We start from the raw sequence: 56,674 nt of genomic DNA, 5'->3' as shown, positions 1-56,674 counted from the left end.
CAGGCCGCCGCGGACGAAGCACCCGTGCGCCAGTACAACAAGAATGGCAACCCGATCAAGCCGGCCCCGGCTCCTGCTCCCGTGGTCGAGCAGGCGCGCCTGAGCGAGGGTGGGCAGATGTTCGCCAACCGCCTGCAAAAGAACCTCAAGCAACTGGGCAAGTGGGCCAAGCGCGAGGGCATCGAGTGCTACCGTGTCTACGATGCCGACATGCCGGAATACTCCCTGGCCATCGACCTCTACCAGGATTGGGTGCACGTGCAGGAATACGCGGCGCCCAAATCGGTGGACCCGGAAAAGGCCCAGGCACGTCTGTTCGATGCCCTGGCGGCGATTCCCCAGGCGTTGAATGTCGACAAGAGCCGGGTGGTGATCAAGCGTCGCGAGCGCCAGAGCGGCACCAAGCAGTACGAGCGCCAGAGTGCCCAGGGCCAGTTCACCGAAGTTCGTGAAGGCGGGATCAAGCTACTGGTGAACCTTACCGACTACCTGGATACCGGGCTGTTTCTCGATCACCGGCCGATGCGCATGCGTATTCAGCAAGAGGCGGCGGGCAAGCGTTTCCTCAACCTGTTCTGCTACACCGCCACCGCCAGTGTGCACGCGGCCAAGGGCGGCGCGCGCAGCACCACCAGCGTCGACCTGTCGAAAACCTATCTGGACTGGGCACGCCGCAATTTCTCGCTCAACGGTTTCTCCGACAAGAACCGCCTGGAGCAGGGCGATGTGATGGCCTGGCTGGACAGCTGCCGTGACGAGTTCGACTTGATCTTCATCGACCCGCCGACCTTCTCCAACTCCAAGCGCATGGAAGGGGTGTTCGACGTGCAGCGTGACCAGGTGCAGTTGCTGGACCTGGCCATGGCGCGCCTGGCGCCGGGGGGCGTGTTGTATTTCTCCAACAACTTCCGCAAGTTCCAGCTGGATGAAAACCTCGCCGCGCGCTACCAGATCGAGGAGATCACGGCGAAAACCATCGACCCGGATTTCGCCCGTAACGGCAAAATCCATCGTGCCTGGAAAGTCACCGCGCGCTGATGGCCGGATATGTCCCCGAGGCCTGTTTTTTCAGGTTTCGGGGGCTGTTTAGCGCTGGTCAAATTAGTGGCTAATAGCTATAACTCACACTTGGTCCGGATGATGCCCAAACTCGCTGGCGTGATGAGTTCTGCTTATGCCTCTGCATGTTGTACGCCCGAAAATCCTGGGTTTCATAAGTGAAGAGGTATCTGCCTGGCTGGTGGCGGTGCTGGTCCTGGTTGCGGGCGGCATCCTCACCGGGCTCTTGGCCTGGTCCACCTACAGCCTGAACAAGCAGCAGGTGCGCCAGCGCTTCCAGTTGCTGGCCGGCGAACGCTACAGCCGCATCGAAGAACGCTTTCAAGACCAGGAGCAACGCCTGGACGGCTTGCGGCGCTTCTTTGTCAATTCCGACCTGGTGACCCGCCAGGATTTCGATGGCTACGCCAAACCCTTGTTACGCCGCACCCAGGCCTATGCCTGGGCGCCTCTGGTGAGCCGCGCCCAGCGCCCGGAGTTCGAGCAGTCGATTCGCGATCAGGGGCTGCCGGGTTTTTCCATTTTGCAGTTGAATGCCACGGGCCAGATGGAGCCGGCCGGCGAGCACGATGACTACGCGCCGGTGCTGTACAGCCAGACCCAGAGCCCCCTGGGGTCGCCCCTGGGTTACGACCTCCTGGCTCAACCCCTGCGCCGAGCCACCCTGGAACGTGCTCGGGAACTCAATGGCCTGGCGGTCTCTCCGCCTTTGCAACTGGTGGCCGTGGACCAGGCCTATGCGCGAGGGGTGCTGCTGGCGGCGCCGGTCAGGCGCGCGCAGGATGCTTCCGGCCCCCAGGGCCGGCCCTACGGCTATGTTCTGGCGATCATCAGCCTGCGGCAACTGGTGGCGGACGGCCTGCCGGTTCCTGCCAGCGATAACCTGTCGGTGCGGATTCTCGACCTGTCCACCGAGGGCCAGCACGAGGTGCTCTACGAGTCGAACAACCCGCCCATCAGCAGCGGCCTGACCGCCAGCCGCCTGCTGCGCCTGGCGGACCGGGACTATCAAGTGGACATCCGCCCCAGCGCGGCCTTCCTGCACGCCAACCATTCAGCCCTGGGTAGCCTGGTGATCCTTGGCGGCATGCTCAGCCTGCTGCTCAGCGCCTTGCTCTACGTCCTGGTCAGCCAGCGTCAGCGGGCTCTGGCCCTGGTGGAGCAGCGCACCGAGGAGCTGCGTAGCAGCGAGCAGGCGTTGCGCGGCACCCACAGCCAGTTGCGCTGCGTGCTCAATGCCGCCACTCAGGTAGCGATCATTGCCACCGACCTGCGCGGAGTGATCAGCACTTTCAATGCCGGGGCCGAGCAGATGCTCGGCTACAGCAGCAGTGAGGCGGTGGGGCACCTGACCCTGGAAAGCCTGCACCTGCCCGAAGAGCTGGAAAGCTGGGCCCAGAGCCTCACCCAGCGTTACGGCAAAGCCATCCCGGTGTCCCAGGCGATGCTGGTGGAAGAGGGCATGGCCGGCGGGCATGAGGCCCGGGAATGGACCCTGGTGCGGCGTGACGGCAGCCATCTGCAAGTCAACATGCTGGCCACCCCGGTGCTCGACGACCAGGGGTTGTGGATCGGCCATCTGGCCATCTGCATCGATATCACCGAACGCAAGCGCGTGCATGAAGCCCTGGCCGCCCGTGACCGCTTGCTGCAGCGGCTCAGCGCCCACGTGCCCGGCGGGATCTATCAGTTCAAGCTGGACGCCGACGGGCATACCAGTTTTCCCTATGCCAGCGATGGCCTGCGCGAGATCTACGAGATCGAGCCGCAACTGCTGCAGCAGGATGCCGAGGCGGCATTCGAGCGCATCCATCCTGAGGATGTGGAGCGGGTGCGTGAGTCGATCCGGGTTTCGGCGCAGCAGCTCAGTCCCTGGCGCGAGGAGTACCGGGTCTGCCTGCCGCAGCGGGGGGTGCGCTGGATGCGCGGCGCAGCGAGCCCGGAAAGCCTGCGGGGCGGCGGTGTGCTCTGGCACGGCTATATATCGGATATCTCCGATCTCAAGCGGGTCGAGGAGGAACTGCGGGCATTGTCGGTCACCGACTCCCTGACCGGTATCCACAACCGGCGCTATTTCCAGGAGCGGCTACAGGCCGAGATGCACCGCCTGGAGCGAGGTGGTGGCGTCATGGCGGTGATCATGCTGGACATCGACCATTTCAAGCGGATCAACGATCAGTACGGTCACGGTGTGGGGGATCAGGTGCTGCGCGGGTTGTGCGAGCGCATCGGCCGGCGCCTGCGGCGCATCGACGTCTTCTGCCGTCTGGGGGGAGAGGAGTTCATGGTCCTGTGCCCGGACACCAGCGGCCAGCAAGCGCTGATTCTGGCGCAGGAGCTGTGGCACGGTGTGCGCAGTTCGCCGATCGGGCCGGTGGAGAGTGTCACCGCCAGTTTCGGTATCGCCAGTTGGCGTGCGGGGGAGGGTGCAGATGAGCTGCTGCTGCGGGCCGACTCTGCGGTCTATGCCGCCAAGCAGGCGGGGCGGGACCGGGTCCTGATGGAACAGCCGTGAACACTGGCGGCGCGCAAGGCTTGCCGCCGCCAGCGTCGCCGCTTACAGCACCGAAGCGCTGGTCGCCAGTTTCGGCTGGCGGTACAGGTCCAGCAGGACCTGGTCGAGTACCGAAGAGGCGCCGAATGGCCGTGGATCGTTGAGGATTGCCACCACCGCCCAGGTATTGCCGTTGTCGTCGCGGCTGTAGCCGGCGATGGCGCGTACGGTGTTCAGGGTGCCGGTCTTGATGTGCGCCTCCCCGGACATGGCAGTGCGCTTGAGGCGCTTGCGCATGGTGCCGTCCATGCCGGCGATTGGCATCGAACTAATGAACTCGGCGGCGTAGGGGCTTTTCCACGCCGCTTGCAGCAGGCCGGCCATTTCCCGGGCACTGACCCGCTCGGCACGCGACAGGCCGGAACCGTTCTCCATCACCAGGTGCGGCGAGGTGATGCCTTTCTTCGCCAGCCATTGGCGCACCACACGCTGGGCCGCCTTGGCGTCGTCGCCATCGGCTTCGTTGCGGTACTTGGCCCCCAGGCTCAGGAACAACTGCTGGGCCATGGTGTTGTTACTGTATTTGTTGATGTCGCGGATGATTTCCGCGAGGTCCGGGGAGAAGGCGCGGGCCAGGACCTTGGCATCCTTGGGTACCACGGCCAGGCGATCCTGGCCCTGGATGCTGCCGCCCAGCTCGCTCCAGATCGCCCGCACCGCGCCGGCGGTGTAGGTGGCGTGGTCCAGCAGCGACAGGTAAGTCTGGGAACTGCAGCCATCACCCAACTGCCCGCCGACGGTCACGATCACGCTGCCATCGGCCTGGGTGACGGGGTTGTAGCGCACGTCTCCGGTGCACTGCTTGGTGTTGACCGCCTTGACCTGGTTGTCGATGCGGATCTTGGCGATCGGCGGCTCCACCGAAACCAGGACCCGCCCTGAGTCATTGCGGGCAACGAAGCGCAGGGCCTTGAGGTTGACCATCAGGGCGTCCGGCTTGACCAGGAACGGCTTGTTCTCGTCGTTGCCATCGTCATTGAATTCCGGCAGTTGCGGCTGCACGAAGAAGTTGCGGTCCAGCACCAGATCGCCAGTGACTTGCTGTACGCCATTGGCCCGCAGGTCACGCATCAGCAGCCAGAGCTTCTCCATGTTCAGCTTGGGGTCGCCGCCGCCCTTGAGGTACAGGTTGCCATTGAGGATGCCGCCGCTGAGGGTGCCGTCGGTGTAGAACTCGGTTTTCCACTGGTGGGTCGGGCCGAGCATTTCCAGGGCTGCGTAGGTGGTCACCAGTTTCATGGTGGAGGCCGGGTTCACCGATACGTCGGCGTTGAAGATGGTCGGGGTGCCGGGGCCGTTCAGGGGAATCATCACCAGGGACAGGGCGTTATCCGGAAGTTTGCTGGCTTTGAGGGCTTGCTGGACCTTGGGGGTCAGGGTGGTGTTGACCGGAGCCGCGGAAACGGGAAAGGCCAGGGGGAGAAAAACACTGGCCAGCAACAGAGGACGCAACGATTTGATCATATGAAATGGAACCCTGCAGTCGAGGGGAAAAAAGGCGAGGGCATGCAGATAAAATCCCTCAGTGGTCATGAAAGTGTCGGCATTATGCCCCAAGGTATAGCGGCTTGTGCCGTGCCACGGGCCGCTGGGGCGGTATTTTTTTTACCAATGGCAGGGTTGCATCCTCATAGAGTCAGGCAATCGCCGGCCTAAACTGGTAAAGTGCCGCCCGTTATTACTTATGAGGATTGTTCCATGGCCACTAACCGTTCCCGCCGTCTGCGCAAAAAACTCTGCGTAGATGAATTTCAGGAGCTGGGTTTTGAGCTGAACCTGGATTTCAAAGAAGGTCTGGCTGACGAAGCTATCGACGCTTTCCTCGACGCATTCCTCAAAGAAGCGATGGAAGCCAACGGCCTGGGCTATGTAGGCGGCGACGACTTCGGTCTGGTTTGCCTGAGCAAGCGCGGTTCCGTCAGCGAAGAGCAACGTGCCACCGTTGAAGCCTGGCTCAAGGCGCGCACCGAGCTGACCACCGTTGAAGTCAGCCCGCTGCTGGACGTGTGGTACCCGGACAACGCGATCAACCCAGTCGCGTGATGTCATGCATGAGCGACCCGTCCGGGTCGCTCATGCGTTGTTGCCCGAAGGCAACCTGTCGATTTTCCCCTTTGTATCCTTGCCTCTGCCACGGGCCAGCCCCGGGCGTTGTCGTGGGCGCCGTTCGCCGGCAACCCGGCGCGTGAGCGAGCGCCGGTCGGTGTAGAAGCCGGCTTGCCAGCGAAGCCCTTCAGGCGCTGCGCCAGTTCAGGATCATCAGGGTCACCACCCCGGCAACAATTCCCCAGAACGCCGAGCCGATGGAGAACAGCGTCAGCCCCGACGCCGTGACCATGAAGGTGATCAGCGCCGCTTCCCGTTCCTTCACTTCGCTCATGGCGATGCTCAGACCGTTGATGATCGAACCGAACAGCGCCAGGGCCGCGATGGACAGCACCAGCTCCTTGGGCAGGGCGGCGAACAGCGCCGCCAGGGTGGCGCCGAAGACCCCGGCGATGCCGTAGAAAATCCCGCACCACACCGCCGCGGTGTAGCGCTTGCTGTGATCCTCATGGGCGTGGGGGCCGGTGCAGATGGCGGCACTGATGGCCGCCAGGTTGATGCCATGGGAGCCGAAGGGCGCCAGCAGCAGCGAGGCCAACCCGGTGGCGGTGATCAGCGGCGAAGCCGGGACGTTGTAGCCGTCGGCCCGCAGCACGGCGATCCCCGGCATGTTCTGCGAGGTCATGGCCACCACGAACAGCGGAATGCCGATGCTGATGGTGGCGGCCAGGGAGAAGTGCGGTGTGGTCCAGACCGGGGTCGCCACTTCCAGGTGAAAGCCGCTGAAGTCCAGCAGGCCCATGGCCCCGGACAAGGCCGTACCGATCAGCAGCGCAGCCAGTACCGCATAGCGCGGCGACAGGCGCTTGACCACCAGGTAGGTGAGGAACATGCCCAGCACCAGGCCGGTGCGGTGCTGGGCGGCGACGAAGATTTCACTGCCGATCTTGAACAGGATCCCCGCCAGCAGGGCCGCCGCCAGGGACGCCGGGATCTTTTTCATCAGCCGCTCGAAGCTGCCTGTCAGGCCGCACAGGGTCACCAGCACGGCGCAGGTGATATAGGCGCCGATGGCTTCGCCGTAGGTCACTCCGGACAGGCTGGTGATCAGCAGGGCGGCGCCGGGGGTCGACCAGGCGATGGTGATGGGGGTGCGATAGCGCAGGGAGAGGCCGATGCTGCACACCGCCATGCCGATGGAAATGGCCCAGATCCATGAGGAAATCTGACCGCTGGTCAGCCCGGCGGCCTGCCCGGCCTGGAACATCAGCACCAGGGAACTGGTATAGCCGGTCATCATGGCGATGAAGCCGGCCACTATGGCAGACGGCGAAGTGTCGGCCAGAGGGCGTAGCTGCGCGGGAGTGGCATCGGACATTACTGCTGTTCCTTGTTCTTGAAAGACGCAAAAAACCACATCCGGCGCGCATTGATCGAGGCGGGCTCGAGCAATGGGCCAGTAATGGGGTTCAAGGTCCAAGCCTAAACTTAAAAGTAACTTTGCATTGCAATACAGCCGTGACTACAAATAGCCGTACAGTCGTTGAACAAGTCGCGGGCCCGACAACACTTTTTGCTAGTGATGGCCATGGGTTGTGTACAATGTGCCCCTGTTTTAACGCGATACTTGCCAGCGACCCACCGTGGCGTATTAAAGTCACGCTGAAATCGCCGCAGTCCTCCCGACCCGAGTGCCCATGAACGAACAGTTGCAACCTCTCAAGAAACAACCGCGAGCAGGCAAAGCCGGTCGCAGCGGAACCCAGGACGATATTGTCTACGCGCACATCTTTGAGGCCATCCTCGAGCAGCGCCTGGCGCCGGGCACCAAATTGAGCGAAGAGGCGCTGGGGGAGATTTTCGGAGTCAGTCGGACCATCATCCGTCGTGCGCTGTCGCGCCTGGCCCATGAAGGCGTGGTCCTGCTGCGGCCCAACCGTGGCGCGGTCGTCGCCAGCCCGAGCGTCGAGGAAGCCCGCCAGGTATTTCTCGCCCGGCGCCTGGTGGAGCGGGCCATTACCGAACTGGCCGTGCAGCATGCCACTGCCGAGCAGTTGCTGGAGTTGCGGCAGATGGTCAACGAGGAACGCGACAGCTTTTCCCGCGGCGATCGTGGTGCCGGTATCCGCCTTTCCGGGGAGTTTCACCTGAAGCTGGCGGAAGCGGCGAAGAATGCCCCGCTGATCAGCTTCCAGCGCAGCCTGGTGTCCCAGACCTCGCTGATCATTGCCCAGTACGAAAGCGGCAACCGTTCGCACTGCTCCTACGATGAGCACACCCAACTGATCGATGCCATCGAAGCCCGGGACGGCGAGCTGGCGGTGAACCTGATGATGCACCACATGGACCACATCGACAGCAAGCTCAACCTCGACGAGGAAAGTGCCTCGGACGACCTGCATGCGGTGTTCTCGCACTTGCTGCAGACCAAGAAACCGGGGCGGCCAAGCGCCAAGCTCTAAGCTGCAAGCCTTGCGTTTCAAGCAATCCCTCGCTTCGTGTGCTGCACGGAGCGAGGGATTCTTGTTTCTGCGGCCCCTTGCAGGGCCTAGGTTCGGGCATTTTGTTGCGGTTTTTGTTTCAGATTGTATACAGTGCCTGCTTCGAGGCGCATGGCCCGGCAGCAGTCGGCCAAGGCTCGCCTCTCGCCCTGCGAAAGGAGCCCGCGGCATGAGCGGCAGAACGCTACGTATTCATTCCTCCGCGATCCACTATTTCGACATGGTCCGGCGCTGCCGCTCGATCCGCGAGGCTGCCCGGCGCTTGAATGTCGCGTCCTCGGCAGTGAACCGGCAGATTCTCAAGATCGAGGACGAGATCGGCGCGCCGCTGTTCGAGCGCTTGCCCGGCGGCCTGCGCCTGACCATGGCCGGGGAGATTCTCAGCCGTCACGCCAACCTGGTGTTGCAGGACCTGGAGCGGGTGCGCCTGGAGTTCGACGCCTTGCGCGGCCTGAAAAGCGGCCACGTCGAGATCGCCACCGCCGAAGGTGCCACGGTGGATCTGCTGCCCTCGGTGCTCAAGCGCATGCGTGATCACTACCCGCAAGTGACCATCGGTGTGACCGTGCAGGGTTCGCAATCCATTCCCCAGGCCCTGATCAACAGCCGCGCCGACCTGGGCCTGGCCTTTGCTGTGCCACGGGCCGCGGAAATCCGCCAGTTGAGTGTCGGGCATTTCCGCCTCGGGGCGCTGGTCAGCCCGGACCACCCGCTGGCCGAGCGCGGCAGCGTCAATTTCGCCACCTGTGCCGAGCACGGGCTGATCCTGGCCAAGAGCGAGCTGTCGATCCATCACCTGCTGGCGCCGCTGCACAAGCGTCTGGGCCTGCTGGACAAACCGCCGCTGCAGAGCAACTCCATGGAGCTGGCGCGGCAGATGGCCCGGCACAACATGGGGGTGGCGTTCCAGACCCGGGTCGGGGTCGAGGCGGATCTGCAAAAGGGCGAGCTGTTGCATATTCCCCTGAGCGACCAGGGCGGCATCTACAGCGACCTGGGGCTCTACGCCCGCAGCGGGCGCGACCTGCCCAGCGCGGTGGAGGCGCTGGCGCATTTGCTCAGTGAGGAGATCGCTCTTCGCGAACGGGCCGAGCGCGCCTTCGGCCAGCCGGTGCTCTGAGTCCGGCCTCCTGGGCCTGTGTTGCCATTTCGGCAGCGCCCTGGTCGATATTCTGTGCTTTGGGCGCTGTAGCGCTTGTGTCGATACTGCGTGCGGTCGGCAGCCAGCGAAGCTGCCTAAAGCCACACCGCCACAGGACATAATAAAAATGAAAAAGGCACTACAAGGCGCAACCCTGCTGATGAGCATGATCGGAGCAGGGGAAGCGGCCGCCCTCGAGTGGATGAACAACAGCGTCGGCTTTCGATACGGCAAGGAGTTCACCAACCCGAACAACCCGCACTACATCAGCAAGCGCATCTACAGCTTCACCCACGCCAGCGGTTACCAGTACGGCAGCAACTACCTGCACCTGGATGTGCTGCTCTCCGACAACGACGACCCGCGCAAGGGCACCAACAAGGGCAGCAGCGAGGTCTACGGGGTCTATCGCCACCAGCTCTATTCCTCCCGGGTATTGGATACGCCGCTGGGCACCGGCCTGATCAAGGACTACGCGCTGACCATGGGTTTTGACGCCAGCCGCAACAACAACCTGGGGTCGGCGAAAAAGCGTGCCCTGGTCTTCGGCCCGACCCTTAAGTTCAACACCGTCGGGGTGCTGGACCTGAGCCTGCTGTACTACAAGGAAAACAACCATTCCGGGATCCCCGGGGCCAAGGACCCGGATCACACCTTCGACGACACCTACCTGCTCAACCTGGCCTGGATGCGACCTTTCGAAGTCGGCACCCACGCTGCCAAGTTCCAGGGTTTCGTCAACTACACCGGGGAGAAGGGCCACGACTACAACTACCGCGACACTGCCCCCGAAACCCTGATGCGTACCTCGTTGATGGTGGCAGTGCTGCCGGGCAAGAACGTCAAGCCCAACCTGTATCTGGGTGTCGGCTACGAGTACTGGCACAACAAGTTCGGGGTGGACGGCGGCCGTGGCAGCCGCACCTCGACACCGACCCTGAACATGGAAGTGACCTTCTAGGCTCGCTCGCAGTCCGGGCCTGGATGCAGGCAAAAAAAATCCCCCGTACGCGTCTGGCGAACGGGGGATTTTCATTTTCCGGGGTTAGCGCTGGTGGACCTGCTGGCCGGCGGCAAAGGTCTGCAGCACGGTGCGATCGTCGCCCAGGGTCATCAGCACGAACAGGGTTTCGGCAATGCTGTTGGCTTGCTTGAGGCGGTAGCTGAGCAGCGGAGTGGCGTGGTAGTCGAGGACCAGGAAGTCGGCGTCGGTGCCCGGATGCAGGGTGCCGATCTTGTCTTCCAGGCGCAGGGCCCGGGCGCCGCCGAGGGTGGCCAGATACAGCGACTTGAACGGGCTCAGGCGCGCGCCTTGCAGTTGCATGACCTTGTAGGCCTCGTTGAGGGTCTGCAGCAGCGAGAAGCTGGTGCCGCCACCGACGTCGGTGCCCAGGCCGACATTGAGCTTGTGCTTTTCCGCCATCGGCAGGTTGAACAGGCCGCTGCCGAGGAAGAAGTTCGAGGTGGGGCAGAAGGCCACGGCCGAACCGGTTTCAGCCAGGCGTGCGCATTCGTCGTCGCACAGGTGCACGCCGTGGGCGAACACCGAACGCTCGCCGAGCAACTGGTAGTGGTCGTACACGTCCAGGTAACCCTTGCGCTCCGGGAACAGCTCCTTGACCCATTGGATTTCCTGCAGGTTTTCACTGATGTGGGTCTGCATGTAGAGGTCGGGGTATTCGGTCAGCAACTGGCCGGCCAGGGTCAGTTGCTCCGGGGTGCTGGTGGGGGCGAAGCGCGGGGTGACTGCGTAGTGCAGGCGGCCCTTGCCGTGCCAGCGCTCGATCAGCGCCTTGCTTTCCTGGTAGCCGGATTCGGCGGTGTCGGTCAGGTAGTCCGGGGCATTGCGGTCCATCATCACCTTGCCGGCGATCATCCGCAGGTCGAGCTTCTCGGCGGCGGCGAAGAAGGCATTGACCGACTGCGGATGCACGCTGCCGAACACCAGGGCGGTGGTGGTGCCGTTGCGCAGCAGTTCCTTGATGAAGATGTCCGCCACTTCATTGGCGTGATCCGGGTCGGCGAACTGGCTTTCGCAGGGGAAGGTGTAGGTGTTGAGCCAGTCCAGCAACTGCTCGCCATAGGCGCCCACCATGCCGGTCTGCGGCAGGTGGATATGGGTGTCGATGAAGCCCGGTGTGATCAGGGCATCGGGATAGTGCTCGACCTGCACCCCGACGGGCAGCCCGGGCAGCAGTTCGCTGGCGTGGCCGAGGGCACTGATCCGGCCGTTTTCTACTACCAGCAGGCCGTCTTCGAAGTACTCATAGGAGGCTTCGATGCCGACTTCGGCCGGGTCGGCGATGCTGTGCAGGATGGCGGCACGGTAGGCTTTGCGAGTCAAAGGCATGGGGGATTCTCAGTGTGTGGCGTGTCAGTTTGCAGCCTGGCTGCGGCGTGATACCGGCAGCAGTTTGGCAATGGGTTCGGCACTGGCGCTGGGCTGGCCGAAATGGGCGTTATAGGTGGCGATGATCTCGCCGGCAATGGAGATGGCGATTTCCACAGGCAACTTGCCTTTGACTTCGCCGAGCCCCATCGGGCAGCGCATGCGCTGCAAGGTTTCGGCGTCGAAACCGCGGTCACGCAGGCGGTGTTCGAACTTGACCCGTTTGGTCTTCGAGCCGATCAGGCCGAAATAGGTGAAATCGTTGCGCTTGAGCAGGGCCGCGGTCAACTCCAGGTCCAGCTGGTGATTATGGGTCATGACGATGCAATAACTACCGGCGGGCAGGTTGTCGATTTCGTCCACCGGTTCTTCGCTGACGATCTTGCGTACTCCAGGGGGGATCTGCTCGGGAAACTCCTGCTCCCGGGAATCGATCCAGCGTACCCGGCAGGGCAGGCTGGCCAGCAGTGGCACCAGCGCGCGGCCGACATGCCCGGCACCGAACACGGCGATCTGCGCCTGCACCTGGCCCATGGGTTCGAACAGCAGCACCGTGGCACCGCCGCAGCACTGACCGAGGCTGGCGCCGAGGCTGAAGCGCTGCAGATGGGTCGCCTGCTTGCCGGCAGCGAGCATGTCCCGGGCGATCTGCATGGCTTTGTATTCCAGGTGCCCGCCGCCAATGGTGTCGAAGGCCTGGGTGGCGCTGACCACCATTTTCGAGCCGGCATTGCGCGGCGTCGAGCCGAGCTCCTCGATGATGGTCACCAGCACGCAGGGTTCACCCTGGGTCTGCAGGTCGGCGAGGGCGCTGATCCAGTTGTACATGTTCACCTCGACATCTTGGTTGTCTGTGTGGGCCTCTTCCTCGGCAAGCCGGCTTGCCGACGCGGGCCGTTACAGCGGCGCCAGCTCGGCTTGCTGATCCGTGGTCCTGGTCACCTGCAAGCGACGCATCTGCTCGCAGCCCCACAACACTCGCTCCGGTGTCGCCGGCGCATCGATCTGCGGTTGATGGCGGTAGTCGCCGAGGCTCGCCACCGCATCCTTGATCGCGCACCAGGCGGCGATACCCAGCGTGAACGGCGGTTCGCCCACGGCCTTGGAATGGAACACCGTGTCTTCCGGGTTCTTGCGGTTTTCCACCAGCTTGACTCGCAGGTCCAGGGGCATGTCGGCCACTGCCGGGATCTTGTAGCTGGCCGGGCCGCAGGTCATCAGCTTGCCCTTGGTGTTCCACACCAGTTCCTCGGTGGTCAGCCAGCCCATGCCCTGGATGTAGCCGCCCTCGACCTGGCCGATGTCGATGGCCGGGTTCAGCGAGGCGCCGACGTCATGCAGGATGTCGGTGCGCAGCATCTTGTACTCGCCGGTCAGGGTGTCGACTATCACCTCGGCGCAGGCCGCGCCGAAGGCGAAGTAGTAGAACGGCCGGCCCCGGGCCTGGGCACGGTCGTAGTAGATTTTCGGGGTCTTGTAGAAGCCGGTGCTGGAGAGCGACACCTGGGCAAAATAGGCCTGCTGGATCAGTTCCTCGAAGGTCAGAATATGCTCGCGGACACGCACATGGCCGTTGTGGAATTCCACATCTTCTTCGCTGACCTGATACTTGCGCGCGGCAAATTCCACCAGGCGCGACTTGATGGTCTGCGCCGCGTTCTGCGCGGCCTTGCCGTTCAGGTCGGCACCACTGGAAGCGGCGGTGGGCGAGGTATTGGGCACCTTGTCGGTATTGGTGGCGGTGATCTGCACCCGGTCGCTGTTCACCTGGAACACCTCGGCCACCACTTGCGCCACCTTGATGTTCAGGCCCTGGCCCATTTCGGTGCCGCCGTGGTTCAGGTGGATGCTGCCGTCGGTGTAGACATGGATCAGCGCGCCGGCCTGGTTGAGGAAGCTGGCGGTGAAGGAAATGCCGAATTTCACCGGGGTCAGTGCCAGGCCCTTTTTCAGGATCGGGCTGTTGGCGTTGTACAGGCGGATGGCTTCGCGGCGCTCGGCGTACTGGCTGCTGGCTTCCAGTTCGGCGGTCATTTCCTCGAGCATGTTGTGCTCGACGGTCTGGTAGTAGTGGGTGATGTTGCGCTCGGTCTTGCCGTAGTAGTTGGCCTTGCGTACCGCCAGAGGGTCCAGGTGCAGATGGCGGGCGATGGCGTCCATCACCTCCTCGATGGCGACCATGCCCTGCGGGCCACCGAAGCCGCGATAGGCAGTGTTCGACGCCGTGTTGGTCTTGCAGCGGTGGCCGTTGATGGTGGCATCGCCCAGGTAGTACGAGTTGTCGGAGTGGAACATGGCACGGTCGACGATGGATGCCGAGAGGTCCGGTGAACAGCCGCAGTTGCCCGCCAGTTCCAGCTGGATGCCGTGCAGGCGCCCGCTGCTGTCGAAGCCCACGTCGTATTCGACGTAGAAAGGGTGGCGCTTGCCGGTCATCAGCATGTCTTCGACCCGTGGCAGGCGCATCTTGGTCGGCTGGCCGGTCAGGCGTGCCACCACCGCGCATAGGCAGGCGGGGCTGGCGGCCTGGGTTTCCTTGCCGCCGAAGCCGCCGCCCATGCGCCGCATGTCCACCACTATCTTGTTCATCGAGACGTCCAGCACTTCCGCCACCAGCTTCTGCACTTCGGTGGGGTTCTGGGTCGAGCAGTAGACGATCATGCCGCCGTCTTCGGTGGGCATCACCGAGGAAATCTGGGTTTCCAGGTAGAAGTGCTCCTGGCCGCCGATGTGCAGCGTGCCCTGGATGCGGTGCTCGGCACTGGCCAGGGCGCTGGCCGAGTCGCCGCGCTGGTGGGTGTGGCTGTCCAGCACGAAGTGGCGCTTGCGCAGGGCCTCGACCACGTCGAGCACCGGCTCCAGATCTTCGTATTCGATGATCGCGGCCATGGCCGCCTTGCGCGCGGTTTCCAGGTCCCTGGCGGCCACCGCCAGCACCGGCTGGCCGACGAACTCCACGGTGTCGATGGCCAGCAGCGGGTCGCCGGGCAGCAGCGGGCCGATATCCTTGAGGCCGGGAATGTCCTCGTGGGTAATGGCGATGCGCACGCCTTCGAAGGCGTAGCAGGGGGCGGTGTCGATGCTGATGACCTTGGCGTGGGCCCGATCCGACAGTCGCGCGTAGACGTGCAACTGGTTGGGGAATTCCAGGCGGTCGTCGATGTACACCGCTTCGCCGGACACATGTTTGTCGGCGCTGTCGTGCTTGACGCTGCGGCCGACGCCGCTGGTCAGGTCCTGGTGAAACAGGGCCGTGAGTTCGGCCTGGGTCTTCTCGACCTTGTGATGATTAGACATAAGCGGTCACCCGGGTCTCGATGTGCGGTGCATGCAGTTCGATGAAGTATTTGCGCAGCAGGTTCTGCGCGCTCAGCAGGCGGTATTCCTTGCTGGCGCGAAAATCCGAGAGCGGGGTGAAGTCTTCTGCCAGGGCGGCGCAGGCCCGCTCGATGCTCGATTGATTCCAGGGCGCGCCGATCAGTGCGGCTTCGCAGCTCTTGGCGCGCTTGGGGATCGCCGCCATGCCGCCGAAGGCGATGCGCGCATCGCTGACCACGCCGTTGTCGATGCGCAGGTTGAAAGCCGCGCAGACCGCGGAAATGTCGTCGTCCAGGCGCTTGGAGACCTTGTAGGCGCGGAACAGCCGTTCGGCGCTGGCCCGGGGCACGATGATCTTCTCGATGAACTCGCTTTCCTGGCGGGCGGTGACCCGGTAATCGATGAAATAGTCTTCCAGGGCCAGGGTGCGGCGCACTTCGCCCTTGCACAGGACGATCTGCGCGCCCAGGGCGATCAGCAGCGGCGGCGAGTCGCCGATGGGCGAGGCGTTGCCGATGTTGCCGCCCAGGGTGCCCTGGTTGCGGATCTGCAGCGAGGCGAAGCGCTGCAGCAGTTCGCCGAAGTCCGGGTACTCGGCGCGCAGGGCGTCGTAGCAGTCGGTGAGGGCGGTGGCGGCGCCGATTTCCAGGCGATCGTCGAAGTGCTCGATGCGCTTCATCTGGGCAATGTTGCCGACGTAGATCATCACCGGCAGGGTGCGGTGGAACTGGGTCACCTCCAGGGCCAGGTCGGTGCCGCCGGCCAGCAGCCGGGCTTGCGGGTAGGCGTCATAAAGGTCGGCCAGATCAGCCACCGTCAGCGGCACCAGGCAGCGCTTGTCGCCACTGTTGAGCTCACCGGTGTCCTTGGGCGCAATGGCCTTGAGGCGGCTGATGGTCTCGGCCTGGCGCGCATCGAACTGATCGCTCTGCCCACCACAGCAGGCCTGCTCGGCGGCGGCGAGGATCGGCCGGTAGCCAGTGCAGCGGCAGAGGTTGCCGGCCAGGGCTTCATGGGCCTTGTGGGCGTCGGGCTGGCTGCTGTTTTTCTGCAGGGCGAACAGCGACATGACGAAGCCCGGGGTGCAGAAGCCGCACTGCGAGCCGTGGCAGTCGACCATGGCCTGCTGCACGCTGTGCAGTTGCCCCTGGTGCTTGAGGCCTTCGACGCTGATCAGGTGCTTGCCGTGCAGGGAGGAAACGAAGGTCAGGCACGAATTGAGGCTGCGATAGCGAATGCTTTCGCCGCCTTGCGCATCCGTCTGCAACTCGCCCACCACCACGGTGCAGGCGCCGCAGTCGCCGCTGGCGCAGCCTTCCTTGGTGCCGGGCTTGCCCAAGTGCTCGCGCAGATAGTTGAGCACGGTCAGGTTGGGGTCCAGGGCATGCTCGCTACGGAGTTCCTGGTTGAGTAAAAACTGGATCACGGAAGGCCTCGCAGACTCATTATTGTTGTTAACCGACGTCAGCCGAATTTAGTCATGTCTGACTTTTCGGTCAATGATTTTCTGACTTCAAGGTCAGGAAATTTTCGACTCCAACAATTCAAGTATGAACGGCTATGGAAAATTGCTCGGATCACGGTCAATTTGCTTATTTCGTGCCAAATTCCGCCCCTTGGGCACTCCGCGATGAAGTGGCAATTGCGCTACACTGCGCGGCTTGTGCCGATTAAAGATTTTGAAGGAAAACCATGACGTTCAAGGCGCCGGACAGCCTCGCCGAGCAAATTGCTCACCACCTCGCCGAACGTATCATTCGCGGGGATCTCAAGCCTGGGGAGCGCATTCAGGAACAGAAGGTCACCTTGGCCCTCAATGTCAGCCGTGGTTCGGTCCGCGAGGCCTTGCTGATCCTCGAGCGCCGCCATCTGATCGCCATCCTGCCGCGCCGTGGTGCCCATGTGACCGAGCTCACCGAGCACAAGGTCCGCAGCCTGTGCACGCTGATGAGCGAGCTGTACATCCTGCTGGGCAACTCGGTGGCCAGCGGCTGGACACAGCAGAGCGACATGACGCCATTCCTGCAGATCCAGCAGCGCCTGGAGAGTGCCTATGAACGCCAGGACATCCGCGCCTTCGTCGAAGACAGCTTCAGCGTGATGCGCGCGGCCTATCCGTTCGCCAACAACCCCTACCTGCAGGAGACTGTCGAGAACCTGCAGCCGGCCATGAGCCGCGCCTATTACCTGGCGCTGGACCAGCGCAAGGCGTCCATGAGCGAGTACCTGGCGTTGTTCGAGCAATTGCTGGCCGCGGTATTGGCCCGTGACCTGGTGCAGATCCGCCAGGTGCTGACGGCCTACGCCGAGCGCAGCAGCGATCTGGTGGTATCTGCGTTGGCGGATGCGTAAACGTGCGACTCAAGTGCATCAAGCTGGCGGGGTTCAAGTCCTTCGTCGATCCGACCACGGTGAACTTCCCCAGTAACATGGCGGCGGTGGTCGGGCCCAATGGCTGCGGCAAGTCGAACATCATCGACGCCGTGCGCTGGGTCATGGGCGAAAGTTCGGCGAAGAACCTGCGCGGCGAGTCGATGACCGACGTCATCTTCAACGGCTCCACCAGCCGCAAGCCGGTGAGCCAGGCCAGCATCGAACTGGTGTTCGACAACTCCGATGGCACCCTGGTGGGCGAGTACGCCGCCTATGCGGAAATCTCCATTCGCCGCAAGGTGACCCGCGACAGCCAGAACAGTTATTTCCTCAACGGCGCCAAATGTCGCCGTCGGGATATCACCGACATCTTCCTCGGCACCGGCCTGGGGCCACGCAGCTACTCGATCATCGAGCAGGGCATGATCTCCAAGCTGATCGAAGCCAAGCCCGAGGATTTGCGCAACTTCATCGAGGAAGCCGCGGGCATCTCCAAGTACAAGGAGCGCCGGCGCGAGACGGAAAACCGCATCCGCCGCACCCACGAGAACCTCGCCCGCCTGACCGACCTGCGCGAAGAGCTGGAGCGTCAGCTCGAACGCTTGCATCGCCAGGCCCAGGCCGCCGAGAAGTATCAGGAGTACAAGGCCGAGGAGCGCCAGCTCAAGGCGCAACTGTCGGCCCTGCGCTGGCAAGCCCTGAATGAGCAGGTGGGCCAGCGCGAGTCGGTGATCGGTAGCCAGGAAGTCAGCTTCGAGGCCCTGGTGGCCGAGCAGCGCAACGCCGATGCTGCTATCGAACGCTTTCGCGACGGGCACCACGAGCTCTCCGAACGCTTCAATCTGGTGCAGGGGCGCTTCTATTCGGTGGGCGGTGACATCGCCCGGGTCGAGCAGAGCATCCAGCATGGCCAGCAGCGCCTGCGGCAGTTGCAGGACGACCTCAAGGAAGCCGAGCGCGCGCGCCTGGAAACCGAGTCGCACCTGGGGCACGACCGCACCTTGCTGGCGACCCTGGGGGAAGAGCTGGCGATGCTCGAACCCGAGCAGGAAGTCACCGCCGCCGCAGCCGAAGAAGCCGCTGCAACCTTGGAAGAAGCCGAAACCACCATGCACGGCTGGCAGGAGCAGTGGGACGCCTTCAACCTGAGTTCTGCGGAACCGCGGCGCCAGGCGGAAGTGCAGCAGTCACGCATCCAGCAGCTCGAAGGCAGCATGGAGCGGCTGTCCGAGCGCCAGCGGCGCCTGGGGGAGGAGCGCGAGTTGCTTTCGGCCGACCCGGAAGACGCGGCGATCCTCGAACTCAACGAACAACTGGCTGCCAGTGAGGCGACCCTGGAAGACCTGCAAGCCAGCGAGGAGTCCCAGGTCGAGCGCCTGGAACAACTGCGCCAGCAATTGCAGCAGGCAACCCAGGCACAGCAGCAGGCTCAGGGTGAATTGCAGCGCCTCAATGGCCGGCTGGCTTCCCTGGAAGCCTTGCAGCAGGCCGCACTGGATCCCGCCACGGGCACCGCCGAGTGGTTGCGTGAGCAGCAGTTGGCCGAACGCCCGCGCCTGGCCGATGGCATGCATGTGGAAGCAGGTTGGGAGCTGGCGGTGGAAACCGTGCTTGGCGCCGATCTACAGGCGGTGCTGGTGGACGATTTTACCGGTCTTGACCTCGCGGGTTTCCAGCAAGGCGATCTGCGCCTGCTGAGCCAGCAAGGCGATGCAATGCGCATCCCCGGCAGCCTGCTGGACAAGGTGGAATCCACGGTGGATCTGTCGCCTTGGCTGGGTCAGGTCAAGCCGGTGGAAAACCTCGAACAGGCCCTGGCCCTGCGTGGGCAACTGGCTGCCGGACAGAGCCTGATCAGCCGCGATGGCTACTGGGTCGGCCGGCATTTTTTGCGGGTGCGCCGCGCCAGCGAAGCGGAAAGCGGCGTGCTGGCCCGGGGCCAGGAAATCCAGCAATTGACTCAGGAGCGCGATGAGCGCGAAGCCAGTGTCGAGGCCCTGGAAAGCCAGTTGCTCAACCTGCGGGCCCAGCAGCGCCAGCAGGAGAACGGTCGTGAGCATCTGCGCCGTCTGCTGCAGGACGAAGCCCGCCAGCAAGGTGAGCTGAAGGCCAAGCTGTCTGCCGGCAAGGCCAAGGCCGAACAACTGACCTTGCGGCGTACCCGTCTCGATGAAGAACTGGTGGAGCTTGGCGAACAGCGCGAGCTGGAACACGAACAGATTGGGGAGGCGCGCCTGCAATTGCAGGACGCTCTCGACAGCATGGCTCTGGACACCGAGCAGCGTGAGCTGCTACTGGCCCAGCGCGACAGCCTGCGCGAGCGTCTTGACCGGGTGCGCCAGGAAGCACGCCAGCACAAGGATCACGCCCACCAGTTGGCAGTGCGCATGGGCTCGCTCAAGGCCCAGCACGATTCCACCCGGCAGGCTCTGGAACGTCTGGAGCTGCAATCCGAGCGTCTGACCGAGAAGCGCGAACAACTCAGCCTCAACCTGGAAGAAGGCGAGGCGCCATTGGAAGAGTTGCGCCTGAAGCTCGAAGAGCTGCTGGAAAAACGCATGACCGTGGATGTGGAGCTCAAGACCGCGCAGATCGCCCTGGAAGATGCCGACCGCGAACTGCGCGATGCCGAGAAGCGCCGCAACCAGGCCGAGCAGCAGTCGCAGTTGATTCGTGGCCAGTTGGAGCAGCAGCGCATGGAATGGCAAGCCCTGACCGTGCGCCGCAAGACCTTGCAGGAGCAACTGCTGGCCGACGGCTACGACCTGGACGGCGTGCTGGCGACCCTGACCGCAGAAGCCAGCGAGCAGGCCGCCGAAGAAGAGCTGGAACGGATTGCCGCACGGATCCAGCGCCTGGGCGCAATCAACCTGGCGGCCATCGACGAGTATCAGCAGCAGTCCGAGCGCAAGCGCTATCTGGATGCCCAGGATGCCGACCTGGTGGAGGCCCTGGAAACCCTGGAGAACGTGATCCGCAAGATCGACAAGGAAACCCGTAATCGATTCAAAGATACCTTTGATCAGATCAACGGCGGTTTGCAGGCACTCTTTCCAAAAGTTTTCGGTGGCGGCAGCGCTTATTTGGAACTGACGGGCGAAGATCTACTCGATACAGGGGTAACGATCATGGCGCGTCCTCCGGGCAAGAAGAACAGCACCATTCATTTGCTCTCCGGTGGCGAAAAGGCATTGACCGCATTGGCCCTGGTATTTGCCATCTTCAAGTTGAACCCGGCGCCGTTCTGCATGCTCGACGAAGTTGACGCACCGCTGGATGACGCTAACGTTGGACGCTACGCGAGATTGGTTAAAGAGATGTCGCAGACCGTGCAGTTCATCTATATCACCCACAACAAGATCGCCATGGAAATGGCTGATCAGTTGATGGGGGTAACGATGCACGAACCCGGTTGTTCGCGCCTGGTAGCCGTGGATGTCGAGGAGGCGATGGCGATGGTGGACGCTTGAGTCCGGGCGACTGAGGCGACTGTGGGGGGCAAGTAGGGGGGATTTTTCCCATTCCCCAGCTGGCCAATCGATATATTGGCCCTAGCCGTTGCGACAGACGGTGTAAAGTTGCCTTTGGTCGTGCTAGTTTAATGTCAATTTTTCCTATGCGTGGGCAAAACGCCATTCAGAACATAGAGTTGGCGCCACGTTTTAAAGCGGTTTGCAGATTGTAAACCCCTTATTTTTCAGCATTTTTTATAGAGGCACGGGATTACATGGAAATCGGTCTGCGCGAGTGGCTGATCGTCATCGGCATTATTGTTATCGCCGGTATTCTTTTTGATGGCTGGCGGCGTATGCGCGGCGGCAAGGGGAAGTTGAAGTTCCGTCTTGATCGAAGTCTTTCCAATCTGCCGGACGATGAAGGCAGTGCCGAGCTGCTGGGCCCGCCCCGCGTTCTGGATACCCATAAAGAGCCGCAGTTGGACGAGCATGACCTGCCGTCGGTCAGCATGCCTGCCCGCGAACCGCGGGAAAGTTCTTCGTCCAAGCGCGGCAAGCGCGGTGGCGAGCCGCATCAGGGCGACCTCAACCTGGACCTGGATCTGGACAGTGGCCCGAGCTTCAGCAGCCGCGACGATGATTTCCCGGCCGAGGAAAGCAAGTCCGCGAGCCACAGCGACAAGGACCAGCCGCAAGCCGAAGAAGTGCTGGTGATCAGCGTGATCTGCCGCGACGCTGCCGGCTTCAAGGGGCCGGCCCTGTTGCAGAACATCCTGGAAAGCGGCCTGCGTTTTGGCGAGATGGATATTTTCCACCGCCACGAAAGCATGGCTGGCAACGGCGAGGTGCTGTTCTCCATGGCCAACGCGGTCAAGCCGGGCGTGTTCGACCTGGACGATATCGACCACTTCAGCACCCCGGCTGTCAGCTTCTTCCTCGGCCTGCCGGGCCCGCGTCACCCCAAGCAAGCCTTCGACGTGATGGTGGCGGCGGCGCGCAAGTTGTCTCAGGAGCTCAATGGCGAGCTCAAGGACGATCAACGCAGCGTCCTGACTGCCCAGACCATCGAACACTACCGCCAGCGCATCGTCGAATTCGAACGCCGCGCCCTGACCCAAAAGCGCTAAGCTCCTGAAGCCAGCCCCTCCATGTAGGGGCTGGCTTGTACAGGAACTGGCTTGCCAGCGAAGTCCTTGCCCCAATCTTCAGATCGAGCAGCCTAGGCTGCTCTTTTGCTTTGTGAGAGAACCCCATGACCGCCGCCGAAACCCGCATTCTTGAGCTGCGCGCTGAGCTGGACCAGCACAACTACCGCTACCACGTACTGGATGAACCCAGCATCCCGGATGCGGAATACGACCGGCTGTTCCGTGAGCTCAAGGCCCTGGAAGCCGAGCACCCTGAACTGGTGACCAGCGATTCGCCAACCCAGCGTGTCGGCAGCGCAGCGCTTTCGGCCTTCACCCAGGTGCGTCATGAAATCCCCATGCTCAGCCTCGGCAACGCTTTCGAGGAAGTCGACATGCGCGAGTTCGATCGCCGGGTCAACGAAGGCCTGGACCTGCCGGCCGGTGATCTGTTCGGTGGCGGCGCGGCGGTGGAGTACAGCTGCGAGCCCAAGCTCGATGGCCTGGCAGTCAGCCTGCTGTACCAGGATGGCGTACTGGTGCGCGGCGCCACCCGTGGCGATGGCACCACCGGTGAAGACATCAGCGTCAATGTGCGTACCGTGCGCAACATTCCCCTCAAGCTGCAAGGCAGTGGCTGGCCGGCAACCCTGGAAGTGCGCGGTGAAGTGTTCATGTCCAAGGCCGGCTTCGAGCGCCTGAACGCTGCGCAACTGGAAGCGGGCGGCAAGACCTTCGCCAACCCGCGCAACGCAGCGGCGGGCAGCCTGCGTCAATTGGACTCGAAGATCACCGCCAGTCGGCCCCTGGAGTTCTGCTGCTATGGCCTGGGCCAGGTCAGCGCGGACATCGCCGACACCCATATCGGCAACCTTGAACGGTTGAAGCAGTGGGGCATGCCCATCAGTCGTGAACTGCGGCTGGCCAAGGGCATCGACGAATGCCTGGACTACTACCGCGAGATCGGCGAGCGGCGCAATGCGTTGCCTTATGAGATCGACGGCGTGGTGTTCAAGGTCAACAGCATCGCCTCCCAGCGGGAACTAGGTTTCCGTGCCCGGGAGCCGCGCTGGGCCATCGCCCACAAGTTCCCGGCCATGGAAGAGCTCACCGAGCTGCTGGACGTGGAGTTCCAGGTCGGTCGTACCGGTGCCGTGACGCCGGTGGCGCGCTTGCAGCCGGTCAAGGTGGCCGGGGTCACTGTATCCAACGCTACTTTGCACAACATGGATGAAGTGGCGCGCCTGGGCTTGATGATCGGTGACACGGTGATCATCCGCCGTGCCGGCGACGTGATTCCGCAAGTGGTGCAAGTGGTGACCGAGCGTCGTCCGGAGAACGCCCGCCCGGTGCAGATCCCCGAGAGCTGCCCGGTCTGTGGTTCCCACGTAGAGCGCACGCAACTGGTCAAGCGCAGCAAGGGCCGGGAAACCGTCAGCGAAGGTGCGGTGTATCGCTGCGTTGGCCGGCTGGCCTGCGGGGCCCAGCTCAAGCAGGCGATCATCCATTTTGTGTCCCGTCGTGCCATGGATATCGAAGGCCTGGGGGACAAGACCATCGAACAGTTGGTGGACGAGAACCTTATTGCCTCGCCGGCTGATCTCTACAGGCTCAAATACGAGCAGATCATCGACCTGGAAGGCTTTGCCGAGGTGTCCAGCAACAAACTGCTCAAGGCCATCGAAGACAGCAAGCGTCCGGCCCTGGCGCGCTTCATCTATGCCCTGGGTATCCCGGATGTCGGTGAGGAAACCGCCAAGGTCCTGGCGCGCTCCCTGGGCAGCCTGGAACGGGTTCAGCAGGCACTGCCGCAAGTGCTGACCTATCTGCCGGATGTCGGTCTGGAAGTGGCTCACGAAATCCACAGCTTCTTTGAGGACAGTCATAACCAGGAAGTCATCGGTTCCCTGCTGGCGGCAGATCAATGCGGCCTGGTGCTGCAGGATCAGGGCGAACTGGGCGCCGAATTCGCCGCCAGCACCACCCTGGGCGGCATGCTCGACAAGCTCAACATCCCTTCAGTAGGCCCGGGCGCCGCGCAGAAACTGGCCGACAAGTTCGGCTCACTGCAAGGCGTGATCGAGGCCGACTGGCTGGACATGCGCCAGGCGCTGCCGGAGAAGCAGGCCAAGGCGGTGCGTGAATTCTTCGACAACCCGGCCAACGCACAACTGGCCCAGGCCATCGAACAGCAGCTGCAGGCCTTTGGCATGCATTGGCAGAGCGAGAAGAAGGTGGTTGCGGGCCTGCCGCTGGCGGGGCAGACCTGGGTGCTTACGGGCTCCCTGGAACTGATGAGCCGCGACGTGGCCAAGGACAAGCTGGAAAGCCTTGGTGCCAAGGTGGCGGGTTCGGTCTCGGCGAAGACTCACTGCGTGGTGGCCGGCCCCGGCGCCGGTTCCAAACTGGCCAAGGCCAACGAACTGGCGCTCAAGGTGCTGGACGAACAGGCCTTCGTGGCTTTCCTGACCGAGCACGGCGTCCCGACCTGACCTGTAGCCGCTGCCGTGCCTTCGGGTGCGCCTCGTCGCCAGCGGCGCAGTGGTACGAATCTTGGAACCCCACAGGCTTGCCCATGATCTAGTCTTGGCAAGCCCCAGGGAGGATTCGCCATGTACCGCTTCTTCGAGCAGCTCAGTTCCCGGATCGCCGCACCCTTCGTCGGCGACCGTTCACGTAACAGCAAACTCTGGTCCTGCCGCTGCGGGCAATCGCTGTTCTTTCGCAACAGCCAGTGCCTGGCCTGTTCGGCAATGCTTGGCTATGCACCACACCTGGGTCTGCTGTCTTCCCTGCAGCCCGGGCCGGCGGGCGATACCTGGGTGCTGGATGCCAAGCCCGAAGCCGGCGCCTTCAGGCGTTGCGCCAACCTCGATACCCCGGCAGCCTGCAACTGGCTGCTGCCGGCGCATCTGACCGACAGCCTGTGCGTGGCCTGCAAGCTCAATCGCACCATTCCCGACCTGTCCATAGCCGAGAACCCGGAGCGCTGGCGCAAGGTGGAAATTGCCAAGCGCCGGCTGGTAGCACAATTGCTTGACCTGGGGCTGCAGGTGATCCCCAAGGGCGAGGATGAGCAGGCCGGGCTGGCCTTCGATTTCATCGGTGTTGATCTGGAGGGCAGGGCGCCGGTTACCGGGCATGCCAACGGCCTCATTACGCTGGATATCAAGGAAGCCGACGACGCCCACCGGGAAAAGATCCGTGCCCAGATGCATGAGCCTTACCGCACCCTGCTCGGGCATTTCCGTCACGAAGTGGGGCATTACTACTGGGACCGGTTGATAGCCAACAGCCCCTGGCTGGAAGCCTTTCGCAGCCTCTTCGGCGATGAACGCTACAGCTACGCGCAAGCTCTGGAGCGGCACTACCAGAAGGGCGCGCCGGCTGGCTGGCAGCAAAGCCATGTCAGCGCCTACGCCACCATGCACCCCTGGGAAGACTGGGCGGAGACCTGGGCTCACTACCTGCACATGGTGGACGCAGTGGACACCGCCCTGGGTTTCGGCATGAGCGCCCGGGACGTCGACCTCGACTACCAGCCGTTTCCCTTGAGCAGCCTCTATGATCCGCAGCATCCAGGCGGGCCGGCGTTCCTGGCTTTCGTCAACGCCTGGATCGAACTGGCGGGCATGCTCAACGAACTGTCCCGCAGCATGGGCCAACCGGATTTCTACCCCTTCATCCTGCCGCCCGCGGTGATTGCCAAATTGCATTTCATCCACCTGGTGATCCAGCAGGAAGGCGGCCGCGCCGACGAAGTCCTGTCCCTGGACTGATCCTCACCGTCCTGTAGGGGCGAGCTTGCCCGCGAAGGCCCCAGCGCGATTTCCCTGATGCACCGCGATGCCTGTTTCGCCAGCAAGTTCGCCCCCACGGCAGGTGGGCCACGGCCAAGTGCTTGAAGCCCATCGAATTTTAATCTGCAGCCAGCGGTTGTAAGTTCGACTCAGATAGGTACAATGGCGCGGCTCGCCGTCAGGCGAGCGTCGTTATGGTGACCCCATCGGTCCCCCCGCAACGATTACCCGTGAACCTGGTCAGAGCCGGAAGGCAGCAGCCACAGCGGGAACATTGTGTGCCGGGGTGTGGCTGGTGGGGTTGCCTCCATAACGCCCCTCGTTGGTCCTCAGCGAGATGAATCAAAATTCCTGCCAACCTTCGAGCTCGTGCAGTATTTCTGTTGACGTGCCGTTGTCGTGCGCCTTGTTTGTGGTTCGCCAATCCCTGTGTCCTGTTGGCTCGGGCGGCGGGCTCCTGGAATATCCAACGCCTTTGCATCAAGGAGTGGTCATGGCGCTAACCAGTAAGATCTCCCCCTATGACGATCATTGGCCTGCGGCATTTGCAGGGGAGAAGGCGCGCATAGCCAAAGGCTTCGGTTGCGAGCTGATGGATATTCATCACGTGGGGAGCACTGCTGTTCCAGGATTGGCGGCCAAGCCGGAAATCGATCTGCTAGTGGTGGTCGCGGAGCAGGTGGATGAAGCTGCGCGCAATGCCTTCATGGCGACCCTGGGGTATGTCCGGGGTAGCAATCTGTCCCCCGGGCATCATTTTTACCGTCGCGATGTAGAGGGTATACGCACCCACAAGGTGCATGTCTGTGTCGCCGGTCATGAGCAGGTGGGGCGCATGCTGCGCTTTCGCGATCTGTTGCGTCAGGACAGCGGCATCCGCCAACAGTATCAGGATCTGAAGTTTCGGCTTGAGGCCAGCAATCGCGAGGGCATTGGCGAGTACCTTGCGCAGAAGGCCCCCTTTATCGACGCCCTGATGGGGGCTCAGTCATCGTGACTGCCTCGTTGTGTCCAAATGCTCGGTGTTGCCTGCAAGGTTGCTGCGGGCTGTCAGGCCCCCAGCTGCTCCCGCAGCAACTGCGCAAAGGCGTCCCTGGCGCCATGGTGTTGTACATCCTTGTGCCAGACAAAACGGTTATCCACCGGTAGCAGGTCGTCGAAGCGCTGCACGCTCAGGTTGGCCGATTGCGAATAGCGCTCCAGCACCCCTTCCGGTATCAGCGAGACCCCGGCCCCCACGCTGACGCAGCCGATGATGGTGCCCCAGCTGGCATAGCCGGTGATGGGGAGGTTCAGACCGTGCCTGCCCAGCCAGTTTTCCAGGGCGCGGCGATAGGGGCAGCCCGGCGGCCACATGAACAGGTTGTGGTGCTGCAAGTCGCTGGCGCTGCGGATAGGGGCGCTGTTTCCGCTGGAGATCAGCACCAGCGGTTCGTGGTAGAGCACGGTCTGTTGCAGTTTGGCCGGCAGGCTGTCGATGGCCACCAGGGCGCCGTCGATGCGTTGGTGCAGCAGCTCTTCAAAGAGTTGCGACCAGGTTCCGGTCACCAGCTCCACGCTCACCTTCGGATAGCGCTTGTGGTATTGCGCCAGCAGGGGAGGCAGGCGCCCACCGGCGCATGACTCGATCGAGCCCAGGCGCAACAGGCCGCTGGGTTCGGCCTGGTTGTCCACCGCACGTTTGGCTTCATCCACCAGGGCCAGGATGCGTTCACTGTAGCCGAGGAAGATTTCCCCGGCGGGGCTGATCCGCAGGCCGCGTCCGACCCGGGTAAACAGCTCGGTGCCCAGCTCGCCTTCCAGCTGCTTGAGGCGGTTGGTGATATTGGACGGCACGCAATGCAGTTGCTCGGCCGCTCGGGCAATGCTGCCGGTGCGGGCCACAGCCTTCACCATTTTCAGTTGGGTCAGTTCCATTGCTCATTTCCAGTGAGGAATAACCTCAGTATCGGTTAATTGTGGTGAGTTGTGCAGGGCGGGACACTGCAGGTCCTCTTCTTGCCTCTGGATATCTGTGTCGTGATGCTCTCGCCCCTGTTCAAGCTGGTGCTGGCCACCGCTGCGGTGATTCTGTGTTGGGCCTATTCGCCGGTGGGTATCCATATCGGCCTGGAGGACTACAGCCCCGGGCACCTGGCCTTGCTGCGGTTCCTGATTGCCTCGCTGTTCATGGCCGCAATGGCGCTGGTGCTGAAGATCTCCCTGCCGCGCTGGCGCGACCTGCCCTGGTTGCTGGTACTGGGTTTCTTCGCCATCGCTTTTCATCACGTCAGCCTCAACTACGGCCAGCAAGGGCTGAGCGCCGGAGCATCCAGCGTGCTGGCGCAGTCCGCGCCGATCTTCAGCACGCTGATCGCGTTTTTCTGGCTCAGGGAGCCGGTCAGTGGCTGGCGCTGGCTTTGTGTGGTGATCGGGCTGTTGGGGGCGGTGCTGGTGGTGGCCGGTGGCAAGGGCCTGGGGGCGATCGAGCCGCGAGGGCTGCTGGTGCTTCTGGCGGCGTTTTCCTGGGGGCTGTACTTCGTCTTGCAGCGGCGCTTTTCCGGGCGCTATGGGGTGTTGACCACTGTCTGCTACATGGTCTGGGGCGGTACGCTACTGCTCTTGGTGTATGCCCCCGGGCTGACGCAGGCGGTGGCCCAGGCATCACTACGGGTGAACCTGGCGGTGCTGTTGCTGGGGCTGTTTCCCAGTGCACTGGCTTACCTGGCCTGGGCCTATGTGCTGGCTCGGGTCGAGGTCAGCCGCGCGTCGATCGCCATGTACCTGATTCCGCCGGTGGCGATGCTGCTGGCCGCGACGGTGCTGGGCGAAACTCTGCAGTCCAGCGTGGTGCTGGGGGCGGCGGTGGTGCTGGGTAGCGTGATGGCGATGCAATTGGACGGGCGTTGGCGTTGGCGGTGGCGCCGGCGCTTGTCGGCGACACCTGCCAATGAGGTGCCTGCCGGGCAAGGCCGCTAGTGCCGGCCTTGCAAGTGCCAGCGCCGCGCAATGGCGGGGCGCTGCCGGGCGGGATTCAGCTCTTTTTCTTGAACAGGCGGCCGATGAAGGCGGCAAGGCCCAATACCCCCAGGACGATGAATTTCTTGCCGGCCAGGAGCAGTACGCCGAGCTTGGCGAAGAGCCCGGCCTTGCTGGCGAGGCCGCCGGCCACCAGGGCGGCGAGGCCATAGGAAGCCAGTTTGTCGGTGCTCGGGTTGTAGTCGGCGTAGCGGTTGCCGTCGGTGAAGTTGGTAAAGGCCAGCACCTTGGGAATCTCGCGCTTGATGGTGTCCAGGTCGTCCATTGAAGCCACGGCATTGAGTTCCAGCACGCCTTCGCGGCCCAGCACGCGGATGCTGTAGTTCAGGGTGTGGCTCTGGGCGCCTTCGGCCTTGAGTTCACGGGCCCAGTACATCTTGTGCGATTGCGCGTCATAGCTTGGCTGCTCGGCCCAGCCCAACAGGTGAATGGCGCCGTAGCCCTGTTCCTGGCGCTGCTTGTTGTCTTCCTCGTCCGCTTCCTGCATCTGCTTGAGCAGGTCCTGGTAGTCGATCTTCGCGGCGTCGTCGTCGGAGATGTGCCCATCGTTCTTGTAGCTGATGATCACGCCCCAGCCTTCGGCGGACAGCGGGCTGACGGCGCTGGGCACGATCATGCCCAGGGTGGTGAAGCCAGGTGGATTGCCCCAGCCCTCGGTGAGCAGCTTCTCGGTGTCCTTGGGGTTGAGGTAGTAGAACTCCTTGCTCAGATCGAGGCTGGCGATATCCCCGGGCAGCTTGATGTTGCCGTGGCGTGGGGAGAGCGAGGCGAGAAACTGTTCGGCGGTCTGGGGTTCGGCGTCCTTGCTCTCGGGCGCGGTGGCGGCGCTGGCAAGAAAGGGCATGGCGCAGAGGGCGGCCATGGCCATGAGGAGGCGCAGGTACTTCATCGTATTCCCTTACATTTTGTGACAAGTTGGCGGGGAGGATAACGATGAGTGCCGGGCGGCTCAATGTGGCGGTCGGTTTTATTTTGCTGCAGGGTCGGGCGCCGATGCCGGCGCCGTTTCAGGGCTGGCGACTCAGTCGATGGTCAGGTACAGCACCCGCAGGCGGTGGCCGTCCGGGTCGAGGGCCACCAGGGTGTAGCCGAAATCCATCTGGGTCGGCGGCTGGGCGATGGTCATGCCCAGGGCTTGCCAGTGCCGATGCAGTTCATCCACCGCTTCGCGGCTGTCCACGGCCCAGCCCAGTTCGCCGCCACCGCCGGCGGCCTGAGCGCTCGGCTGGACAGTGTGTCGGGACCAGAGGCCAAGCTTGATCCCCGAGTCGAGGATGAACAAGGCGAAAGTCGGGCCGGATTCCACCGGCGGTTTATCCAGCAAGCGGCTATAGAACTCTGCGCTGAGGGCAGGGCTGTCCACGTAGAGCAGGAAATAGGTGTTGGTGATCATGGCGACTCCAGAGGCCTTTGGATGGTGCATTGGGCGCAAGCTTAGGGGGCTGGCCTGTCAGTTCCTGTCAGGAGTCGTCGATTGAAAAAGAGGCCGGCTTATCGGTGTCGATAAACCTGCCTCTTGGAGTTGATTTGTTGCGGGGCTCAAGGCTTGGACAAGGCCTGGTCTACCGCTGCTATCAGCTTTCCCAGATCCTTCGGGGTGGCTTTGTGAATGACACCGAACAAATAAGCCCGCTGTTCCTCTTCGTCGCCCAGATCGGCGAAGAAGGCTTTCAGCTTCACTCCCAGTACTTCGGCTAGCAGAAATAGAGCTTCAACGCTGGGGGTGTAGGTGCCGGTTTCGAAGCGGCTGATGGTTTTTGGGTCAAAACCGGTTTTTTCACCTAGTTCAGCCTGAGTAAGCCCCGCTACCTTTCGATAGCGCTTGATGGCTGCACCCAAACTTGAAATTTGCATCGCTCAATTCCCATTTAGAATCAAGAACTTAACGATAAATATTGGCATTAGACAACACCATGGTTCATCACCTTGCTTTGCAAAATGTGATGCATTTCGTAGAATCGGCGCTTCGGACAGGTATTTGGTGATCTAGTTTCAGAAGGCTGGTTTATGAAACAAGAAATCATTGCATTTCCCTTGTTCACCTAAACCAAGGACTTGGCAGAGGCTCGAACGTCTCGTAAATCCCGCCAACGCTCCGTCCGCCGTCCCCACCTGACGCCTCATCTGATCCTAGTTGATCTCCGTCGAATCGATGGTCAACTGCCGCGCAAACCGCTGTACGGCTGCAATCAGGGCGAACCTTCCGATTGAGCCGTACCGCCAGGAAAGTACATCGCGAATCAGCCTCTTGCCGGGTGCCGGTAACTGTTGATCGCAGGCTGTCTATGGAGTTCTAAAGTGCGTCTCAATTTGCCGGTCACCTCTGTTGAGCAGACCTTTCCCGACCAGCAGCGGCTCATATCCGCCACCGACATCAACAGTCACATCACGTACTGCAACGCCGAGTTCGCAGCGATGAGCGGTTTCAGCCAGGCCGAACTGATCGGCAGCACCCATAACCTGGTTCGCCACCCGGACATGCCGGCGGCGGTGTTCGAGTCGATGTGGGGTTACCTGAAGGCCGGCCAGAGCTGGATGGGTGTGGTGAAGAACCGTTGCAAGAACGGCAATTTCTATTGGGTCAGCGCCTATGTCACGCCGATCCTGGAGGACGGAAAACTGGTGGGCTACGAGTCGGTGCGGGTCAAGCCAAGCCGAGAGCAGGTCAGCCGCGCCGAAACCTTGTATGCGCGCCTGCGGGCCGACAAGGCGCCGGTTTGCGCCTGGCGCCGCATCGAGGCCGCAGCCCGGCCCTTGCTGCTGCCGGTGGCGGTGGCGGTAGGCTGCCTGGCCGCCTTCCACTGGCTGCCGATGCTGGCCGCCCAGGGCTGTACGGTCGCGGGTTTCGTGGCTGTCGGGCTGCTGGCCCAGCGCCGCCTGGGGCAGCAGCTCAAGCAGATTGTCAGTAGCACACCGAACACCTTTGCCGATCCGATCTGCGCCCTGGCCTACAGCGAAGCACTGGGGCCGGCGGCGCAGTTGCAGATGATCCTGATCAGTGAGGAGGCGCGCCTAAAGACCGCCCTGACCCGCCTCAGCGATCTGGCCCGGCAGATGGCTACCGCAGCGGCCGATTCCAGCCAATTGTCCAGCCGCACCGAGTCGGCGCTGCTGGAGCAGCGGGCGGAAACCGACATGACCGCGGCCGCCATGACCCAGATGGCTGCTTCAATCACCGAGGTCGCTGAACACGTCCAGCACACCGCCAGCGAAGCCCACACCGCCAACCTGCTGGCCCGGCAGGGCAGCGAGGTGGCCGGCACCTCGCGGGATGCCATCCAGTTGCTGGCGCGCACCGTGACGCAGATCAACCAGGCCGTGGGCGATCTGGCCGGGCAGACCCAGGAGATCATGGTGGCGGCGAGCATGATCCAGGCGATTGCCGACCAGACCAACCTGCTGGCCCTGAATGCGGCCATCGAGGCAGCCCGAGCTGGTGAGCAGGGCCGTGGTTTTGCCGTGGTCGCCGATGAGGTGCGGGCCCTGGCCGGCAAGACCCGCGAGTCGACCCAGCAGATCCAGGGCATCATCCAGAGCCTGCGCGCCGGGGCCGACGAAGCCGTGCAGATCGCCAGCCTGGGCATCGAGGAGGCGGAGCAGGGCGTGCAGCAGGTGGTCCAGGCCCAGCAGGCGCTGCAAGGCATCGGAGCGGCAGTGGAGCGCATTACCGATATGAGCCAGCAAATGGCCGCGGCATCCCAGGAGCAGTCCCATGTAGCCGAATCGGTCTCCGAACAGATCAACAGTGTCGCCGTCACTGTGCAGCGCACTGCCGAGAATGCCAGCGCCGGAGTGGTTCGCGGCGCCGAGCTGGAAAACATCTCTTCCGGGTTGCGTGCCCTGGTCGAGCGGTTCAACCGCTAGCGACAGTGAGTTCGACTCATGGATGAGAAATACCGCAGGGCCGTCGATGCCGCCGCCATCTTCTCCGAGACGGACCTGGGCGGCAGCATCACTTATGTCAACGATCTGTTCTGCCAGGTCTCGGGCTACAGCCGTGAAGAACTGATCGGCGCCAACCACCGCATGCTCAGTTCCGGGCTGCATCCGCCGGAGTTCTTTGCCGAGTTGTGGCAGACCATTACCCAGGGCCGGGTGTGGAAGGGCGAGATCTGCAACCGCGCCAAGGACGGCAGCCTGTACTGGGTCGACAGCACCATGGTGCCGCTGGTGGATCAGCGCTCCGGGCAGGTGGTGCGTTATGTGTCGATCCGCTTCGATGTCAGCGAAAAGCGTCAGCTGTTGCATTCGTTGCAATGGCGGGTCGGCCACGACGTGCTTACCGGGCTGCCCAACCGGGCCTTTCTCTCGGACCTGCTGCACCAGGCTCTGGATTTCTCCCGGGCGCAGGATATTCCCCTGGCGGTCTGCATGCTCGACCTGGATGGCTTCAAGGCGGTCAATGACGGCTATGGCCACGCCTGTGGCGACCTGCTGCTGGTGGAGGTGGCTGCGCGGCTGCGCTCGATCATCCGCGGCGAGGACGTGGTGGCTCGCCTGGCCGGCGACGAGTTCGTGCTGATTTTGCGTTACGTGCGCGACATGCTGGAGCTGCGCGCGGCGTTGCAAAGGGTATTGGCGACCATTTCCCAGCCGTACTCGATCCAGGGCAAGGACATCAACGTCTTCGCCAGCATCGGCGTGACCCTGTACCCCACCGACAACCACGACGCCGACACCTTGTTGCGCCACGCCGACCAGGCCATGTACGTGGCCAAGCAGAGCGGACGCAACCGCTTCCACCTGTTCGATGTACTGCGCGACCGTGAAGTGATGGTCACCTATCAGACCGTCGAGCAGGTGCGCCAGGCCTTGCTTGCAGGCGAGTTGCGCCTGTACTTCCAGCCCAAGGTGAACATGCGTACCGGTGAGGTGGTGGGCTTCGAGGCGATGCTGCGCTGGCAGCACCCGCAGCGCGGCATGCTGGGGGCCCAGGAGTTTCTGCAGCAGGTGGAGGAGACCGACCTGATCGTCGAGATCGGCGAATGGGTCATGGACCAGGTGATGACCCGCCTGCAAGGCTGGCAGCAGGCGGGGCTGGGCTGGCCGGTGAGCCTGAACGTGGCGGCCCGGCATTTCCAGCGCCCGGACTTCGTCGAGCGGCTCAAGGACATGCTCGATCGCTATCCGGATGTGTTGCCGGCGTTGCTGGACCTGGAAATCGTCGAGTCGGTAGCCATCGACAATATCCAGCGGGTCAGCGATTGCCTCGATGCCTGCCAGGGATTTGGCGTGCAGTTCTCCCTGGGGGACTTCGGCACTGGCCATTCGTCCCTCAGCTACCTCAAGCGCCTGCGCACCCAGACCATCAAGATCGACCGGCTGTTCGTGCGCGACATGCTGCACGACGCGGACGATCAGGCGCTGATCCAGGCGTTGGTGGGGCTGGCCCAGGCCTTTGGCCGGCGCGTGGTGGCCGAGGGGCTGGAAAGCCTGGCGCATGGCGAGCGCTTGATGGCCCTTGGCTGCGACGTCGCCCAGGGGGATTTCATTGCGCCACCAATGCCCGCCGAGGCGGTGCTGGATTGGGTGCGCAGCTTTGAGCCACCGCGGGCATGGCGAAGCGACGAGCTTCAGGGCGAGGCGATGTCGGGAGGCTGAGCGTCGTCCTGGGGGCCGACGTAACGCTGGATGATGGCGTCGATCTCGCCGGACATCTTCATCCGCAACAGGGTGCGCAGGATGCGCTGGGCCGGCACTCTCGGATCGTTGCGTACATAGCAGCCGACGGCCTGCTCCTGCAGCACCGCGACGCTGTACAGCGGGTTGCCGGTGGCCTGGGTCTTGTTGAACCAGTCCAGGGTCCACTGGCTGGCGATGGCGTAGCGGTAACGCCCGACCACCAGTTTCTGCAGCACCTGCTCCTCGTTGCGGGCGTCGTCGCGTATCAGCTGGTTGGTGTCGAACAGCGGCTGCAAGGGGGTGTAGGTGTAGCTGAGGACGGTGCCGATATGCTGGCGCGACAGTTGCTGCAGGTTGACCGCCGAGGGCTCCGGATGGGTGCTCACCAGCAGGTTGCGCTGGATGAACAGCGGCACGCTCCACAGGTAATCCCCAGAGAGGTTCGGCAGCCAGGCCTGGGCCGCGTAGCAGCGCACGTCGACTTCGCCCTGGGCCATGGCGTTCTGCACCCGGGCCCGGGCCAGGACATGAAACTGCGCCGGGGTACCCAGGTGCCGGGCCAGGCTGTTCATGGTGTCGAAAAGGATGCCATCGGTGGGCTGGTCGCCTTCGACCTCGATGGCCGGCATGGTCCAACTGTCGGCGATGGCAAAGCGCAGGGGCGGCTCTGCGGCTTCCAGGCTGGCGCTGAAGAGAAACAGGGCGCACCAGGTCAAACGCATACAGTCTCCAGGGTGTCGGCGGGCGAGCAATCCTTTGCAAAATGCAAGCTTAGACAGATTAGACGAGCGCGCCGGATGCAATTTCGCCCTTGCTCCGCTAGCATTACCGGCTTCCGCTTTCCAGTTGCGACGGTTTTCGATGAGTTATCAGGTTCTTGCACGTAAATGGCGTCCGCGCTCGTTCCGCGAAATGGTCGGCCAGACCCATGTGCTCAAGGCTCTGATCAATGCCTTGGACAGCCAGCGGCTGCACCACGCCTACCTGTTTACCGGCACTCGCGGGGTGGGCAAGACCACCATCGCGCGAATCATTGCCAAATGCCTGAACTGTGAAACAGGTATCACTTCCACGCCCTGTGGCACCTGTTCGGTGTGCTGCGAGATCGATGAGGGGCGCTTTGTCGACCTGATCGAGATCGACGCCGCGAGCCGGACCAAGGTCGAGGATACCCGTGAATTGCTGGATAACGTGCAATACGCACCGAGCCGCGGGCGCTTCAAGGTCTACCTGATCGACGAAGTGCACATGCTCTCCAGCCACTCGTTCAACGCCCTGCTCAAGACCCTCGAAGAGCCGCCGCCCTACGTCAAGTTCATCCTGGCGACCACTGATCCGCAGAAGCTGCCGGCGACCATCCTCTCGCGCTGCCTGCAGTTCTCCCTCAAGAACATGACCCCGGAACGGGTGGTGGAGCACCTGAGCCACGTCCTGGGCGTGGAGAACGTGCCGTTCGAGGATGACGCCCTGTGGCTGCTGGGCCGCGCCGCCGATGGCTCGATGCGCGATGCCATGAGCCTCACCGACCAGGCGATTGCCTTCGGTGAAGGCAAGGTCATGGCGGCCGATGTGCGGGCCATGCTCGGCACCCTCGATCACGGCCAGGTCTACGACGTGCTGCATGCGCTGATCAACGGCGACGCCAAGGCGTTGCTGGAGGCGGTGCGGCACCTGGCGGAGCAGGGGCCGGACTGGAACGGCGTGCTTTCGGAAATTCTCAACGTGTTGCACCGGGTGGCGATTGCCCAGGCATTGCCGGAAGGGGTCGACAACGGGCACGGCGATCGTGACCGGGTGCTGGCCCTGGCCCAGGCCCTGCCTGCCGAAGACGTGCAGTTCTATTACCAGATGGGCCTGATCGGTCGACGCGACCTGCCGTTGGCGCCGGACCCGCGCGGCGGCTTTGAAATGGTCCTGCTGCGAATGCTGGCCTTCCGCCCAGCCGATACCGCGGATGCACCGAGACAGCCGCTAAAGCCAGTGGGGATCAGCCAGGCCACAGTTGATTCCGCCCAAGCCGTGGCGGCGCCGGCACCTGCCGTGCCTGTAGCGACCGTTGCCCCGGCTCCGGTTGTGAGTGCTCCAGTGGCGCCAGCACCTGTTGCCGTGCCCGAACCTGTCGCGCCCCCTGTGGCCGAAGCGGTCGCTGTCGAGCCCGAGCCGGTGGTTGCCGAAGCGGTGGTCGACCTGCCCTGGAACGATCCGGTGGAGCCACAGATCGAACAGCAGCCAGCGGTCGAGCCGGTGCTGGAGGTGGCCGCCGAGCAGCCTGAGCTGACGCCGATGCCGACCCCGACGCCGGACAGCGTGGTGCCGGACGCGCCGGAGTGGGTCAGCGCCCCGGTGCCGGAACCCACGGTGGCGGAGGTCGACGCCGCCACTCCGGGTATCGACCTGGACGACGAGCCGCCGCTGGACGAGGACTATATCGAGCCGGACATGGATTCGGCCTACAGCTACCTGGACGAACTGGCCAGTGAGCACGCAGCCGATCCGGCGCCGGAACCCGAGCCCGAACCTGCTGCCAAGCCGGCCACTGGCCTGGCCCTGGAATGGCTGCAGCTGTTCCCGAAACTGCCGATCTCGGGCATGACCGGCAGCATCGCCGCCAACTGCACCCTGATGTCCGTGGACGGCGACCATTGGCTGCTGCACCTGGACCCGGCCCACAGCGCACTGTTCAACGCCACCCAGCAGCGTCGCCTCAACGACGCCCTGAACCAGTACCACGGGCGTACCCTGACCCTGGCGATCGAGCTGATCAAGCCCGAGCAGGAAACCCCGGCCCAGGCTGCATCACGGCGCCGTGCCGATCGTCAGCGCGAGGCCGAGGAGTCGATCCATGGTGATCCGTTCATCCAGCGGATGGTCCAGGAGTTCGGTGCAGTGGTGCGCCACGATACTATTGAACCTGTCGAGGCCCTGGCGGCTCAGGGCTGATCATTCAAAGGGCGCCGGGCCAGGGGCCGGGCGCCGTTTCCATCCCCGTACTTTGAGGTAATTCCCATGATGAAAGGTGGCATGGCCGGCCTGATGAAGCAGGCACAGCAGATGCAGGAAAAAATGGCCAAGATGCAGGAAGAACTGGCCAATGCCGAAGTCACCGGCAAGGCTGGCGGCGACATGGTCACCGTAGTCATGACCGGCCGTCATGACATCAAGCGCGTGAGCATCGACCCGAGCCTGCTGGAAGGCGTCAGCGAAGATGACCGTGAAGTGCTCGAAGACCTGTTTGCCGCTGCGGTGAACGACGCCGTGCGCAAGATCGAGTCCAACAGCCAGGAAAAGATGTCCGGCATGACCGCCGGCATGCAACTGCCTCCAGGCATGAAATTGCCGTTCTGATTCGCGCAAGCGCATCGGATGGACTACATAAAGCCAGGCCTTGAGCCTGGCTTTTTTTTGCCCTGGCGATCAGCACTGCGCGGTGGGTAGCAGCCGGCTAGCCGGCGAAGGCCACAGCAGATCCATCTGCAGAAACATCGAACGTGATGCTATTCACAGGGTCTGCAACCTATACCCTTTCATTCAACCTTCCCTAAAGGAGTGTCCATGATGCCGCAAACATTGACCCTCAATCAGCGCGTGGTACTGGTCTCTCGGCCCGAAGGCGCGCCGGTCCCGGAGAATTTCCGCCTGGAGCGGGTGGCCTTGCCGGAACTGGCTGATGGCCAGGTGCTGTTGAAGACCCTCTACCTGTCCCTGGACCCCTACATGCGCGGGCGCATGAGTGATGCCCCGTCCTATGCGGCGCCAGTGGAAATAGACGAGGTCATGACCGGCGGTGCAGTGAGCCGGGTCGAGCGTTCGCTCAACCCCAAGTTCCAGGAGGGCGACCTGGTGGTGGGCGCCACTGGTTGGCAGAGCCACTGCATTTGCGATGGCCGCAACCTGATCCCGGTGCCCTCTGGCCTGCCCAGCCCTTCCATGGCCCTGGGTGTGCTCGGCATGCCCGGAATGACCGCCTACATGGGGCTGATGGACATCGGCCAGCCCAAGGCCGGGGAAACCCTGGTGGTGGGTGCGGCCTCCGGCGCCGTGGGGTCGGTGGTGGGGCAGGTGGCGAAGCTCAAGGGGCTGCGGGTGGTGGGCGTGGCCGGTGGCGCCGACAAATGCCGCTATGTGGTCGAGGAGCTGGGTTTTGATGCCTGCATCGATCACAAGAGCCCCGACTTTGCCGACGAACTGGCCCAGGCCTGCTTCAAGGGCGTGGACATCTATTTTGAAAACGTCGGTGGCAAGGTCTTCGACGGGGTACTGCCCCTGCTCAACCCCAGGGCGCGTATTCCCCTGTGCGGGCTGATCGCCCAGTACAACGCCCAGGCGCTGCCGCCGGGGCCGGATCGCCTGCCACTGCTGCAGCGCACCTTGCTCACCAAGCGGGTACGCATCCAGGGCTTTATTGTCTTCGACGACTATGGCGACCGCCATCCGGAGTTCATCAAGGCCATGGCGCCCTGGGTGCGCGAAGGCAAGGTCAAGTTCAAGGAGGACGTGGTCGAGGGACTGGAGCAGGCACCAGAAGCCTTCATTGGCCTGCTGGAGGGGCGCAACTTCGGCAAGCTGGTGGTCAAGGTCGCCCCGGACGCGAGCATTTGACGCTACCCCGAGGCGCGGGTATAAACCGCGTCTCGTTGTTTTTGTCGGACCTTTGCCCATGAGCTTCAGCCCCCTGATTCGCCAACTGATCGATGCCCTGCGCACCTTGCCGGGCGTGGGTCAGAAAACCGCCCAGCGCATGGCCCTGCAACTGCTCGAGCGTGATCGCAGTGGCGGCTTGCGCCTGGCGCAGGCCTTGAGCCAGGCCATGGAAGGCGTGGGGCATTGCCGCCAGTGCCGGACACTGACCGAAGACGAGCTGTGCCCGCAGTGTGCCGACCCGCGTCGCGACGACACCCTGCTGTGCGTGGTGGAAGGGCCGATGGATGTGTACGCGGTGGAGCAGACCGGCTATCGCGGGCGCTACTTCGTGCTCAAAGGCCACCTGTCGCCTCTGGATGGCCTGGGCCCGGAGGCCATCGGCATTCCGCAGTTGCTGGCGCGTATCGAGGAGCAGGGCAGCTTCAGCGAAGTGATCCTGGCCACCAACCCGACGGTGGAAGGCGAAGCCACTGCGCACTACATCGCCCAACTGCTGACCAACAAGGGCCTGATCACCTCGCGCATCGCCCACGGCGTGCCTCTGGGCGGCGAGCTGGAACTGGTGGATGGCGGCACCCTGGCTCACTCCTTTGCCGGTCGCAAACCCATAGCGTTGTAAGGCTGCGGAAGCCGGCTGACTGGCGAAGGATGCGCCACGCATTCTCTTGAAAACCAAGCAAGCGCTTGGTAAGTTCCTTCGACCCTTCAGAGGAGCTTGCCGATGTCTGCCTGCCAGGAATACTTCGACCCCAGCCACCAGTTGGTCCGCGACAGCGTGCGACGTTTCGTCGAGCGTGAAATCCTTCCCCAGATCGACGAGTGGGAGGAGGCGGGCAGTTTCCCCCGTGAGCTGTACCTCAAGGCCGGGGCCGCCGGGCTTCTGGGCATCGGTTACCCCGAGGCCCTGGGCGGCAGCCATGAGGGTGATCTGTTCGCCAAGATCGCCGCCAGCGAGGAGTTGATGCGCAGTGGCTCCGGCGGCCTGGTGGCGGGCCTCGGTTCCCTGGATATCGGCCTGCCGCCCATCGTCAAATGGGCCCCCCCCGAATTGCGCGAGCGGGTCGCACCGCTGGTGTTGTCCGGGGAGAAGATCAGCGCCCTGGCGGTCACCGAGCCCGGTGGCGGCTCGGACGTGGCCAACCTGCAGACCCGCGCCGTGCGCGATGGCGATCATTACCGGCTCAGTGGCAGCAAGACCTTCATCACCAGTGGCGTGCGCGCCGACTTCTACACCGTTGCGGTGCGCACCGGCGAACCTGGCTACGGCGGTATCAGCCTGTTGCTGGTCGAAAAGGGCACGCCGGGCTTCACTGTGGGTCGGCAGTTGAAAAAGATGGGCTGGTGGGCCTCGGATACCGCCGAGCTGTTCTTCGACGATTGCCGGGTGCCGGTGGGCAACCTGATCGGCGCCGAGAACATGGGCTTTGCCTGCATCATGGGCAACTTCCAGAGCGAACGCCTGGCCCTGGCCCTGATGGCCAACATGACCTCACAGATGGCCCTGGAGGAAAGCCTGAAGTGGGCGCGCGAGCGGGAGGCGTTCGGCAAGCCCATCGCCAAGTTCCAGGTGCTCAAGCACCGTCTGGCGGAGATGGCCACGGCCCTGGAGGTTTCCCGGGAGTTCACCTATCGCCAGGCGGCGAAGATGGCCGCCGGCAAGAGTGTGATCAAGGAAATTTCCATGGCCAAGAACTTCGCCACCGATACCGCCGACCGTATTACCCACGATGCGGTGCAGATCCTCGGTGGCATGGGCTACATGCGCGAAAGCCTCGTGGAGCGCCTGTATCGCGACAACCGCATTCTGTCGATCGGCGGCGGCACTCGCGAGGTGATGAACGAAATCATCAGCAAGCAGATGGGGCTGTAGGTGCAGGCTAGCGCTCGGTCAGGGAAAACTGGGTCAGGCAGAAGGTCGGGATCCCCATGTCCTGCAGCTTCTGCGAGCCGCCCAGTTCCGGCAGGTCGATGATCGCCGCGGCTTCATAGACCTTCGCCCCCATGCGCCGTACCAGATTGGCGGCGGCGATCAGGGTGCCCCCGGTGGCGATCAAGTCATCGATCAACAGCACCGAGTCGCCTTCACACAGGCTGTCGGCGTGGACTTCAATGAAGGCTTCGCCGTACTCGGTCCGGTAGCCCTCGGCCAGGATGTCGGCCGGCAGCTTGCCCTGTTTGCGGAACAGGATCAGCGGCTTGTTCAACTGGTAGGCGATGATCGAGCCGATCAGAAAACCCCGTGCGTCCATGGCGCCGATGTGGCTGAAGTCTTCTTCGACATAACGCTGGGCGAAGCTGTCCGCCACCAGGCGCAGGGCCCGGGGAGACTGGAACAGGGGGGTGATGTCGCGGAAGATCACGCCCGGTTTCGGGAAGTCGATGACGGGGCGGATCAGGGATTTGATGTCGAAGGAATCGAAGGCCATCTTCAGGTGTCCTGGCGGGCAAATAGGCCGCGCCAGTATACCCGCGACCGAGCCGCCTGGCTCAGCCGCACAGGCTGTGGATCAGCCCTCCACCGAGCCGCCGGCGAGGGCGCAGAGCTGGATCGGATCGAGGATGTGCACTTCCTTGCCTTCGGCGGCAATCAGCTCGTTCTGCTGGAAACGGGTGAACACCCGGGACACGGTTTCCACCGCCAGGCCCAGGTAGTTGCCGATTTCGTTGCGCGACATGCTCAGGCGGAATTGGTTGGCCGAGAAGCCCCGGGCGCGGAAGCGCGCGGACAGGTTGACCAGGAACGTGGCGATACGCTCGTCAGCGGTCTTTTTCGACAGCAGCAGCATCATTTGCTGGTCATCGCGGATTTCCCGGCTCATGACCCGCATCAGCTGGCGACGCAGCTGTGGCAGTTGCAGTGCCAGCTCATCGAGGCGTTCGAAGGGGATTTCACACACCGAGGTGGTTTCCAGCGCCTGGGCCGAGACGGGATGGCTTTCGGTGTCCATGCCTGACAGGCCTACCAGCTCGCTGGGGAGATGGAAACCGGTGATCTGTTCTTCGCCGCTGTCGCTCAGGCTGAAGGTTTTCAGGGCGCCCGAACGCACGGCGTACACCGAGTCGAAGCCGTCACCCTGACGGAACAGGAATTCGCCTTTTTTCAATGGGCGGCCACGTTTGACGATTTCGTCCAGCGCGTCCATGTCTTCCAAATTCAGCGAAAGTGGCAGGCAGAGGGGTGCCAGGCTGCAATCCTTGCAATGGGCCTGGTTGTGAGCGCGCAGTTTAACTGGCTCGGACATTCTAGAATCCTTGTGGGAAAACACACATAAGCCGTAAGGGTAACTCACGGGAGGAGGTTCCGGCCAGTCCGTGCCGTATTGACTGTTAGTCGTAAAGCTATCCTTTTATGGGTCGATAACCTGTTAACGAAAGTAACTTGGAAGGCTGAAATTATGTCGTCCGTTGGCGCTATTACTAATGGCAGCAATAACTTGCAGTCACTTCAAGAGCCCTCGACAAGTCAGGTTGACGAGCAACTAAGAGTTTCTCCATTAGTTGCAGAGCCAGTGATCGGGGAGGGCGTCAAAGTGTCGCTGTCTGGCGCCGGCCTGAACAAATCCGCCGCCGCCAAAGGGCGTGACAGTGATATCGAGGAAAGCGGCCTGCCGGAAAACATTCAGCAGATCCTCAAGATGATCAGAAAATTGCAACAACAGATTGCCGAGACCCTCGCCCAGCTCCAGGCGGTCATGGCCGACAAGCACCTGAGCCCAGAAGAAACCAAGGTCCGGATCGGCAGCCTGCAATCTGCCCTGGCAATACTCAACGGCGGTTTGCTGACCGCCAATGCCTCCCTGGCCAAGGCAATGAAAGAAGCGGGCTTGAGCCCTGAGCAGGTGATGAAGGCTGCATCCTTGATCATGAAATCCTAGATCACCCGGGAAAACCGCTGGCGGTTCTGCTGGCCCAGGTATGCATCGAACACCATGCACACCGAGCGCACCAGTAGGCGACCGGCTGGCAGCACGATGATTGCTTCGCTGCCAAGTTCAATCAGGCCGTCGTCGGCCATCTCTTCCAGTTCCGGCCAGAGTTCATTGAAGTAGCCGCGAAAGTCGATATTGAAAGCCTGTTCGATCTCTTCGAACTTAAGACTAAAGTTGCAGATCAGTTGCTGAATAACTTCCCGGCGCAGACGGTCATCGGCATTGCATACCAAGCCGCGACTGGTGGCCAGTTGTGCGCCAGCCAAGGCATTTTGATAGTGCGTCAGGTCGCTGCTGTTCTGGCAGTAGAGATCGCCGATCTGGCTGATGGCTGAAACACCGAGCCCAATAAGGTCGCAATGACCATGAGTGGTGTAGCCCTGGAAGTTGCGTTGCAGGGTGGACTCTTCCTGGGCAATGGCCAGTTCATCATCGGGCAGGGCGAAATGGTCCATGCCGATGTAGCGATAGCCGGCAGCCGTCAGCTGTTCGATGGTGCGTTGCAGCATCTGCAGCTTTTCCGCCGGGGCAGGCAGTTCGCTGCCGTTGATCCGCCGCTGGGGCATGAAACGCTCCGGCAGGTGGGCGTAATTGAACACCGAGAGCCGGTCCGGTTGCAGGCTGATGACTTCTTCCACGGTGCGGGCGAAGTTTTCCGGGGTCTGCTTGGGCAGGCCGTAGATCAGGTCGATGTTGATGGAACGGAACTGCAGGGTGCGGGCCGCTTCGATCACCGCCCGGGTTTCATCCAGGCTTTGCAGGCGATTGACCGCGCGTTGCACTGCCGGGTCCAGGTCCTGTAGGCCGATGCTGACCCGATTGAAACCCAGCTCCCGCAACAGGCCCATGGTCGACCAGTCGGCTTCCCGGGGATCGATCTCGATGCCGTAGTCGCCGGAGTCGTCGTCCAGCAGGTTGAAGTGCTTGCGCAGCAGGGCCATCAGTTGGCGCAGTTCATCGTGGTTGAGAAAGGTCGGGGTGCCGCCGCCGAAATGCAGTTGTTCCACCCGCTGGTTGGGGGCCAGGTGGCAGGCGATCAGTTGCATCTCCTGTTCCAGGCGCTGCAGGTAGGGCAGGGCGCGGCTGCGATCCTTGGTGATGACCTTGTTGCAGGCGCAGTAGTAGCAGATGTTGGCGCAGAACGGGATGTGCACGTACAGCGACAGCGGGCGCTGCGCCTTGCGGCTGTCGCGCAGGGCGTGCAGCAGGTCGAAGGCGCCGACCTGGCTGTTGAACTGTACTGCGGTCGGGTATGAGGTGTAGCGCGGTCCCGCCAGGTCGTAGCGGCGGATCAGATCTGTGTCCCAACGAATGGCGTCGAGCATGCGGGAATTCCCCCGGATAGGCTGGCAGTGTTCGCGAGTCTAGGAGGTTCAGGCCAGGGCCATCTTGACTTGTATCAAGGGTGTTCGGGAGCCGTCGGAGCAGTGCCGACGAGGCGTGCAGGCCCGGTTGCCGGGCGCCTCCCTGAGGTCAGTGGCCCATCAGCCAGTGCTGGTGAGGACCGGGCAGGGTCCAGATGCCGAAGAGAATGACCAGCACGCCGCCAGCCATGCGTACGCTGCGCCGACGCAGCAAGGCGGTGATCCGTTCGGCTGCCAGCCCGGTGGCCAGCAGCACGGGCCAGGTGCCCAGGCCGAAGGCCAGCATCAACAGCGCGCTGTCCAGGGCGCTGCCCTGGCTCGCCGACCACAGCAGGGTGCTGTACACCAGGCCGCACGGCAGCCAGCCCCACAGCGCCCCCAGGAGCAATGCACGGGGCAGGCTGGAAACCGGCAACAGGCGGCTGGCCAGCGGCTGGATATGCCGCCACAAGCCCTTGCCAAGGCCTTCGATGCGGGTCAGGCCACTCCACCAGCCGGCCAGGTACAGGCCCATGGCAATCAACAGCAACCCGGCCAGCACTCGCATGAACAGCGCCAGTGGACTGTTGGCTACAGCCCAGCCCGCCAGGCCCAGCAGCAGGCCGGCCAGGGCGTAGCTGAGGATGCGGCCCAGGTTGTAGGCCAGCAGCAGGCGCAGGCGTCGGCTGCGCTGTTCCGGGGGGATGGCCAGCGTCAGGGCGCCCATCAGGCCGCCGCACATGCCCAGGCAGTGGCCGCCACCCAGCAGGCCGAGGATCAGCGCAGAGACCAGCAGAGGGGCCAGTTCAAGCATGGGGCGGTTCCGATTTTCTGCCGGGGTCGGCTTCGCTGCTCGGTTGGCCCTTGGCCTCATCCACCGCGGCGGTGTGGCTTGGGTCCTGGTCGTCGAACAGGATGCTGTGGGCCGGGCCGTCGAGATCGTCGTACTGGCCGCTGTCCACCGCCCAGAAGAAGATGTAGATGGCGATGGCCACGATCAGCAGGGCGGCCGGGATCATCACGTAAAGAGCTGGCATCTGGACTCCAGGCCCGGCGGCTCAGGCCGGCAACGGGCGGGTTTCGGGGGCGTCGGCGCTGTCGGCCGGCCGCGGCATGCGGGTCAGGCGCAGGGCGTTGAGCACCACGGTCAGGGAACTGATGGACATGCCGACCGCCGCCCACACCGGAGTGATCCAGCCGAGGGCGGCGAACGGCAGCATCAGGCCATTGTACAGCCCGGCCCAGAGCAGGTTCTCGATGATCACCCGGCGCGTGCGGCGGGCCAGGCTGAAGGCCTGCACCAGGGCATCCAGGCGATTGGACAGAAGTACCGCATCGGCGCTGGTCTTGGCCAGGTCAGTGGCCGAGCCCATGGCGACGCTGATGTCGGCGGCGGCCAGCACCGGTACATCGTTGACCCCATCGCCGAGCATCAGCACCTTGCGGCCCTGCTGGTGCAGCTGTTGCAGCACCTGCAGCTTGTCATCGGGGCGCAGGCCACCCCGGGCTTCGTCGATCTGCAGTTCGGCAGCGACACTGGCGACCATCGGCGAGCTGTCCCCGGACAGCAGCAGGGTGTGCCAGCCACGAGCCTTGCAGGCCGCCAGCAGGGCCGGAGCATCACTGCGCAGGCGGTCGTCCAGCACCAGCCAGGCGAGAGCCCCCTGGCTGTCACCGAGCAATAGCCATTGGCCGGCTTCATCGGGCATGGGCGGAACGGTACAGCCACTGAGCTGGCAAACGTAGGCTGGTTGCCCGATGCGCAGACGCTGATCGCCCACCAGGCCTTCCAGGCCCAGGCCGGGGCTGCTGGTAACTTCCTCGGCGGCCACTGGGGCACGGCCGAAAGCCCGGGCGATCGGGTGCTCGGAACGGTTTTCCAGGGCTGCGGCCAGGCTCAGGCAGTCATCGCTGGACAGGGCCCCCAATGGCCGGATGGAACGCAGCGCCAGCCGCCCTTCGGTGAGGGTGCCGGTCTTGTCGAAAATCACTGTGTCGATCTGGTTCAGGCCTTCCAGTACATGGCCGCGGGTCAGCAGCAGGCCGAGCTTGTGCAAGGTGCCGGTGGCGGCGGTGAGCGCTGTGGGCGTGGCCAGGGACAGCGCACAAGGGCAGGTCGCCACCAACATGGCCAGGACGATCCAGAACGCCCGTGAGGCGTCTAATTGCCACCACAGCAGCCCGATGGCGGCCGCGGCGATCAGCGAGAACAGCAGGAACCACTGGGCTGCACGATCGGCAACCTCCGCCAGCCGCGGTTTCTCTGCCTGGGCCCGGTCCAGCAGGCGCACGATGGCCGATAGCCGGGTGTCCTGGCCCAGGGCCTGGACCTGCACTGTCAACGCACCTTCGACGTTCAAGGTACCTGCGGTCACCCTATCGCCCAGGCCACGGGGCTGCGGCAGGTATTCACCGGTGAGCAGGGATTCGTCGATGCTCGATTGGCCGTCGAGGATCTTGCCGTCTGCCGGCAGTACTGCGCCGGGATGCACCAGCACCCGGTCGCCCAGGCGCAATTCGCTGAGCAGGATGCGTTCACTCTGGCCGTCTTCATCCAGGCGCAGACAGGAAGCTGGCAGCAGATTGACCAGTTGCGCGGTAGCCGCCGCGGTGCGCTCCCGGGCCCGGCGTTCCAGGTAGCGTCCGGCGAGCAGGAACAGGGCGAACATGCCGACGGCATCGAAATACAACTCGCCAATGCCGCTGATGGAGGTCCAGATGCCGGCCAGGTAGGCCCCTCCGATGGCCAGGGACACCGAGACGTCCATGGTCAGGTGGCGGGTGCGCAAATCGCGCATGGCGCCCTTGAAGAACGGTGCGCAGCTGTAGAAGACGATGGGCGTGGTGAGAAACAGCGCGACCCAGCGCAGGATCGTATGCAGCTCGGGGCTCAGGTCGATGTTGAATTCCGGCCAGGTGGCCATGGTCGCCATCATGGCCTGGAACCACAGCAGGCCGGCGACGCCCAGCTGGCGCAAGGCCAGGCGGTTTTCGCTGGCCAGTTGCTCGGAGGCTCGATCCGGCTGATACGGGTGGGCGGCGTAGCCGATGTGGCGCAGCTCGCTGAGCACCTGGCTCAAGGGCAGTTGGCTGTCGGCCCAGCGCACGTGCAGGCGGTGGTTGGACAGGTTGAGCCGGGCTTCGGCCACCGCTGGCAGGCTGCGCAGGTGTTTTTCGATCAGCCAGCCGCAGGCGGCACAACTGATGCCCTCCATGAGCAGCGTGGTTTCCGCCAGCTCGCCTTCGTGCCGGACAAAGGGCTGCTGCACGTCGGCGCGGTCGTACAGCGCCAGTTCGTCCACCAGTTGCACGGGCAGGGCTTCAGGGTTGGCCGAGGCCTCGCTGCGATGGCTGTAGTAGTGCTCCAGACCGCCAGCGACTATGGCTTCGGCCACTGCCTGGCAGCCCGGGCAGCAGAACTCCCGGGGTTGGCCAAGCACGACGGCGGTGAACCGGCTACCGGCAGGAACCGGCAGGGCACAGTGGTAGCAAGGCAGTGGCGTGGTCATCGGCGGTCTTTGTAATGTGGGAAAAACTCATCGCCGGCGCACCGGTCCCGCTGCAAGGGCAGGGGAGGCGACGGGCCGGCGATGTACGGCAGGTACTGCTCAGTTCAGGTCTTCGGCACCTTGCAGGGGCTCGTCGCCCAGCAGCAGGTCCTTGTCATGGCTGACCTGTTCTTCTTCGAACATGCGCCAGGTCTTGTCGCCCTCGACCCCCAGCAGTTCGACGAAGCGCCGCCCTTCGACCTGGTCGGTCAACTGGCCGATGTAGCGCCCGTGTTCGGTTTCGCTGCGGGCCAGGGTGATCTTGCGGTCCTTTTCCGGCTGGGTGGGCGAGATCAGGTTCAGCTCCAGGGTCTTGGGCTGGCTGTCACCGCTCAGGCGCAGTTCGACTTCGCCGGTCAGCTCATCGAGGTGCACGTTGGCGCGCATCTTCAGGGTCTGGGCCAGCAGCTCGCGGTCCAGGGAGCGGTTGATGCCCTTGCCGGCCTCGTAGTAGTTGTCGTTGACCAGGTTGTCCGGGTTGTTCACGGCAATGGTCACCATGGACAGGGTCAGGGTCACGGAACAGGCGAGGATGCCGATGATGATCCAGGGCCAGAGGTGCTTGTACCAGGGGCTTGCGGCGGTGGCTGCGGGCATGATCACTTCTCTTAACGAATTTGTGGGCCGATGAACCGGCTCTTGGCTTCAACATGGACGCTGTCATCGTCGGCATCCTTGAGGATGAATTTCACCTCGTTGGTGGTCGATGGCAGCTGTTCGGGAGCAATCGACAGCTCCACCGGCATGCTGACGATATCGCCGGCCACCACGTGGATTTCGCGCTTGCCCTGCAGCTTCAGGTCCGGCAGGCCGGAGGCGTCCAGCACATAGGTGTGATCGCGCTGGTCCTTGTTCATGATCTTCAGGCTGTAGACGTTTTCGATCCGGCCTTCGGCGTTTTCGCGGTACAGCACCCGGTCCTTGCTGACATCGAAGCCCACCAGCGAACGCATGAAAAATGCCGCAACCAGCAGGCTGATCATGGCCAGCAGCACCAGGGCATAGCCGATCAGGCGCGGGCGCAGTTTATGGGTTTTCTGCCCCGAGAGGTTGTGTTCGGTGGTGTAGCTGATGAGCCCGCGGGGGTACTCCATCTTGTCCATGATGCTGTCGCAGGCGTCGATGCAGGCTGCGCAGCCGATGCATTCGATCTGCAGGCCGTCACGGATGTCGATGCCGGTGGGGCAGACCTGGACACACATGGTGCAGTCGATGCAGTCGCCCAGGCCCTGGGCCTTGTAGTCGGCGCCTTTCTTGCGCGGGCCACGGGCTTCGCCACGGCGTGGGTCGTAGGAAACGATCAGGGTGTCCTTGTCGAACATCACGCTCTGGAAGCGTGCATAGGGGCACATGTAGATGCACACCTGTTCCCGCAGCCAGCCGGCGTTGCCGTAGGTGGCCAGGGTGAAGAAGCCGACCCAGAAGTAGGACCAGCCATCGGCCTGGCCGGTGAAGAAGTCGATGACCAGTTCGCGGATCGGCGAGAAGTAGCCGACGAAGGTCATGCCGGTGACGAAGCCGATCAGCAGCCAGAGGCTGTGCTTGCTGAATTTGCGCAGGAACTTGTTGGCGCTCATGGGCGCCTTGTCCAGCTTGATGCGCTGGTTGCGATCGCCTTCGGTGACCTTTTCGCACCACATGAAGATCCAGGTCCAGACACTCTGCGGGCAGGTGTAGCCGCACCAGATGCGGCCGGCATAGACGGTGATGAAGAACAGGCCGAAGGCGGCGATGATCAACAGGCCCGAGAGCAGGATGAAGTCCTGGGGCCAGAACGTGGCGCCAAAGATGAAGAATTTGCGTTCCGGCAGGTTCCACCAGACAGCCTGGTGGCCGCCCCAGTTGAGCCACACGGTACCGAAGTACAGAAGGAACAATCCGGCGCCGCCAAGCATGCGCAGATTGCGGAACAGGCCGGTGAAGGCGCGGGTGTAGATTTTTTCCCTGGAGGCGTAGAGATCGACGCTGTTGGTCGCGTTTTTGGCAGGCGGGGTAACGTCTTGTACGGGAATCTGGTTGCTCATCATTGCATCCCACGGCAGTGGAAAAATGCCTCGGTCGATGCGTGCCGACCGCGGTCAAAAGGGGTGTTGCAGTGGCGCAATGATACGCCTGTAGCTCTAGCGCAAGGGTGCGACCTTTGGTCGCGTTGGGAGAAATCAACTGATGGTGTAATGACTTGAATCAATTGACTTGTGGATTATGGACCCTTTTGCACGTCGCGCCGTTCAATTCTTCCAGGGAGTGAGCAGGCGTACGCCGCAGCTCTCGAAGTCCGCCATATCGTCGAATCCTGGCTACCGGGTTGCCGGAAAGGGTGATCCGCCGTCGAGCGTCAGCCGATGCCAGGCGCAAACAAAACGGCCCCGCCAATGTTGATCGGCGGGGCCGTTGGGTGTTGCTTTCAGGCGTCGGTCTTACTCGGCGTCGGCCTGCTTGTCACCGTGGGACAGGCTGTAGACATAAGCCGCCAGCAGGTGAACCTTGTCGTTGCCTTGCAGTTGTTCCTGCGCTGGCATCACGCCTTGACGGCCGTAACGAATGGTCTGCTGCAGTTGGGCGAAGCTCGAACCGTAGATGAAGGCTGCCGGGTGAGTCAGGTTAGGCGCGCCCATGGCTGGGGTGCCTTTGCCTTCCGGACCGTGGCATACCGCACAGTTGGCGGCGAACAGCTTCTGGCCGTTGACCGGGTCGGCCTTCAGGCCTTCCGGTAACTTGCGGCCGTCGAGGTTGGTCAGGACATAGGCGGCAACGTCACTGACGCCTTGTTCCTTGATAACGTCCAGCCAGGCCGGCATCACTGCGTGGCGACCGCCCATGATGGTGGTCTTGATGGTTTCCGGCTCGCCGCCCCAGCGCCAGTCGGCGTCGGTCAGGTTGGGAAAGCCATAGGCGCCCTTGGCGTCGGAACCGTGGCAGACCGAGCAGTTGGATGCGAACAGACGGCCACCCATTTTCAGGGCTTGCGGGTCCTTGGCCACTTCTTCGATAGGCATGGCCGCGTACTTGGCGAAGATCGGACCGAACTTGGCGTCCGACTTGGCCATTTCCTTTTCCCACTCGTGGACGCCGGTCCAGCCGGACTGGCCGTTGGCGAACGGGGTCTGCTTCTCGTTATCGAGGTAGTTGTAGCCCGGCAGAACGCCTTTCCAGTTGCCCAGGCCCGGGTACAGCACCAGGTAGCCCAGGGCGAAGACGATGGTGCCGACGAACAGCATGAACCACCATTTCGGCAGGGGGTTGTCGTACTCCTCGATCCCGTCGAAGGAGTGGCCGACCGTCTCGTCGGTCTGCTCGGCGCGCTGGCCCTTGCGGGTCGACAGCAGCAGCCAGGTCAGGGCGAAGATGGTACCCAGACTGAGGACTGTGACGTACAGACTCCAGAACGTAGTCATTCTTTGTTACTCCTAGAAGCTTGCTCGACGTGCTTGATGGCGTCGGGATCATCCGCGAACGGCAGCAAGGTTGCGTCTTCAAACTCGGACTTGCGCTTGGGGCTGAACACCCAGAGCGCCAAACCGATGAAGGCCACCATCACAACAAGGGTGCCCAGGCCACGAATCATCCCGATATCCATCTAGATCACCGTTTGCTTTTGATGATGGTGCCCAGGCCTTGCAGATAGGCCACCAGCGCGTCCATTTCGGTTTTGCCCTTCACGGCATCCTTGGCACCGGCGATGTCTTCGTCGGTGTAAGGGACGCCGAGCGTGCGCAAGACTTCCATTTTCTTCGCGGTGTCTTTGCCGTCGAGCTTGTTTTCTACGAGGAACGGATAAGCCGGCATCTTCGACTCGGGCACCACGTTGCGCGGGTTGTACAAGTGCGCACGCTGCCAGTCATCGGAGTAACGACCGCCCACTCGGGCCAGGTCCGGGCCGGTACGCTTGGAACCCCACAGGAACGGGTGGTCCCAGACGCTCTCACCAGCCACCGAGTAGTGACCATAGCGTTCGGTTTCAGCGCGGAACGGACGGATCATCTGCGAGTGGCAGCCGACACAGCCGTTGGCGATGTAGACGTCGCGGCCTTCCAGTTCCAGCGCGGTACGCGGCTTCATGCCTTCCACCGGCTTGTTGGTGACGTCCTGGAAGAACAGCGGGACGATCTGGGTCAGGCCGCCGATGCTGACGGCGATGACCATGAAGAAGGCCAGCAGGCCAATATTCTTCTCGACTACTTCGTGCTTCATCAGTGAGCTCCAACTACAGCGATCTGAGCAGCGGCTTCAGCTTCAGCCGGGTTCGAGGCGCGAACGGTGCGGAACACGTTGTACGCCATGATCAGCATGCCGGTGGCGAAGAACGCACCGCCCAGAGCACGGACGATAAAGCCCGGGTGGCTGGCTTGCAGCGCTTCGACGAAGGAGTAGGTGAGGGTGCCGTCATCGTTGATTGCACGCCACATCAGGCCCTGGGTGATGCCGTTGACCCACATCGAGGCGATGTAGAGCACGGTACCGATGGTAGCCAGCCAGAAGTGGGTGTTGATCAGGCCGATGCTGTGCATCTGCTGACGGCCGAAGACTTTCGGGATCAGGTGGTACAGGGCGCCGATGGAGATCATCGCTACCCAGCCCAGAGCGCCGGCGTGTACGTGGCCGATGGTCCAGTCGGTGTAGTGCGAGAGCGAGTTGACGGTCTTGATCGCCATCATCGGACCTTCGAAGGTCGACATGCCGTAGAACGCCAGGGATACCACTAGGAAGCGCAGGATCGGGTCGGTGCGCAGCTTATGCCAGGCGCCCGACAGGGTCATCATGCCGTTGATCATGCCGCCCCAGCTTGGCGCCAGCAGGATGATCGACATGGCCATGCCCAGGGACTGGGCCCAGTCCGGCAGCGCGGTGTAGTGCAGGTGGTGCGGACCGGCCCAGATGTACAGGGTGATCAGCGCCCAGAAGTGCACGATGGACAGGCGATAGGAATAGATCGGACGCTCGGCCTGCTTGGGTACGAAGTAGTACATCATCCCCAGGAAGCCGGTGGTCAGGAAGAAGCCCACGGCGTTGTGGCCGTACCACCACTGGATCATCGCATCAGTCGCACCGGCGTAGGCCGAGTAGGACTTGAAGAAGCTGACCGGCAGGGAAGCGTGGTTGACGATGTGCAGCATCGCGGTCACCACGATGAAGGCACCGTAGAACCAGTTGCCCACGTAGATGTGCTTGGTCTTGCGCTTGGTGATGGTGCCGAAGAATACCAGGCCGTAGGTGACCCAGACGATCGCCAGCAGGATAGCCAGGGGCCATTCCAGTTCGGCGTATTCCTTGGTGGTGGTGTAACCCAGTGGCAGGGTCACGATCGCGCCGACGATCACCGCTTGCCAACCCCAGAAGGTGAAGGCCGCGAGGCTGTCGGAAATCAGTCGCGTCTGGCAGGTTCGCTGCACGACATAGTAAGAGGTGGCAAACAATGCACATCCACCGAAGGCGAAGATCACCAGGTTGGTGTGCAGCGGGCGCAGGCGTCCAAACGTCGTCCACGGCAGACCGAAGTTCAACTCCGGCCATACCAGTTGTGAGGCGATGAAGACACCGAGCCCCATGCCAAGGATCCCCCAGACCACCGTCATGATGGCGAACTGGCGGACTACCTTATAGTTATAAGCAGTCGGACTGATTGCTGTGCTCATTCTAAGGTTCCACGGTTTGGGTGTTTTATTAGGGATAAAAATCGGTCGCAAGTATGGAGAAAGCAGGGGGTCATTGCAACGCGCTATGACCTGGGTCAATGCGTTCCATGCCTGATTCTGCGGCCTTTCCCTATGCCGAGTAGGGATAAAAAATTGCCCTCGGACAAGCTGTCGCCATGGACAGGAAACGGGGGGTGTCAGGTCGGTTGTAACCGGGTGTGTGGAAGCTGATGGATCAGCTGACAGGCGGTAAGAGAGTCGACAGCCGGTATAAACCAGCCTTTGCGGCCTGTCATCGAGCAGAAGCTTCGAACGTCACGGATACCGTTGGCCTGTGACCAGCCCGTGCCAGTCCCCATCGGGGCAAGCTTAGACCTGAATCAGATGAGTGCAAACGCGCTTCGGGAGAGGGTGCGACACTTGGTCGCAAAGGAGCGGGAAGTTGAACCACGAGCGGCAAGCTGCAAGTCGGGAACCCGCAGCTTGCCGTGACTCGTCTTACTGGGTGTTTTCAGCCTGTGGCTTGTTGCCGTGGGAGAGGCTGTAAACGTAGGCGGCCAGCAGTTGTACCTTGTCATTGCCGAGCAGTTCGCTCTGCGCTGGCATGTGGCCCTGGCGACCATGGCGGATGGTCTGTTGCAGTTGGGCCAGGCTGGTGCCGTAGATGAAGCCGGCGGGCTGGGTCAGGTCGGGCGCGCCCATGATCTGGGTGCCTTTGCCGTCAGCGCCGTGGCAGGCTACGCAGGTGGTGCTGAACGCTTGCTGTCCGGCTACCAGGTCGGCATCGCTGTCGGCTGGCAGGGGCAGGCCGGCCAGGTCGTGGCGAACGTAAGCTGCCACGTTCTTCACGCCTGCTTCCTTGAGCACTTCGCCCCAGGCCGGCATGGCCGCCATGCGGCCGCCCATGATGGTGGCCTTGATGGTGTCGGCGCTGCCGCCCCACCGCCAGTTGTCGTCCGCCAGGTTCGGGAAGCCGAAGGCACCCTTGGCGTCGGAACCGTGGCAGACCGAGCAGTTGGAGGCGAACAGGCGTCCGCCCATTTTCAGCGCTTGCGGGTCCTTGGCCACTTCTTCCACCGGCATGGCCGCGAATTTGGCGAAGATCGGACCAAACTTCACGTCCGCCTTGGCCATCTCCTTTTCCCATTCCTTGGTCTGGGTCCAGCCGTCTTCATAGCCCGGCAGGATGCCTTTCCAGTTGCCCAGACCCGGGTAGAGGATCAGGTAGCCAACGGAAAACACCAGGGTCCCGGCGAACAGCAGGAACCACCATTGCGGCAGGGGGTTGTCGTACTCCTCGATGCCATCGAAGGCGTGGCCCATGGTCTGGTCGACACTGCCCTTGGTCTCGCCCTTGCGGGTGCCGACCAGCAGCCAGGTCAGGCCGATCAGGCTGCCAATGGTCAGTACGCAGATCCACGTACTCCAGAAGGTGGTCATGGCCGAATGCTCCTTGTTGCAGGCTCTTGAGGTTGAGCGTCATCAGTTGTGTTACCGGCCGGTGCCGTGCCCGGCATCGGGTCATCGGCGAAGGGCAGCAGGCGGGCCTGGGCAAACTCGGGATTGCGCTTTGAGTTGAACACCCAGATCGACAGGCCGATGAAGGCGATCATCACCACCAGGGTCCCGAGGCCGCGGATCATGCCGCTATCGAGTTCAAAACCCATGGCTCACCTCTTGCTCTTGATCGAAGTGCCAAGCACTTGCAGGTAGGAGACCAGGGCGTCCATTTCGGTCTTGCCCTTGAGCGTGGCGGTGGCGCCGGCGATGTCTTCGTCGGTGTACGGCACGCCCAGGGTGCGCATGACCTTGAGCTTGGTTTCGGTGTGGCTGCTGTCCACCGGTGCGGTCACCAGCCATGGGTAGGCCGGCATCTTCGACTCGGGCACCACGTTGCGCGGGTTGTACAAGTGCGCACGGTGCCAGTCATCGGAGTAGCGACCGCCCACCCGGGCCAGGTCCGGACCGGTACGCTTGGAACCCCACAGGAACGGGTGGTCCCAGACGCTTTCACCGGCCACCGAGTAGTGACCATAACGCTCGGTCTCGGCGCGGAACGGACGGATCATCTGCGAGTGGCACTGTACGCAGCCTTCGCGGATGTAGATGTCGCGGCCTTCCAGCTGCAGGGCGGTGTAGGGCTTCATGCCTTCCACCGGCTTGTTGGTGACGTCCTGGAAGAACAGCGGGACGATCTGGGTCAGACCGCCGATGCTCACCGCGAAGACCATCAGCAGCATCAGCAGGCCGACGTTTTTCTCAATCGTTTCGTGTTTCATGGCGGACTCCTCAGGCCATCTGCGCAGCGGCGTTGACTTCGGCTGGCACTGCGGCACGCACGGTGCGCCAGGTGTTGTAAGCCATCAGGAACATGCCGCTGAGGAAGATCGCACCACCCACCAGTCGCACGATGAAGCCTGGGTGGCTGGCCACCAGGGTTTCGACGAAGGAGTAGGTGAGGGTGCCGTCCTCGTTGACCGCACGCCACATCAGGCCCTGGGCGATACCGTTGACCCACATCGAAGCGATGTAGAGCACGGTGCCGATGGTAGCCAGCCAGAAGTGGGTGTTGATCAGGCCGGTGCTGTACATCTGCTCGCGGCCGAAGACTTTCGGGATCAGGTGGTACAGCGCGCCGATGGAGATCATCGCTACCCAGCCGAGGGCGCCGGCGTGTACGTGGCCGATGGTCCAGTCGGTGTAGTGGGAGAGGGCGTTGACGGTCTTGATCGCCATCATCGGACCTTCGAAGGTCGACATGCCGTAGAACGCCAGGGATACCACCAGGAACCGCAGGATCGGGTCGCTGCGCAGCTTATGCCAGGCGCCCGAGAGGGTCATCATGCCGTTGATCATGCCGCCCCAGCTTGGTGCCAGCAGAACCAGCGACATCACCATCCCTAAGGACTGAGCCCAGTCCGGCAGCGCGGTGTAGTGCAGGTGGTGCGGACCGGCCCAGATGTACAGGGTGATCAGTGCCCAGAAGTGCACGATCGACAGGCGATAGGAGTACACCGGGCGCTCGGCCTGCTTGGGTACGAAGTAGTACATCATCCCCAGGAAGCCCGCGGTCAGGAAGAAGCCCACGGCGTTGTGGCCGTACCACCATTGCACCATCGCATCGGTCGCACCGGCATACACCGAGTAGGACTTGGTGAAGCTGACCGGCAGTTCCAG

The 56,674-nt window shown here is 63.0% G+C and carries 48 protein-coding genes, 1 other RNA gene and 1 pseudogene (2 of these 50 only partly in view); 23 read left to right on the top strand and 27 right to left on the bottom strand.

Annotation, left to right across the window (positions count from 1 at the left end; genetic code table 11):
* On the top strand, positions 1 to 1,038 hold the 3' portion of the coding sequence (gene rlmKL / locus AC1RCO_RS30320; RefSeq protein ID WP_053150032.1) for a bifunctional 23S rRNA (guanine(2069)-N(7))-methyltransferase RlmK/23S rRNA (guanine(2445)-N(2))-methyltransferase RlmL. The gene continues 1,227 nt to the left of window position 1, outside the view; 1,038 of the gene's 2,265 nt are visible here — the last part of the coding sequence; the start codon falls outside the window, past its left edge; it ends in the stop codon at positions 1,036 to 1,038.
* A gap of 136 nt (positions 1,039 to 1,174) precedes the next feature.
* Positions 1,175 to 3,574 carry a sensor domain-containing diguanylate cyclase gene (locus AC1RCO_RS30315; protein WP_492618347.1) on the top strand — a complete coding sequence of 800 codons (2,400 nt, stop codon included), beginning with the start codon at positions 1,175 to 1,177 and terminating at the stop codon, positions 3,572 to 3,574.
* Between the two features lie 42 nt (positions 3,575 to 3,616).
* Here the strand turns inward: AC1RCO_RS30315 and dacB are convergent, their stop codons facing one another.
* Positions 3,617 to 5,077: a D-alanyl-D-alanine carboxypeptidase/D-alanyl-D-alanine endopeptidase gene (gene dacB / locus AC1RCO_RS30310; RefSeq protein ID WP_015634763.1), complete on the bottom strand. Its 1,461-nt coding sequence runs from the start codon at positions 5,075 to 5,077 to the stop codon at positions 3,617 to 3,619.
* 234 nt (positions 5,078 to 5,311) lie between these two features.
* Between dacB and AC1RCO_RS30305 the strand changes: the two genes are divergently transcribed.
* Positions 5,312 to 5,656, top strand: coding sequence for a YggL family protein (locus AC1RCO_RS30305; protein WP_011060201.1), 345 nt, complete (start codon positions 5,312 to 5,314; stop codon positions 5,654 to 5,656).
* Between the two features lie 190 nt (positions 5,657 to 5,846).
* Here the strand turns inward: AC1RCO_RS30305 and AC1RCO_RS30300 are convergent, their stop codons facing one another.
* The gene (locus AC1RCO_RS30300) at positions 5,847 to 7,037 is read right to left on the bottom strand and encodes a benzoate/H(+) symporter BenE family transporter (protein ID WP_015634764.1); all 1,191 of its coding nucleotides are present in this window, start codon (positions 7,035 to 7,037) and stop codon (positions 5,847 to 5,849) included.
* Between the two features lie 319 nt (positions 7,038 to 7,356).
* On the opposite strand from AC1RCO_RS30300, the gene AC1RCO_RS30295 reads away from it, so the two are divergent.
* From AC1RCO_RS30295 to AC1RCO_RS30285, 3 genes are all read left to right on the top strand, one after another.
* Positions 7,357 to 8,121 carry a GntR family transcriptional regulator gene (locus AC1RCO_RS30295; RefSeq protein WP_011060203.1) on the top strand — a complete coding sequence of 255 codons (765 nt, stop codon included), beginning with the start codon at positions 7,357 to 7,359 and terminating at the stop codon, positions 8,119 to 8,121.
* Positions 8,122 to 8,329: 208 nt separating this feature from the next.
* The gene (locus AC1RCO_RS30290; protein WP_015634765.1) at positions 8,330 to 9,280 is read left to right on the top strand and encodes a LysR family transcriptional regulator; all 951 of its coding nucleotides are present in this window, start codon (positions 8,330 to 8,332) and stop codon (positions 9,278 to 9,280) included.
* Between the two features lie 148 nt (positions 9,281 to 9,428).
* Positions 9,429 to 10,262 (top strand): hypothetical protein, encoded by an 834-nt coding sequence (locus AC1RCO_RS30285; protein WP_015634766.1) that lies wholly within the window; start codon positions 9,429 to 9,431, stop codon positions 10,260 to 10,262.
* Positions 10,263 to 10,346: 84 nt separating this feature from the next.
* Here AC1RCO_RS30285 and guaD read toward each other — a convergent pair whose 3' ends face one another.
* The 4 genes from guaD to xdhA form a co-directional block, all read right to left on the bottom strand.
* On the bottom strand, positions 10,347 to 11,651 hold the full coding sequence (gene guaD, locus AC1RCO_RS30280; protein WP_492618346.1) for a guanine deaminase: 1,305 nt from the start codon (positions 11,649 to 11,651) through the stop codon (positions 10,347 to 10,349).
* A 24-nt stretch (positions 11,652 to 11,675) separates the two neighbouring features.
* Positions 11,676 to 12,518: a xanthine dehydrogenase accessory protein XdhC gene (xdhC, locus tag AC1RCO_RS30275; protein WP_011060207.1), complete on the bottom strand. Its 843-nt coding sequence runs from the start codon at positions 12,516 to 12,518 to the stop codon at positions 11,676 to 11,678.
* Positions 12,519 to 12,587: 69 nt separating this feature from the next.
* Positions 12,588 to 14,987, bottom strand: a complete 2,400-nt coding sequence (xdhB, locus tag AC1RCO_RS30270; RefSeq protein ID WP_492618345.1) for a xanthine dehydrogenase molybdopterin binding subunit — start codon at positions 14,985 to 14,987, stop codon at positions 12,588 to 12,590.
* The gene (xdhA, locus tag AC1RCO_RS30265) at positions 14,980 to 16,434 is read right to left on the bottom strand and encodes a xanthine dehydrogenase small subunit (RefSeq protein WP_019095887.1); all 1,455 of its coding nucleotides are present in this window, start codon (positions 16,432 to 16,434) and stop codon (positions 14,980 to 14,982) included. Before xdhA ends, xdhB begins: the two co-directional genes overlap by 8 nt.
* A 266-nt stretch (positions 16,435 to 16,700) precedes the next feature.
* On the opposite strand from xdhA, the gene AC1RCO_RS30260 reads away from it, so the two are divergent.
* From AC1RCO_RS30260 to AC1RCO_RS30230, 7 genes are all read left to right on the top strand, one after another.
* Positions 16,701 to 17,360, top strand: coding sequence for a GntR family transcriptional regulator (locus AC1RCO_RS30260; RefSeq protein WP_011060210.1), 660 nt, complete (start codon positions 16,701 to 16,703; stop codon positions 17,358 to 17,360).
* 2 nt (positions 17,361 to 17,362) lie between these two features.
* Entirely contained in the window at positions 17,363 to 20,851 is a 3,489-nt protein-coding gene (smc, locus tag AC1RCO_RS30255) for a chromosome segregation protein SMC (RefSeq protein ID WP_053157085.1), read from the top strand.
* 257 nt (positions 20,852 to 21,108) lie between these two features.
* Entirely contained in the window at positions 21,109 to 21,963 is an 855-nt protein-coding gene (zipA, locus tag AC1RCO_RS30250) for a cell division protein ZipA (protein ID WP_047284900.1), read from the top strand.
* Between the two features lie 125 nt (positions 21,964 to 22,088).
* The gene (ligA, locus tag AC1RCO_RS30245; protein ID WP_492575715.1) at positions 22,089 to 24,455 is read left to right on the top strand and encodes an NAD-dependent DNA ligase LigA; all 2,367 of its coding nucleotides are present in this window, start codon (positions 22,089 to 22,091) and stop codon (positions 24,453 to 24,455) included.
* A 120-nt stretch (positions 24,456 to 24,575) separates the two neighbouring features.
* Positions 24,576 to 25,742, top strand: coding sequence for a zinc-binding metallopeptidase family protein (locus AC1RCO_RS30240; protein WP_011060214.1), 1,167 nt, complete (start codon positions 24,576 to 24,578; stop codon positions 25,740 to 25,742).
* A gap of 225 nt (positions 25,743 to 25,967) precedes the next feature.
* Positions 25,968 to 26,064, top strand: an RNA gene (ffs, locus tag AC1RCO_RS30235) — signal recognition particle sRNA small type.
* 192 nt (positions 26,065 to 26,256) lie between these two features.
* Positions 26,257 to 26,760, top strand: a complete 504-nt coding sequence (locus AC1RCO_RS30230; protein WP_492618344.1) for a GrpB family protein — start codon at positions 26,257 to 26,259, stop codon at positions 26,758 to 26,760.
* Between the two features lie 53 nt (positions 26,761 to 26,813).
* On the opposite strand, the gene AC1RCO_RS30225 is transcribed toward AC1RCO_RS30230, so the two are convergent.
* A complete protein-coding gene (locus AC1RCO_RS30225) occupies positions 26,814 to 27,680 on the bottom strand; it encodes a LysR family transcriptional regulator (RefSeq protein ID WP_011060216.1) in 867 nt (288 codons plus the stop codon).
* Between the two features lie 105 nt (positions 27,681 to 27,785).
* On the opposite strand from AC1RCO_RS30225, the gene AC1RCO_RS30220 reads away from it, so the two are divergent.
* A complete protein-coding gene (locus AC1RCO_RS30220) occupies positions 27,786 to 28,721 on the top strand; it encodes a DMT family transporter (RefSeq protein ID WP_492618374.1) in 936 nt (311 codons plus the stop codon).
* Between the two features lie 55 nt (positions 28,722 to 28,776).
* On the opposite strand, the gene AC1RCO_RS30215 is transcribed toward AC1RCO_RS30220, so the two are convergent.
* The 3 genes from AC1RCO_RS30215 to AC1RCO_RS30205 form a co-directional block, all read right to left on the bottom strand.
* Positions 28,777 to 29,670: a DUF2167 domain-containing protein gene (locus AC1RCO_RS30215; protein WP_123397603.1), complete on the bottom strand. Its 894-nt coding sequence runs from the start codon at positions 29,668 to 29,670 to the stop codon at positions 28,777 to 28,779.
* Between the two features lie 132 nt (positions 29,671 to 29,802).
* Positions 29,803 to 30,174, bottom strand: a complete 372-nt coding sequence (locus tag AC1RCO_RS30210) for a VOC family protein (RefSeq protein WP_011060219.1) — start codon at positions 30,172 to 30,174, stop codon at positions 29,803 to 29,805.
* A 146-nt stretch (positions 30,175 to 30,320) separates the two neighbouring features.
* On the bottom strand, positions 30,321 to 30,635 hold the full coding sequence (locus AC1RCO_RS30205; protein WP_011060220.1) for a helix-turn-helix domain-containing protein: 315 nt from the start codon (positions 30,633 to 30,635) through the stop codon (positions 30,321 to 30,323).
* Positions 30,636 to 31,079: 444 nt separating this feature from the next.
* Here AC1RCO_RS30205 and AC1RCO_RS30200 point away from each other — a divergent pair.
* The 3 genes and pseudogenes from AC1RCO_RS30200 to AC1RCO_RS30190 all read left to right on the top strand — a co-directional run.
* Positions 31,080 to 31,361: pseudogene (locus tag AC1RCO_RS30200) on the top strand (PAS domain-containing protein); the annotation flags it as partial.
* Positions 31,362 to 31,592: 231 nt separating this feature from the next.
* Positions 31,593 to 32,645, top strand: a complete 1,053-nt coding sequence (locus tag AC1RCO_RS30195) for a methyl-accepting chemotaxis protein (protein WP_375538628.1) — start codon at positions 31,593 to 31,595, stop codon at positions 32,643 to 32,645.
* A gap of 18 nt (positions 32,646 to 32,663) precedes the next feature.
* Positions 32,664 to 34,382 (top strand): putative bifunctional diguanylate cyclase/phosphodiesterase, encoded by a 1,719-nt coding sequence (locus AC1RCO_RS30190; protein ID WP_011060222.1) that lies wholly within the window; start codon positions 32,664 to 32,666, stop codon positions 34,380 to 34,382.
* On the opposite strand, the gene AC1RCO_RS30185 is transcribed toward AC1RCO_RS30190, so the two are convergent.
* Positions 34,355 to 35,125: a substrate-binding periplasmic protein gene (locus tag AC1RCO_RS30185; protein ID WP_011060223.1), complete on the bottom strand. Its 771-nt coding sequence runs from the start codon at positions 35,123 to 35,125 to the stop codon at positions 34,355 to 34,357. The genes AC1RCO_RS30190 and AC1RCO_RS30185 overlap by 28 nt on opposite strands.
* A gap of 139 nt (positions 35,126 to 35,264) precedes the next feature.
* On the opposite strand from AC1RCO_RS30185, the gene dnaX reads away from it, so the two are divergent.
* The 5 genes from dnaX (at position 35,265) to AC1RCO_RS30160 (ending at position 40,914) form a co-directional block, all read left to right on the top strand.
* Positions 35,265 to 37,343 carry a DNA polymerase III subunit gamma/tau gene (gene dnaX / locus AC1RCO_RS30180; protein ID WP_492618343.1) on the top strand — a complete coding sequence of 693 codons (2,079 nt, stop codon included), beginning with the start codon at positions 35,265 to 35,267 and terminating at the stop codon, positions 37,341 to 37,343.
* Between the two features lie 66 nt (positions 37,344 to 37,409).
* Positions 37,410 to 37,748: a YbaB/EbfC family nucleoid-associated protein gene (locus AC1RCO_RS30175; protein WP_015634779.1), complete on the top strand. Its 339-nt coding sequence runs from the start codon at positions 37,410 to 37,412 to the stop codon at positions 37,746 to 37,748.
* A 210-nt stretch (positions 37,749 to 37,958) separates the two neighbouring features.
* A complete protein-coding gene (gene curA / locus AC1RCO_RS30170; RefSeq protein WP_011060226.1) occupies positions 37,959 to 39,002 on the top strand; it encodes an NADPH-dependent curcumin/dihydrocurcumin reductase in 1,044 nt (347 codons plus the stop codon).
* Positions 39,003 to 39,060: 58 nt separating this feature from the next.
* Positions 39,061 to 39,663 (top strand): recombination mediator RecR, encoded by a 603-nt coding sequence (recR, locus tag AC1RCO_RS30165; RefSeq protein ID WP_011060227.1) that lies wholly within the window; start codon positions 39,061 to 39,063, stop codon positions 39,661 to 39,663.
* A gap of 102 nt (positions 39,664 to 39,765) precedes the next feature.
* Positions 39,766 to 40,914 (top strand): acyl-CoA dehydrogenase family protein, encoded by a 1,149-nt coding sequence (locus AC1RCO_RS30160; protein ID WP_492618342.1) that lies wholly within the window; start codon positions 39,766 to 39,768, stop codon positions 40,912 to 40,914.
* A 7-nt stretch (positions 40,915 to 40,921) separates the two neighbouring features.
* On the opposite strand, the gene AC1RCO_RS30155 is transcribed toward AC1RCO_RS30160, so the two are convergent.
* Positions 40,922 to 41,470, bottom strand: a complete 549-nt coding sequence (locus AC1RCO_RS30155) for an adenine phosphoribosyltransferase (protein WP_011060229.1) — start codon at positions 41,468 to 41,470, stop codon at positions 40,922 to 40,924.
* 81 nt (positions 41,471 to 41,551) lie between these two features.
* Entirely contained in the window at positions 41,552 to 42,286 is a 735-nt protein-coding gene (gene fnrA / locus AC1RCO_RS30150) for a Crp/Fnr family transcriptional regulator FnrA (protein WP_011060230.1), read from the bottom strand.
* A gap of 153 nt (positions 42,287 to 42,439) precedes the next feature.
* Here fnrA and AC1RCO_RS30145 point away from each other — a divergent pair, with 153 nt between their 5' ends.
* Positions 42,440 to 42,919: a hypothetical protein gene (locus AC1RCO_RS30145; protein WP_065363452.1), complete on the top strand. Its 480-nt coding sequence runs from the start codon at positions 42,440 to 42,442 to the stop codon at positions 42,917 to 42,919.
* Here the strand turns inward: AC1RCO_RS30145 and hemN are convergent.
* From hemN to ccoN (AC1RCO_RS30075), 14 genes are all read right to left on the bottom strand, one after another.
* Positions 42,916 to 44,298, bottom strand: coding sequence for an oxygen-independent coproporphyrinogen III oxidase (gene hemN / locus AC1RCO_RS30140; RefSeq protein WP_011060232.1), 1,383 nt, complete (start codon positions 44,296 to 44,298; stop codon positions 42,916 to 42,918). The genes AC1RCO_RS30145 and hemN overlap by 4 nt on opposite strands.
* 148 nt (positions 44,299 to 44,446) lie before the next feature.
* Positions 44,447 to 45,130, bottom strand: coding sequence for a sulfite exporter TauE/SafE family protein (locus AC1RCO_RS30135; protein WP_011060233.1), 684 nt, complete (start codon positions 45,128 to 45,130; stop codon positions 44,447 to 44,449).
* Positions 45,123 to 45,353, bottom strand: coding sequence for a cbb3-type cytochrome oxidase assembly protein CcoS (ccoS, locus tag AC1RCO_RS30130; protein WP_041116903.1), 231 nt, complete (start codon positions 45,351 to 45,353; stop codon positions 45,123 to 45,125). Before ccoS ends, AC1RCO_RS30135 begins: the two co-directional genes overlap by 8 nt.
* Before the next feature lie 21 nt (positions 45,354 to 45,374).
* The gene (locus AC1RCO_RS30125; protein WP_011060235.1) at positions 45,375 to 47,825 is read right to left on the bottom strand and encodes a heavy metal translocating P-type ATPase; all 2,451 of its coding nucleotides are present in this window, start codon (positions 47,823 to 47,825) and stop codon (positions 45,375 to 45,377) included.
* A gap of 99 nt (positions 47,826 to 47,924) precedes the next feature.
* Positions 47,925 to 48,461: a FixH family protein gene (locus AC1RCO_RS30120; protein WP_011060236.1), complete on the bottom strand. Its 537-nt coding sequence runs from the start codon at positions 48,459 to 48,461 to the stop codon at positions 47,925 to 47,927.
* 11 nt (positions 48,462 to 48,472) lie between these two features.
* On the bottom strand, positions 48,473 to 49,888 hold the full coding sequence (gene ccoG, locus AC1RCO_RS30115; protein ID WP_019093855.1) for a cytochrome c oxidase accessory protein CcoG: 1,416 nt from the start codon (positions 49,886 to 49,888) through the stop codon (positions 48,473 to 48,475).
* Between the two features lie 393 nt (positions 49,889 to 50,281).
* Positions 50,282 to 51,259 carry a cytochrome-c oxidase, cbb3-type subunit III gene (gene ccoP, locus AC1RCO_RS30110; RefSeq protein WP_011060238.1) on the bottom strand — a complete coding sequence of 326 codons (978 nt, stop codon included), beginning with the start codon at positions 51,257 to 51,259 and terminating at the stop codon, positions 50,282 to 50,284.
* Complete coding sequence (locus AC1RCO_RS30105; protein ID WP_011060239.1) at positions 51,256 to 51,441, bottom strand: CcoQ/FixQ family Cbb3-type cytochrome c oxidase assembly chaperone; 186 nt, start codon at positions 51,439 to 51,441, stop codon at positions 51,256 to 51,258. Before AC1RCO_RS30105 ends, ccoP (AC1RCO_RS30110) begins: the two co-directional genes overlap by 4 nt.
* Before the next feature lie 5 nt (positions 51,442 to 51,446).
* Positions 51,447 to 52,055 carry a cytochrome-c oxidase, cbb3-type subunit II gene (gene ccoO, locus AC1RCO_RS30100; RefSeq protein WP_011060240.1) on the bottom strand — a complete coding sequence of 203 codons (609 nt, stop codon included), beginning with the start codon at positions 52,053 to 52,055 and terminating at the stop codon, positions 51,447 to 51,449.
* A complete protein-coding gene (ccoN, locus tag AC1RCO_RS30095; protein WP_011060241.1) occupies positions 52,055 to 53,497 on the bottom strand; it encodes a cytochrome-c oxidase, cbb3-type subunit I in 1,443 nt (480 codons plus the stop codon). Before ccoN (AC1RCO_RS30095) ends, ccoO (AC1RCO_RS30100) begins: the two co-directional genes overlap by 1 nt.
* Positions 53,498 to 53,995: 498 nt before the next feature.
* Positions 53,996 to 54,937 (bottom strand): cytochrome-c oxidase, cbb3-type subunit III, encoded by a 942-nt coding sequence (gene ccoP / locus AC1RCO_RS30090; RefSeq protein WP_011060242.1) that lies wholly within the window; start codon positions 54,935 to 54,937, stop codon positions 53,996 to 53,998.
* Positions 54,934 to 55,164, bottom strand: coding sequence for a cbb3-type cytochrome oxidase subunit 3 (locus tag AC1RCO_RS30085; protein ID WP_011060243.1), 231 nt, complete (start codon positions 55,162 to 55,164; stop codon positions 54,934 to 54,936). Before AC1RCO_RS30085 ends, ccoP (AC1RCO_RS30090) begins: the two co-directional genes overlap by 4 nt.
* A 3-nt stretch (positions 55,165 to 55,167) precedes the next feature.
* Positions 55,168 to 55,776, bottom strand: a complete 609-nt coding sequence (ccoO, locus tag AC1RCO_RS30080) for a cytochrome-c oxidase, cbb3-type subunit II (protein WP_011060244.1) — start codon at positions 55,774 to 55,776, stop codon at positions 55,168 to 55,170.
* A gap of 10 nt (positions 55,777 to 55,786) precedes the next feature.
* Positions 55,787 to 56,674, bottom strand: the 3' portion of a protein-coding gene (gene ccoN, locus AC1RCO_RS30075; RefSeq protein WP_011060245.1) for a cytochrome-c oxidase, cbb3-type subunit I. The gene runs 537 nt beyond the window's last position; 888 of the gene's 1,425 nt are visible here — the last part of the coding sequence; its start codon lies off the right edge, out of view; its stop codon occupies positions 55,787 to 55,789.

This window comes from Pseudomonas sp. GW823-FHT03E05 (genome assembly GCF_058796855.1).
This window is presented reverse-complemented; position numbering and strand designations above follow the sequence as displayed.

Coding starts and splice junctions, on each gene's coding strand:
- AC1RCO_RS30315 (WP_492618347.1), top strand. CDS start 1,175: ATGCCTCTGCATGTTGTACGCCCGAAAATCCTGGGTTTCATAAGTGAA.
- dacB (WP_015634763.1), bottom strand. CDS start 5,077: ATGATCAAATCGTTGCGTCCTCTGTTGCTGGCCAGTGTTTTTCTCCCC.
- AC1RCO_RS30305 (WP_011060201.1), top strand. CDS start 5,312: ATGGCCACTAACCGTTCCCGCCGTCTGCGCAAAAAACTCTGCGTAGAT.
- AC1RCO_RS30300 (WP_015634764.1), bottom strand. CDS start 7,037: ATGTCCGATGCCACTCCCGCGCAGCTACGCCCTCTGGCCGACACTTCG.
- AC1RCO_RS30295 (WP_011060203.1), top strand. CDS start 7,357: ATGAACGAACAGTTGCAACCTCTCAAGAAACAACCGCGAGCAGGCAAA.
- AC1RCO_RS30290 (WP_015634765.1), top strand. CDS start 8,330: ATGAGCGGCAGAACGCTACGTATTCATTCCTCCGCGATCCACTATTTC.
- AC1RCO_RS30285 (WP_015634766.1), top strand. CDS start 9,429: ATGAAAAAGGCACTACAAGGCGCAACCCTGCTGATGAGCATGATCGGA.
- guaD (WP_492618346.1), bottom strand. CDS start 11,651: ATGCCTTTGACTCGCAAAGCCTACCGTGCCGCCATCCTGCACAGCATC.
- xdhC (WP_011060207.1), bottom strand. CDS start 12,518: ATGTACAACTGGATCAGCGCCCTCGCCGACCTGCAGACCCAGGGTGAA.
- xdhB (WP_492618345.1), bottom strand. CDS start 14,987: ATGTCTAATCATCACAAGGTCGAGAAGACCCAGGCCGAACTCACGGCC.
- AC1RCO_RS30260 (WP_011060210.1), top strand. CDS start 16,701: ATGACGTTCAAGGCGCCGGACAGCCTCGCCGAGCAAATTGCTCACCAC.
- zipA (WP_047284900.1), top strand. CDS start 21,109: ATGGAAATCGGTCTGCGCGAGTGGCTGATCGTCATCGGCATTATTGTT.
- ligA (WP_492575715.1), top strand. CDS start 22,089: ATGACCGCCGCCGAAACCCGCATTCTTGAGCTGCGCGCTGAGCTGGAC.
- AC1RCO_RS30240 (WP_011060214.1), top strand. CDS start 24,576: ATGTACCGCTTCTTCGAGCAGCTCAGTTCCCGGATCGCCGCACCCTTC.
- AC1RCO_RS30230 (WP_492618344.1), top strand. CDS start 26,257: ATGGCGCTAACCAGTAAGATCTCCCCCTATGACGATCATTGGCCTGCG.
- AC1RCO_RS30225 (WP_011060216.1), bottom strand. CDS start 27,680: ATGGAACTGACCCAACTGAAAATGGTGAAGGCTGTGGCCCGCACCGGC.
- AC1RCO_RS30220 (WP_492618374.1), top strand. CDS start 27,786: ATGCTCTCGCCCCTGTTCAAGCTGGTGCTGGCCACCGCTGCGGTGATT.
- AC1RCO_RS30215 (WP_123397603.1), bottom strand. CDS start 29,670: ATGAAGTACCTGCGCCTCCTCATGGCCATGGCCGCCCTCTGCGCCATG.
- AC1RCO_RS30210 (WP_011060219.1), bottom strand. CDS start 30,174: ATGATCACCAACACCTATTTCCTGCTCTACGTGGACAGCCCTGCCCTC.
- AC1RCO_RS30205 (WP_011060220.1), bottom strand. CDS start 30,635: ATGCAAATTTCAAGTTTGGGTGCAGCCATCAAGCGCTATCGAAAGGTA.
- AC1RCO_RS30195 (WP_375538628.1), top strand. CDS start 31,593: ATGCTGGCCGCCCAGGGCTGTACGGTCGCGGGTTTCGTGGCTGTCGGG.
- AC1RCO_RS30190 (WP_011060222.1), top strand. CDS start 32,664: ATGGATGAGAAATACCGCAGGGCCGTCGATGCCGCCGCCATCTTCTCC.
- AC1RCO_RS30185 (WP_011060223.1), bottom strand. CDS start 35,125: ATGCGTTTGACCTGGTGCGCCCTGTTTCTCTTCAGCGCCAGCCTGGAA.
- dnaX (WP_492618343.1), top strand. CDS start 35,265: ATGAGTTATCAGGTTCTTGCACGTAAATGGCGTCCGCGCTCGTTCCGC.
- AC1RCO_RS30175 (WP_015634779.1), top strand. CDS start 37,410: ATGATGAAAGGTGGCATGGCCGGCCTGATGAAGCAGGCACAGCAGATG.
- curA (WP_011060226.1), top strand. CDS start 37,959: ATGCCGCAAACATTGACCCTCAATCAGCGCGTGGTACTGGTCTCTCGG.
- recR (WP_011060227.1), top strand. CDS start 39,061: ATGAGCTTCAGCCCCCTGATTCGCCAACTGATCGATGCCCTGCGCACC.
- AC1RCO_RS30160 (WP_492618342.1), top strand. CDS start 39,766: ATGTCTGCCTGCCAGGAATACTTCGACCCCAGCCACCAGTTGGTCCGC.
- AC1RCO_RS30155 (WP_011060229.1), bottom strand. CDS start 41,470: ATGGCCTTCGATTCCTTCGACATCAAATCCCTGATCCGCCCCGTCATC.
- fnrA (WP_011060230.1), bottom strand. CDS start 42,286: ATGTCCGAGCCAGTTAAACTGCGCGCTCACAACCAGGCCCATTGCAAG.
- AC1RCO_RS30145 (WP_065363452.1), top strand. CDS start 42,440: ATGTCGTCCGTTGGCGCTATTACTAATGGCAGCAATAACTTGCAGTCA.
- hemN (WP_011060232.1), bottom strand. CDS start 44,298: ATGCTCGACGCCATTCGTTGGGACACAGATCTGATCCGCCGCTACGAC.
- AC1RCO_RS30135 (WP_011060233.1), bottom strand. CDS start 45,130: ATGCTTGAACTGGCCCCTCTGCTGGTCTCTGCGCTGATCCTCGGCCTG.
- ccoS (WP_041116903.1), bottom strand. CDS start 45,353: ATGCCAGCTCTTTACGTGATGATCCCGGCCGCCCTGCTGATCGTGGCC.
- AC1RCO_RS30125 (WP_011060235.1), bottom strand. CDS start 47,825: ATGACCACGCCACTGCCTTGCTACCACTGTGCCCTGCCGGTTCCTGCC.
- AC1RCO_RS30120 (WP_011060236.1), bottom strand. CDS start 48,461: ATGCCCGCAGCCACCGCCGCAAGCCCCTGGTACAAGCACCTCTGGCCC.
- ccoG (WP_019093855.1), bottom strand. CDS start 49,888: ATGAGCAACCAGATTCCCGTACAAGACGTTACCCCGCCTGCCAAAAAC.
- ccoP (WP_011060238.1), bottom strand. CDS start 51,259: ATGACTACGTTCTGGAGTCTGTACGTCACAGTCCTCAGTCTGGGTACC.
- AC1RCO_RS30105 (WP_011060239.1), bottom strand. CDS start 51,441: ATGGATATCGGGATGATTCGTGGCCTGGGCACCCTTGTTGTGATGGTG.
- ccoO (WP_011060240.1), bottom strand. CDS start 52,055: ATGAAGCACGAAGTAGTCGAGAAGAATATTGGCCTGCTGGCCTTCTTC.
- ccoN (WP_011060241.1), bottom strand. CDS start 53,497: ATGAGCACAGCAATCAGTCCGACTGCTTATAACTATAAGGTAGTCCGC.
- ccoP (WP_011060242.1), bottom strand. CDS start 54,937: ATGACCACCTTCTGGAGTACGTGGATCTGCGTACTGACCATTGGCAGC.
- AC1RCO_RS30085 (WP_011060243.1), bottom strand. CDS start 55,164: ATGGGTTTTGAACTCGATAGCGGCATGATCCGCGGCCTCGGGACCCTG.
- ccoO (WP_011060244.1), bottom strand. CDS start 55,776: ATGAAACACGAAACGATTGAGAAAAACGTCGGCCTGCTGATGCTGCTG.